The 57,671-nt window shown below is 71.6% G+C and carries 56 protein-coding genes, 1 tRNA gene and 1 pseudogene (1 of these 58 running past the window's edge); 39 read left to right on the top strand and 19 right to left on the bottom strand.

All coding sequences use genetic code 11. The features are described from left to right. Together KY469_16600 and KY469_16595 are read left to right on the top strand one after the other, a co-directional pair. Positions 1–264 carry the 3' portion of a helix-turn-helix transcriptional regulator gene (locus KY469_16600; protein MBW3664720.1) on the top strand. It extends 129 nt beyond the left edge of the window, so 264 of the gene's 393 nt are visible here — the last part of the coding sequence; its start codon lies off the left edge, out of view; the stop codon is at positions 262–264. After that, positions 261–797: a NifU family protein gene (locus tag KY469_16595; protein ID MBW3664719.1), complete on the top strand. Its 537-nt coding sequence runs from the start codon at positions 261–263 to the stop codon at positions 795–797. Before KY469_16600 ends, KY469_16595 begins: the two co-directional genes overlap by 4 nt. On the opposite strand, the gene KY469_16590 is transcribed toward KY469_16595, so the two are convergent. Beyond that, positions 777–1,298, bottom strand: coding sequence for a hydrogenase maturation protease (locus tag KY469_16590; protein ID MBW3664718.1), 522 nt, complete (start codon positions 1,296–1,298; stop codon positions 777–779). The two genes, KY469_16595 and KY469_16590, sit on opposite strands and share 21 nt — an antisense overlap. A gap of 26 nt (positions 1,299–1,324) precedes the next feature. Here KY469_16590 and KY469_16585 point away from each other — a divergent pair, with 26 nt between their 5' ends. Further along, positions 1,325–2,545, top strand: coding sequence for a tetratricopeptide repeat protein (locus tag KY469_16585; protein ID MBW3664717.1), 1,221 nt, complete (start codon positions 1,325–1,327; stop codon positions 2,543–2,545). Between the two features lie 23 nt (positions 2,546–2,568). Continuing rightward, positions 2,569–3,255 carry a hypothetical protein gene (locus tag KY469_16580; protein MBW3664716.1) on the top strand — a complete coding sequence of 229 codons (687 nt, stop codon included), beginning with the start codon at positions 2,569–2,571 and terminating at the stop codon, positions 3,253–3,255. Positions 3,256–3,258: 3 nt separating this feature from the next. Here KY469_16580 and KY469_16575 read toward each other — a convergent pair whose 3' ends face one another. The 9 genes from KY469_16575 to KY469_16535 form a co-directional block, all read right to left on the bottom strand. After that, positions 3,259–4,044 carry a hypothetical protein gene (locus tag KY469_16575; protein ID MBW3664715.1) on the bottom strand — a complete coding sequence of 262 codons (786 nt, stop codon included), beginning with the start codon at positions 4,042–4,044 and terminating at the stop codon, positions 3,259–3,261. Continuing rightward, complete coding sequence (locus KY469_16570) at positions 4,034–5,935, bottom strand: nickel-dependent hydrogenase large subunit (protein ID MBW3664714.1); 1,902 nt, start codon at positions 5,933–5,935, stop codon at positions 4,034–4,036. The genes KY469_16575 and KY469_16570 overlap by 11 nt, the downstream gene beginning before the upstream one ends. Beyond that, a complete protein-coding gene (locus KY469_16565) occupies positions 5,936–7,210 on the bottom strand; it encodes a hydrogenase expression protein HypE (GenBank protein ID MBW3664713.1) in 1,275 nt (424 codons plus the stop codon). 134 nt (positions 7,211–7,344) lie between these two features. Continuing rightward, positions 7,345–7,605, bottom strand: coding sequence for a hypothetical protein (locus KY469_16560; GenBank protein MBW3664712.1), 261 nt, complete (start codon positions 7,603–7,605; stop codon positions 7,345–7,347). Between the two features lie 2 nt (positions 7,606–7,607). Continuing rightward, positions 7,608–7,904: a hypothetical protein gene (locus tag KY469_16555; GenBank protein MBW3664711.1), complete on the bottom strand. Its 297-nt coding sequence runs from the start codon at positions 7,902–7,904 to the stop codon at positions 7,608–7,610. After that, positions 7,897–8,148: a hypothetical protein gene (locus KY469_16550; protein ID MBW3664710.1), complete on the bottom strand. Its 252-nt coding sequence runs from the start codon at positions 8,146–8,148 to the stop codon at positions 7,897–7,899. The genes KY469_16555 and KY469_16550 overlap by 8 nt, the downstream gene beginning before the upstream one ends. Then, positions 8,148–8,333, bottom strand: coding sequence for a DUF1059 domain-containing protein (locus tag KY469_16545; protein ID MBW3664709.1), 186 nt, complete (start codon positions 8,331–8,333; stop codon positions 8,148–8,150). The genes KY469_16550 and KY469_16545 overlap by 1 nt, the downstream gene beginning before the upstream one ends. Then, on the bottom strand, positions 8,330–8,623 hold the full coding sequence (locus KY469_16540; protein MBW3664708.1) for a hypothetical protein: 294 nt from the start codon (positions 8,621–8,623) through the stop codon (positions 8,330–8,332). The genes KY469_16545 and KY469_16540 overlap by 4 nt, the downstream gene beginning before the upstream one ends. A 7-nt stretch (positions 8,624–8,630) precedes the next feature. Next, a complete protein-coding gene (locus tag KY469_16535) occupies positions 8,631–8,882 on the bottom strand; it encodes a hypothetical protein (GenBank protein ID MBW3664707.1) in 252 nt (83 codons plus the stop codon). Positions 8,883–9,165: 283 nt separating this feature from the next. On the opposite strand from KY469_16535, the gene KY469_16530 reads away from it, so the two are divergent. Beyond that, entirely contained in the window at positions 9,166–11,193 is a 2,028-nt protein-coding gene (locus KY469_16530) for a CocE/NonD family hydrolase (GenBank protein MBW3664706.1), read from the top strand. Between the two features lie 275 nt (positions 11,194–11,468). On the opposite strand, the gene KY469_16525 is transcribed toward KY469_16530, so the two are convergent. After that, positions 11,469–12,974, bottom strand: coding sequence for a phosphatase PAP2 family protein (locus KY469_16525; protein MBW3664705.1), 1,506 nt, complete (start codon positions 12,972–12,974; stop codon positions 11,469–11,471). A 188-nt stretch (positions 12,975–13,162) separates the two neighbouring features. Between KY469_16525 and KY469_16520 the strand changes: the two genes are divergently transcribed. The 4 genes and pseudogenes from KY469_16520 to KY469_16505 all read left to right on the top strand — a co-directional run bounded on the left by KY469_16520 (position 13,163) and on the right by KY469_16505 (position 15,943). After that, a complete protein-coding gene (locus KY469_16520) occupies positions 13,163–14,212 on the top strand; it encodes an alpha/beta fold hydrolase (protein ID MBW3664704.1) in 1,050 nt (349 codons plus the stop codon). Between the two features lie 82 nt (positions 14,213–14,294). Further along, positions 14,295–15,167 carry a methyltransferase domain-containing protein gene (locus KY469_16515; GenBank protein MBW3664703.1) on the top strand — a complete coding sequence of 291 codons (873 nt, stop codon included), beginning with the start codon at positions 14,295–14,297 and terminating at the stop codon, positions 15,165–15,167. Then, positions 15,164–15,706, top strand: coding sequence for an ester cyclase (locus KY469_16510; GenBank protein MBW3664702.1), 543 nt, complete (start codon positions 15,164–15,166; stop codon positions 15,704–15,706). Before KY469_16515 ends, KY469_16510 begins: the two co-directional genes overlap by 4 nt. A 177-nt stretch (positions 15,707–15,883) precedes the next feature. Further along, a pseudogene (locus KY469_16505) lies at positions 15,884–15,943 on the top strand (thioredoxin domain-containing protein). 136 nt (positions 15,944–16,079) lie between these two features. Here KY469_16505 and KY469_16500 read toward each other — a convergent pair. Both KY469_16500 and KY469_16495 read right to left on the bottom strand, forming a co-directional pair. Then, positions 16,080–16,478 carry a putative toxin-antitoxin system toxin component, PIN family gene (locus tag KY469_16500; protein MBW3664701.1) on the bottom strand — a complete coding sequence of 133 codons (399 nt, stop codon included), beginning with the start codon at positions 16,476–16,478 and terminating at the stop codon, positions 16,080–16,082. After that, complete coding sequence (locus tag KY469_16495; GenBank protein MBW3664700.1) at positions 16,475–16,708, bottom strand: ribbon-helix-helix protein, CopG family; 234 nt, start codon at positions 16,706–16,708, stop codon at positions 16,475–16,477. Before KY469_16495 ends, KY469_16500 begins: the two co-directional genes overlap by 4 nt. Before the next feature lie 236 nt (positions 16,709–16,944). On the opposite strand from KY469_16495, the gene KY469_16490 reads away from it, so the two are divergent. From KY469_16490 to KY469_16460, 7 genes are all read left to right on the top strand, one after another. After that, the gene (locus tag KY469_16490; GenBank protein MBW3664699.1) at positions 16,945–19,128 is read left to right on the top strand and encodes a thioredoxin domain-containing protein; all 2,184 of its coding nucleotides are present in this window, start codon (positions 16,945–16,947) and stop codon (positions 19,126–19,128) included. Positions 19,129–19,286: 158 nt separating this feature from the next. Further along, positions 19,287–20,591 carry a hypothetical protein gene (locus KY469_16485; GenBank protein MBW3664698.1) on the top strand — a complete coding sequence of 435 codons (1,305 nt, stop codon included), beginning with the start codon at positions 19,287–19,289 and terminating at the stop codon, positions 20,589–20,591. Beyond that, on the top strand, positions 20,588–20,875 hold the full coding sequence (locus KY469_16480) for a hypothetical protein (protein ID MBW3664697.1): 288 nt from the start codon (positions 20,588–20,590) through the stop codon (positions 20,873–20,875). Before KY469_16485 ends, KY469_16480 begins: the two co-directional genes overlap by 4 nt. Beyond that, entirely contained in the window at positions 20,865–21,170 is a 306-nt protein-coding gene (locus KY469_16475) for a hypothetical protein (GenBank protein ID MBW3664696.1), read from the top strand. The genes KY469_16480 and KY469_16475 overlap by 11 nt, the downstream gene beginning before the upstream one ends. After that, positions 21,167–23,071, top strand: coding sequence for an ABC transporter permease (locus KY469_16470; protein MBW3664695.1), 1,905 nt, complete (start codon positions 21,167–21,169; stop codon positions 23,069–23,071). Before KY469_16475 ends, KY469_16470 begins: the two co-directional genes overlap by 4 nt. An 11-nt stretch (positions 23,072–23,082) precedes the next feature. Further along, positions 23,083–23,850 carry an ABC transporter ATP-binding protein gene (locus tag KY469_16465; GenBank protein MBW3664694.1) on the top strand — a complete coding sequence of 256 codons (768 nt, stop codon included), beginning with the start codon at positions 23,083–23,085 and terminating at the stop codon, positions 23,848–23,850. Further along, entirely contained in the window at positions 23,840–24,556 is a 717-nt protein-coding gene (locus KY469_16460) for an ABC transporter ATP-binding protein (protein MBW3664693.1), read from the top strand. The genes KY469_16465 and KY469_16460 overlap by 11 nt, the downstream gene beginning before the upstream one ends. Here KY469_16460 and KY469_16455 read toward each other — a convergent pair. Together KY469_16455 and KY469_16450 are read right to left on the bottom strand one after the other, a co-directional pair. Further along, positions 24,544–26,085, bottom strand: coding sequence for an aldehyde dehydrogenase family protein (locus tag KY469_16455; protein MBW3664692.1), 1,542 nt, complete (start codon positions 26,083–26,085; stop codon positions 24,544–24,546). The genes KY469_16460 and KY469_16455 overlap by 13 nt on opposite strands. A gap of 14 nt (positions 26,086–26,099) precedes the next feature. Further along, positions 26,100–27,584 carry an ABC transporter substrate-binding protein gene (locus tag KY469_16450; GenBank protein ID MBW3664691.1) on the bottom strand — a complete coding sequence of 495 codons (1,485 nt, stop codon included), beginning with the start codon at positions 27,582–27,584 and terminating at the stop codon, positions 26,100–26,102. A 318-nt stretch (positions 27,585–27,902) separates the two neighbouring features. On the opposite strand from KY469_16450, the gene KY469_16445 reads away from it, so the two are divergent. From KY469_16445 to KY469_16430, 4 genes are read left to right on the top strand one after another with little or no spacing between them, the layout of a single operon-like run. Further along, a complete protein-coding gene (locus KY469_16445) occupies positions 27,903–29,369 on the top strand; it encodes an acetyl-CoA acetyltransferase (protein MBW3664690.1) in 1,467 nt (488 codons plus the stop codon). Next, on the top strand, positions 29,366–30,127 hold the full coding sequence (locus KY469_16440; protein ID MBW3664689.1) for a crotonase/enoyl-CoA hydratase family protein: 762 nt from the start codon (positions 29,366–29,368) through the stop codon (positions 30,125–30,127). The genes KY469_16445 and KY469_16440 overlap by 4 nt, the downstream gene beginning before the upstream one ends. Next, complete coding sequence (locus KY469_16435; GenBank protein ID MBW3664688.1) at positions 30,124–31,227, top strand: nitronate monooxygenase; 1,104 nt, start codon at positions 30,124–30,126, stop codon at positions 31,225–31,227. The genes KY469_16440 and KY469_16435 overlap by 4 nt, the downstream gene beginning before the upstream one ends. Positions 31,228–31,256: 29 nt before the next feature. Continuing rightward, entirely contained in the window at positions 31,257–31,766 is a 510-nt protein-coding gene (locus KY469_16430) for a pyridoxamine 5'-phosphate oxidase family protein (protein MBW3664687.1), read from the top strand. A gap of 73 nt (positions 31,767–31,839) precedes the next feature. Here KY469_16430 and KY469_16425 read toward each other — a convergent pair whose 3' ends face one another. Next, complete coding sequence (locus tag KY469_16425) at positions 31,840–33,132, bottom strand: alpha/beta fold hydrolase (protein MBW3664686.1); 1,293 nt, start codon at positions 33,130–33,132, stop codon at positions 31,840–31,842. 160 nt (positions 33,133–33,292) lie between these two features. Between KY469_16425 and KY469_16420 the strand changes: the two genes are divergently transcribed. From KY469_16420 to KY469_16410, 3 genes are all read left to right on the top strand, one after another. Further along, entirely contained in the window at positions 33,293–34,201 is a 909-nt protein-coding gene (locus tag KY469_16420; protein MBW3664685.1) for a DMT family transporter, read from the top strand. Positions 34,202–34,246: 45 nt separating this feature from the next. Next, positions 34,247–35,059 carry a maleylpyruvate isomerase family mycothiol-dependent enzyme gene (locus tag KY469_16415; GenBank protein ID MBW3664684.1) on the top strand — a complete coding sequence of 271 codons (813 nt, stop codon included), beginning with the start codon at positions 34,247–34,249 and terminating at the stop codon, positions 35,057–35,059. 128 nt (positions 35,060–35,187) lie between these two features. Beyond that, entirely contained in the window at positions 35,188–36,081 is an 894-nt protein-coding gene (locus KY469_16410; protein ID MBW3664683.1) for an alpha/beta fold hydrolase, read from the top strand. Between the two features lie 3 nt (positions 36,082–36,084). Here the strand turns inward: KY469_16410 and KY469_16405 are convergent, their stop codons facing one another. Next, on the bottom strand, positions 36,085–37,122 hold the full coding sequence (locus tag KY469_16405) for a Fic family protein (GenBank protein ID MBW3664682.1): 1,038 nt from the start codon (positions 37,120–37,122) through the stop codon (positions 36,085–36,087). A gap of 26 nt (positions 37,123–37,148) precedes the next feature. Further along, positions 37,149–37,964 (bottom strand): HAD-IB family hydrolase, encoded by an 816-nt coding sequence (locus KY469_16400; GenBank protein ID MBW3664681.1) that lies wholly within the window; start codon positions 37,962–37,964, stop codon positions 37,149–37,151. A 132-nt stretch (positions 37,965–38,096) separates the two neighbouring features. Here KY469_16400 and KY469_16395 point away from each other — a divergent pair, with 132 nt between their 5' ends. Both KY469_16395 and KY469_16390 read left to right on the top strand, forming a co-directional pair. After that, a complete protein-coding gene (locus KY469_16395) occupies positions 38,097–38,750 on the top strand; it encodes a septal ring lytic transglycosylase RlpA family protein (GenBank protein MBW3664680.1) in 654 nt (217 codons plus the stop codon). Between the two features lie 624 nt (positions 38,751–39,374). Beyond that, positions 39,375–39,974 (top strand): M48 family metallopeptidase, encoded by a 600-nt coding sequence (locus tag KY469_16390; protein MBW3664679.1) that lies wholly within the window; start codon positions 39,375–39,377, stop codon positions 39,972–39,974. Here the strand turns inward: KY469_16390 and KY469_16385 are convergent. Then, positions 39,971–41,326, bottom strand: coding sequence for a zinc-dependent metalloprotease (locus KY469_16385; protein MBW3664678.1), 1,356 nt, complete (start codon positions 41,324–41,326; stop codon positions 39,971–39,973). The two genes, KY469_16390 and KY469_16385, sit on opposite strands and share 4 nt — an antisense overlap. A 108-nt stretch (positions 41,327–41,434) precedes the next feature. On the opposite strand from KY469_16385, the gene KY469_16380 reads away from it, so the two are divergent. From KY469_16380 to KY469_16315, 14 genes are all read left to right on the top strand, one after another. Then, complete coding sequence (locus KY469_16380; protein MBW3664677.1) at positions 41,435–42,481, top strand: NAD-dependent epimerase/dehydratase family protein; 1,047 nt, start codon at positions 41,435–41,437, stop codon at positions 42,479–42,481. Beyond that, positions 42,478–43,710, top strand: coding sequence for a hypothetical protein (locus KY469_16375; GenBank protein MBW3664676.1), 1,233 nt, complete (start codon positions 42,478–42,480; stop codon positions 43,708–43,710). The genes KY469_16380 and KY469_16375 overlap by 4 nt, the downstream gene beginning before the upstream one ends. Further along, complete coding sequence (locus tag KY469_16370) at positions 43,707–44,228, top strand: hypothetical protein (protein ID MBW3664675.1); 522 nt, start codon at positions 43,707–43,709, stop codon at positions 44,226–44,228. Before KY469_16375 ends, KY469_16370 begins: the two co-directional genes overlap by 4 nt. A 126-nt stretch (positions 44,229–44,354) precedes the next feature. After that, positions 44,355–44,837: a molybdenum cofactor biosynthesis protein MoaE gene (locus KY469_16365; protein MBW3664674.1), complete on the top strand. Its 483-nt coding sequence runs from the start codon at positions 44,355–44,357 to the stop codon at positions 44,835–44,837. Between the two features lie 34 nt (positions 44,838–44,871). Beyond that, the gene (locus KY469_16360) at positions 44,872–45,057 is read left to right on the top strand and encodes a hypothetical protein (GenBank protein ID MBW3664673.1); all 186 of its coding nucleotides are present in this window, start codon (positions 44,872–44,874) and stop codon (positions 45,055–45,057) included. Positions 45,058–45,127: 70 nt separating this feature from the next. Beyond that, a complete protein-coding gene (locus tag KY469_16355; protein ID MBW3664672.1) occupies positions 45,128–46,450 on the top strand; it encodes a S8 family serine peptidase in 1,323 nt (440 codons plus the stop codon). Between the two features lie 116 nt (positions 46,451–46,566). Continuing rightward, positions 46,567–47,019: a hypothetical protein gene (locus KY469_16350; protein ID MBW3664671.1), complete on the top strand. Its 453-nt coding sequence runs from the start codon at positions 46,567–46,569 to the stop codon at positions 47,017–47,019. Between the two features lie 97 nt (positions 47,020–47,116). Next, a complete protein-coding gene (locus tag KY469_16345) occupies positions 47,117–48,193 on the top strand; it encodes a PDZ domain-containing protein (protein MBW3664670.1) in 1,077 nt (358 codons plus the stop codon). 113 nt (positions 48,194–48,306) lie between these two features. Further along, the gene (locus KY469_16340) at positions 48,307–50,961 is read left to right on the top strand and encodes a HAMP domain-containing protein (GenBank protein ID MBW3664669.1); all 2,655 of its coding nucleotides are present in this window, start codon (positions 48,307–48,309) and stop codon (positions 50,959–50,961) included. Next, positions 50,958–52,238: a hypothetical protein gene (locus tag KY469_16335; protein ID MBW3664668.1), complete on the top strand. Its 1,281-nt coding sequence runs from the start codon at positions 50,958–50,960 to the stop codon at positions 52,236–52,238. Before KY469_16340 ends, KY469_16335 begins: the two co-directional genes overlap by 4 nt. A gap of 70 nt (positions 52,239–52,308) precedes the next feature. Next, on the top strand, positions 52,309–53,901 hold the full coding sequence (locus KY469_16330) for a DivIVA domain-containing protein (protein ID MBW3664667.1): 1,593 nt from the start codon (positions 52,309–52,311) through the stop codon (positions 53,899–53,901). A 38-nt stretch (positions 53,902–53,939) separates the two neighbouring features. Then, the gene (locus KY469_16325) at positions 53,940–56,789 is read left to right on the top strand and encodes a UPF0182 family protein (protein MBW3664666.1); all 2,850 of its coding nucleotides are present in this window, start codon (positions 53,940–53,942) and stop codon (positions 56,787–56,789) included. A gap of 161 nt (positions 56,790–56,950) precedes the next feature. Then, complete coding sequence (locus tag KY469_16320) at positions 56,951–57,241, top strand: hypothetical protein (GenBank protein ID MBW3664665.1); 291 nt, start codon at positions 56,951–56,953, stop codon at positions 57,239–57,241. 80 nt (positions 57,242–57,321) lie between these two features. Then, a tRNA-Met gene (locus KY469_16315) sits at positions 57,322–57,396 on the top strand. The last annotated feature ends 275 nt before the right edge of the window (positions 57,397–57,671 follow it).

Genomic DNA, 57,671 nt, shown 5'->3' with positions numbered 1-57,671 from the left:
GGTCTGGGGTCGACCGATCCGGGTGGCCTGTACCGGCTGCTCCGGGGCATGGAGCAGGACGGTCTCGTGGAGTCGTCCTGGGAGACCTCGGAGGCTGGCCCGCCGCGGCGCAGCTACGAGATCACCCCAGACGGTGTGGAGTGGCTCCACGCCTGGGGGGGCGCGCTCGCCGAGAGCCGACGGCTCGTCGGGGTGTTCCTCGCACGCTATCGGGCCCTTGCGCCGGCACTCCCGGAGGGGTCCCCCCGGGCGTCGCGGACGTGACCACCCTCGAGGATCTGCTCGACCACCTCCAGGAGGTGATCGAGCGACTGGAGGCGCGTGGGCCGGAGGTCGCCCGCGACATGCTCGAGCTCCTCGACGGTCTCGAAGGGCTGCACCGGCACGCCGTCCAGCGCCTCACCGAAGAGGTGGGACGCGAGCGGATGGACGCAGCGGCGGACCAGGACCCCGCAGCACGCTGGCTGCTGTCGACCTACGGAGCCATCGACGATCCGGCACTCGCCGAGGAGGCGCTCGGGGAGATCCGGCCCTACGTGCACAGTCACGGCGGTGAGGTCGAGGTGCTCGAGGTCCGGTCCGGGAGGGTGCGGGTGCGCCTGACCGGGAACTGCGCGGGCTGCACGGCCTCCGACATCACCCTGCGGCACGGCGTCGAGGAGGTCCTGCGCGACCACCTCCCCGGGTTCCGGGGCCTCGAGGTCGAGGAGGACGACGCAGAGGCCCATCCGCCGCCCGGGCCGACGCTGCTCGACGCCCCGCAGGAGCGGCGATCACTACCCATCGTCCCCGGCTGATCTTCCTGTGGGTTCGGGCCATGCCACGCCCGCCTGGGCGACGAGGCGGCGGATCTCCGCCGCCGCCGCCGGCACGGCCGCTGCTACCGGGCCGCTGAGGCCCTGCTCCCAGGTGTCGGCGTCGACCGGCTGGCATCCGACGATCACGACCGATGCCGGACGGACCTCCAGGGCGGTCGCCAGCAGCAGTGCCCGGTCCGGCGTGGCGTAGTGCATGTCGGCGAGGGCATCGCGGCGCTCGTTCACGCTCATGCCGAGCACGTCGTCGATGGGTGGCTCGAGGATCACGACCGTGCCGGGAGCACGACCCACCTCGACCGCATCCACGACGATCAGCAGCTCGACCTGCCCGGCCAGGAGATCCTGCACGAGGTGGATGCCCCCGATCCCCACCTCGGTCACGGTCACCTCGGGTGGCACCGGGGCACGCGACAGCAGCTCGGCGACGGCGACGCCGAACCCGTCGTCCCCCCGCAGGACGTTGCCGAACCCGGCCACCATGACGTGCACACTCCTAGGCTAGTTGGGTGGACGACGTCGCTGAGACCATCCGTCAGCTCGAGTCCAGCGTGCGCAGGTACTCGGCGGAGCGGTACCCCGTCCAGCACGCGACCGCGCAGTTCCATCTCGGTTCCGCCTTCTTCCAGGTCGGCCGGTACGACGACGCCGAGGCCGCACTGGCGGCCGCTGCTGCCGGGTTCCCTCCGGCGGAGCTGCCACGTGAGCACGGGGTCGCACTCAACGCGCTCGGCGCGTTGCTGCGCGAGACCCGTCGGGCGGGGCTCGCCGTCGAGGTGCTGGCGCGGGCGGCTGCCGCGTTCGAGCGCGCGGCGGCGGGCCCCGAGCAGGGAGCGGCAACCCACAACCTCGGGCTCGCCAGACGCGATGCTGGGGATCTTCCCGGGGCGCGCGAGGCGTTCCTGGACGCCCTGAACCTGTTCGACGCAGCGGGTGCTCGAGCGGAAGCTGCGGCGGCCGCCCGCGAGCTCGGCGCCTGCCTGCTCACGATGGACGAGCCTGAGGATGCGATCGGACACCTCCGGTCCGCGCTGGAGCTGGCCGAGCGCGCGGGCGACACCTCGGCCCTCGGTGCCGCGGCCAACCTCCTCGGCCTGGCCCACCTTGCTCTCGACGACGCCGAGCGTGCGGTGGACGTCCTGCTGCGCGCCGTTGCGGCCCATCCGCGTGCGCTCCGTCCCGGACCGCACGCGATGGCGCTGGCGAACCTCGCGCTCGCGTACGAGGCCGCCGGGCAGCCGGTTCGGGCTCGCCTGGCCGCCGCGCAGGCCCGTGTCGTGCCGGCAGCCGACGAGCCCGTCCACGATCAGGCGGCGGCGGTCCTCGAGCGCCTTGGGAGCCCCACCGGCGATGTGCTGGTGGTACTGGCGGACGAGCCACGGGAGGTCTGGACCGCCCTGCTCCGGTCCGAGATGGCACGCTGGCTGGACCTCCAGGCAGCCGAGCGCCTGGCGGAGCTCGCCGCCGTGACCAGAGGGATCGCCGACGCTGGCGAGCGGGGGATCGCGCTGGCCGAGGCGTTCATCGACTGCGCGCTGGAGCTGCCACCGGACCGGCTCGACACGCTGGTCGCCGACACGGTGGCCGCGGCGGCGACCCTCCCGCACGACACCGCTGAGGCCCTCCGCAGTCGGTTCTCGCGGGCCATGATCCGCTTCCACGTCCCGCAGTGGATGCGCCTGAAGTCCGTCTTCGAGACCCACGCCGGCCCCGACTCGGGCTGGGGATGATCGCGCCGCTACGTGACGACGCGGTGGCTGAGGCCCTCGGACACCGGCCCTTCCGCTTCTTCCCAGCCCTCCTGTCGACCGCCGCAGAGGCGCAGTCGTGGGCCCGGCGAGAGGGGCCGGCGGGGGCCGTCGTCGTGGCCGGGTACGAGGCGGCCCCACGGGGGCGGGCCGGACGGCCCTGGGAGGTGGCGCCGGAGGACGCGACCTTCTCGCAGATCCTGCGCCCCGGGCTGTCGCCGGAGCGCGAGGGCTGGCTCTACGCGGCGGCCGCGGTCGCGCTGGTGGAGATCGTCGGGGTCGGGGCGCAGTGGTACTGGCCCGATCTGCTGGCGCGCGACGACCGGCCCGTCGCACACGTCGGCATCCACGCAGAGCTCGGTCCCGCACGGGTCGACTGGGCAGTGGCCACGGTCCTGATCCGGGCACCGGGCGAGCCCCGAGCGGCCGTGATCGCTGACGCTGCGGAGGCGCTGGATCGGGCGCTGTCACGGGAGCCCGGCCCGGTGCTGGATCAGCTCCGGTCGTGCTGCGCGACGCTCGGCGCCCAGGTCCGGGCGCTGATGATCCCGATGGGACCGGGCGGTCCGAGGGTGGAAGGCACGGCTGCGGATCTGAAGGACGACGGAGCACTGGTCATCGCCACCGCCGCAGGCGGCCGCATCGCCGTCCGGCCTCAGCACCTCGGTGAGCTGGAGGCGGAGGACGACTGAGCATCACGTGCCGGCGATGCGTCGTGCCTCCGCGCCCTCGAGCCGGTCCAGCTCCTCGATGAGGGACCACACGAGCCCCCAGTCGAGATGATCCATGCCAGGCGACGTCTCGCCCCGGCCGAGCCGGTGCTCGAGCTCGTCGCGGTGGGAGAAGGTGCGGCCCCAGTGGCCGCTTCGCTCCGTCCTGCTCAGCGCCCCCAGCAGCACCGCGAGCGACTCGGTGCTCGGCGACGGCTCCAGATGTCCGTCGCCGACCTGCTCGACGAGGCGCGCCGCCAGACCGAACACCGGAGCACGCTCCACCTCCGTGCGCACCAGGTCGAGCACCTGTGGGACCATTGCGCCGACCTCCGGTGAGAGGGCGTCCCCAGGGCCGGTGGTGACGGGCTCGACCTCGATGGTGACCACGCGATCCGGTAAGGCCCCGAGCCCCGCTCCGACCTCGATCACGAGGTCGATGGCCACGTAGCCGGTCACCGCGTCCCCGACCGCCAGCTGCAGATCTGCGCCCGCGAGGGTGACCGCGGCGATGCGTCGGCGCTCGAGCGTCGCCGGGGGGCGGCCTCGGGCGACCGCGCCGATCAGGATCAGGGTGTCGGGAGCGAGGTCCTGGAGGTACTGGGCGACGGCCACCGCGCCGTAGTGCAGGTCCTCCACCGCGACGCCATGCCCGAGATCCTCCTCGGTGAGCAGCTCCGCGACCCGCCGGCCCAGGTCCAGGTCGCCCTGGTAGAGCTCGCCGACACCCCCGACGAGCGTGACCACGGGCTGACCGGTCTCAGTCGTCACCGCACGCGCAGGTGTTGACCTCGCGGGTGATGACGCCGTTGCCGGTGTAGACGTGGGTGGTGCACGGCATGCACGGGTCGAAGCTGCGGATGGTGCGGAGCATGTCGATCCCGGTGAACCTCGACGGGTCGGAGACGTCCTCGATGATCGGCGTGTTCATCACGGCCTGCTCGTACGGCCCTGGCTGGTCCCAGGGGTCGCGCGGCGAGGCGTTGATGGTCGACGGCGTGCAGATCTGGTAGTTGGCGATCTTGCCCTGCTCCATCACGAGGTGGTGGGTCAGCCATCCCCGCCCGGCGCCCCACCAGCCGACGCTGCGGACCTCCTCCTTCGGGATGTGCTTGTCGAGCTCGTCGGGCGGCACGGCCGCGACCTGGGTCTCGCCGTTGCGCAGCAGGTCGTAAGCCGTGAGGACGTTGGTCATGCCGATGAGCTGGGCGAACAGGTAGTGGTAGGCACGGCCGCGGTTGCGCTCGAACGCGTTCCACTTCTCGGGCACGTGCCACTCGTACTCCCTCGTACCGAGCTCTCCCTTCGGCACCTCCATCCGCAGGGAGTGCCCCGTGGCCTCGTAGAAGTCGTTCGGCGGGTGCTCCTGGGCCATGGCCGTGGTCAGCAGCCGGACGTAGGCGCCCGCCTCGACCGACGTGCGGTCCCAGCGGGGCGTGCAGGCCCAGGTGTACTTGTCCTTCCAGCTCTTCTCGCTCGGCTTGGGCAGCGTGCGCTTGTTCCAGGGGTGGTAGGGGCTGATGGGGTTGCCGAGGTGGTCGGTCTGGTAGCGGTCCCCGGCCCACTCCTCGTAGTAGGAGTGCTCGACGAACTCCTCCCAGCCCATGTTGATGTCGGTGAGCCGCGTGGTCATGAGCTCGCCATCGATCACCACCCCGGGGGTCGAGGGCCGGCGCAGCCCCCACTCGGTGCAGTTCTCGTAGGTGGCGTCGTACGCGTACGGGTCGTCCCAGTACCCGGGATCGATGAAGTCGTACGGGCGGGTCCCCACATCGCCGTAGCGGTCGTCGGCCTCGTAGAAGAACTCGGTGAGGTCGTCCCAGATGGCCAGCATGCGCTGGGCGTAGTCGAAGGTCTGCGCCAGTCGCGAGTGGTACTCGTTGAGGGTCTGCAGGGTGAACGTGGTGGAGACACCGCCCGGGACGATGGTCTGGGGGTGGGGGTACTTGCCGTGGAGGATCGAGAACTGCTCGCGGGCCACCCGGGTGAACTCGAGGCCTTCGCGGTAGAGGGCGCCCGTGAGGGGGTTGAGCGCCGTCATGAGGTCCGACATCTTCTTGAACCGGTGGATGTCCTGGCTCGGGCACGACCACTTCTCGGCCTTGGGCCACAGCTCGGGGTTCGACTGCCTGATGATGGACTCGGAGTAGTCGGGGCCGGCCAGCAGGTACAGGTGCAGGGGGTTGTCGTACCCCATCTCGGCAGCCTCACCGAGGTTGCGGATGACCGTGCCGAGCGGCGGCGGCTTCAGGCCCATCGCCATCTCGATGGCGTACGCCGCAGCATGCGAGTGCACCCCGCCGCAGACGCCACAGGCTCGTGATGACACGAAGATGGCGTCGCGGGGATCGCGGTCCATGAGGATCACCTCGTAGCCGCGGAACAGCGTCGCCTGCGAGCGAGCATCCAGGTACTGGCCGGAATCGAGATCGGCCGTCACGTTCACGGCCAGGGCGCCGGCCACACGGGTGACCGGATCCATGTTGAGATCCTTGATGTGCCCTTGACGGGCCATCAACCTCTGGATGCGCTCCTCACGGTCGGCATCGGTCTCGGCGATGTCCGGTCTGCTGACCGAGACGGCGTACGGGTCGGGGATGCCGCCCCGCAGCCGGGCGTTGCCGGCCTCGTCGAAGTCGACGGGCAGGTTGCGGAAGCACATCTAGCGATCTCCTTCGGTCGACTCGAGCACGTTGTCGCGCTGGTCGACGTCGCTGGTCTCGTCCTCCGGGTCGCGCTTGTCCGTCCACTCGCTGCGCTTGCCCCAGGCATCGCCGTCGTTCTTGCCACGGTCGTTGGAGCGGCGCAGCGCGTCGTACAGGCGATGCTCGATACGCGACAGCAGGCCGGGCTCGGACTTGTGCTTCGCCCAGCCGCTCGGCGTCTCGCGGTGCAGGTCCCAGCGCACCTCGCGGTTGAGGTGCTCGTTGGTCGTCATCCTCAGCGGACGGATCAGGCTGCCGAGGAGACGGGAGGCGCTCGTCGACACCGCCGACCCCGGTGGTGTCTTGTAGAACGGCGTGAACTTGTCGGGGAAGCCCGGCATCGTGCAGCCGATGCATGCCCCGCCGGAGTTCATGCACCCGCCGACGTGGCGGATCGCGCCTCGGGAGGTGATGTTGCAGTTGACCACCGGGCCCCAGCAGCCGATCTCGACCAGGCAGTTCGGATCGCCGAACTCCTCGGCGAACGAACCCTCCTCGTAGTACGCCCCCCGGACGCAGTGGCGGTGGACCGTCTCCCCGAACAGCCAGGCCGGACGTCCCAACTCGTCGAACTCCGGTAGTGGGCCGAAGCCCTGCAGGAAGTAGAGGATCGCGGCCACGGTCTCGGTGAAGTTGTCCCCGACCGGGGCGCAGCCCGGGACGTTCACGACCGGCAGGCCGAAGGCGCTGCGGTAGTCCTTGCCGAGGAAGTCCATGAGGCTCATCGCCCCCGTGGGGTTGCCGTCGGCCGACGGGATCCCGCCCCACGTGGCACAGGTGCCGATCGCGATGGCCGCGGCGGCGCCTGGTGCGAGTCGGGCGAGCCACTCCTCGGTGGTGACGGAGCGCTCCTCACCGTCCGGGCCCCACGGCTCCTCGCCCTGCGCGACCCAGTATCCCCCGCCGTTGATGGCGCGGGTCTCGTCGGTGGCCGAGCCCTCCAGGATGATCACGTAGGGCTCATCGAGTTCGCCCTTGACCGCCGCCTCGTGGGGACGCATGTACGCGGGACCGGACTCGGTGTCGACGACCGGATGGTGCAGTACCACCTGAGGCAACCCGGGGTGCGAACCGAGCAGGAGGCTCTCGACCGACGGTGTGGTGGCCCCGGTCACCGACACGGTGCAGCCGTCACAGGACATCCCGGCGAACCAGAACGCGTGCACCTTCGTGAGGGGCCCCAGGGAGGTCGCCGGAACCTCCCCCGCGACCGGAGCGAGGGCGGCGGCCATGCTCTGCCGGCCCGGCGACCCGAAGTCACCGAGATCGTCGCGCTCCCCCGTGTAGCGCTCGACGGGGCCGAGCACCTCCAGCAGCTGCTCCGCGGGGGTGCGCTGCGGTGTCTGCGTCGGCATCGTCGATCCTCTCAGCTGTCGGTGGACTGGTCGGCGGCCGCGACGAGCTCTGGCCCCACGGTGGCCAGTTCCTCCAGGACCGCGTTGATGCGGAGGACGCCGGGCCCGATCGCTCCGGCCTGGGTCTCGATGGCGCGTACGCCGAAGGCGGTCTTGGCCAGCAAGCCTGCGGTGTTCCGGAGGCTGATGCGGAGCCGGATCAGGTACCAGACGAGCACGGCGAGCACGAGGACGGCTTCGACGATCGTGAGCGTGATCAGCAGTTCCAGCACGGTCAGCTCCCCTCTCCGCGCAGCAGCTCCCCGTGTCGCAGCGCCTCGTCGCGCAGGTCCTCGAGGGCGTCGGCGGTGTCGTCGAACATCCAGGTGGTCGCGGTGTTGCGCGCGACTGCCTTGCCCGTGGACCAGACCAGGCGGGCGCCGTCCTCGATCTCGTGGACCCGCGTCAGCAGTCGGTGCAGCAGCACGATCACCACCAACGCCACGACGAGGCCGGCGGCCAACGCCGCCCACCACCACCCCAGCAACGCGCCGGTCACCGCCGTCGCCAGCATCATCTTCTCCTCATCCACCCAGGCGGCGACGTACCTCTTCGGCACCCCGGCGCAGCTCTTTCGTCCGGTATCCGACCTCCATCACGTTCCAGAGGGGAGCCGTGTTCGTCTCCGCATGCTGGAGGGCGCTGACGATCTCGGCGACCTGATCGCGTATCCGGGTCGCGTAGAAGGTGATCGCCAAGACCACGGCGACCACGATGACGACCACGGCGCCGCCGATCGCGAAGCCGACGATCCAGGTGGTGGTATCGACCTCCATCAGGTCTCCGATCCGCGACGGGCGCGGCTGATCGCGTAGTCGATCAGCGTGTCGTTGAGCTCGGGAACGTCGTGCCGGTCCGCGGCGTGCCTGCGCAGCTCATCCGTCAGCTCCTCCTCCGACCCGCCCGACATCCGGTGCGAGCAGGCCAAGCCCAGCTCGGCGCAACGCAGCTCGAGGCTCATGGCCGCAGCTCGGGGTTGAGGAAGGGCCGGCGCTCGGGCGCTGCCGGTTGTTCGTCTGGGAACGCGTCGTTGAACGCATCGCGGACCGTGCCCAGCTCGCGGTTGGCGTCGGCTAGCACGGGTCCGATCGGCTCGGCCCGGTGGGCGATCGCCCGCACCCCGAACAGGACCTTGCCGAGCGTGTCGCGGGTCGACCGGAGCAGGTAGAGGATGGTCAGCAGGTACGCGGCGAGTGCGAGTACGAGCACAGCGACGACCGCGACCGAGGCAACGTACAGGGCGTTGACCATGGCGCTCCTAGATGCGGGGTGCCAGACGTTGGACGAGCTGACGGAAGGCGTCGGCGACGGTCACGACGAGCTCCCGCGTGCGGCCGAGCAGTGGCACCGGGTCGAGCTCACCGGCCAGCCCGACCCCGTGTTCGAGGATGTCCTGGGAGTACCGACGGATCTCCGCGACGTTCCGGGTGACCTGGTGCGCCAGGTAGGCGATCGCGAGCACCACGGCGAGGACCACGAGCAGTCCGAGCCACCACACGGTGGCCCCCACGGCTCCTACTGCGAGGAGAACCATCCTCGTCCCCCTCCCGGATCGTCGGATGTGCCGCGCGCGTCGGTGATCGCACCACTAGGTGAGCAAGCCACATAGCGCCAGCTGTGTCAACCGTCCGGTCGGACGCGGCACTCCCGTACCGGTGGGCCCTGAGGGTGCGACTCGGCCCGGCACGAGTGGGCGACCGTGGAGCCCGGGAGCCCTGGCGGACAAGGAGGTCGTCGTGCGACCGGCGAAGTACGGCACCGACCGTGTCGGGTCCGGGCCTAGAGGAGTGGATGTGCGTCAGAGGATGACCGCTGTGGCGTTGGCGGCGATGGCGCTGATGTCGCTGCCGGGGTTGGCCGCGGCGGCTGAGGAGCCTGTAGTGCTCACCGACGTCTACATCGAGATGGATGACGGCGTGCGGCTGGCTGCCGACGTGTACCTGCCTGCAGGTACGCCCACCGATGGTTCGGTCCAGGTCCCGTGCCTGGTCGAGCTGACTCCGTACCGCAAGGAGAACCGGGCGGCGGAGGCGGTCTCTGTGCTGCCGGGTGAGGGCTTCGGAGTGATCGAGGTGGACATCCGTGGGACGGGTGGATCGGAGGGCGAGTACGACATCGTGTTCTCGCTGCGTGAGCAGTGGGATGCGGCGCAGGTCATCGACTGGGCTGCGGAGGACTCGGGCTGGTGCACTCAACGTGTCGGCATGTTCGGCGGGTCCTACTCGGGGATCATCCAGTACCTCACGGCGTCGTTGCCTCCGGAGCGCACTGCCCGTCACCTGGCCGCGATCGCTCCGCAGCGGGCTTTCGGGGACCTGTATCGCGACATCGTCTACCACGGCGGTCAGCTCATCGGCTCGTTCGGGGCGGCCTGGTCGTCGGCGGCCACCGCGCTGTACGTCCAGCCTCCCACCAACCTGCACACCACCCAGGGTGCGAGTTCGTGGAGCGATCATCTGGCCAACAACGACCCGATGTGGCCCATCTACATGACCGCGCCCTACGACGACGCGACCTACACGTCGGACGACTCCGACCCGGGCTGGACGCAGCAGCTGTATCGCGACTCCTCAGTGCTCTCGCGCATCGAGCACTTCGACGTCCCTGCTCTGCACTTGGCCGGCTGGTTCGACACGTTCACGCGCGGTCAGCTGCTGACGTTCCAGGCCGCACTGGCGCGCGAGCAGCGCGGGGATGGCGGTCCGCACTACCTGATCGTGGGTCCTTGGAACCATGCCGGTACACACTTCATCGAGCCGGCCAACGATCTCCAGCGGCTCATCGACTGGTACAGGTACTGGCTCGATGACGGCCCTGAGCCGGACTGGTTCGGGCTCGAGCGGGTGCGCTACTACGAGTTGGGTGAGGGGACCCTCGATGACGACACCGGGACGTGGCGCACGACGGCCAGCTGGCCTCCGCCCACCGAGTACCAACGCCTCTACCTGCGTGCTGACGGAACGATGACGTTCTCGGCACCCGACGCCGACGGAGCCAGCGCGACCTACCTCTACGACCCCTCCACCGGCGCGACCGCCTTCCCATCACGGTGGGACAACGCGCTGCCGGCCGTCCCCCACCCGCAGCACGACCAGCGGATCGATGGCGAACGCGCCGGACTGACCTTCCAGACCGACGTGGTCGATCAGCGGCTCACGTTCGCGGGACCGCTCATGCTGCGTCTGCATGCCGCAACCCAGGGCGCTGACGGCGGTGACGAGCCCACCGACGATCAACCGCCCGTTCTCGACCAGCTGCTGCCGCCGTACCACGACACCGACTTCGTCGTGAAGGTCTCCGACGTCGCACCCGACGGCACCGCTCACCTGCTCACCGAGGGTTTCCTGCGCGCCTCCCATCGTGCCGTGGACACCGACCGGTCGCAGGTCGTGGACGGTGAGGTCGTCGTGCCCTTCCACCCCCACACCCGCGACACGCTGCAACCGCCGGTGCCCGGCGAGGTGCACGAGTACCTCATCGAGGTGTGGCCAACCGCGAAGACCCTGCGACCCGGACACCGCCTCCGCGTCGACCTGTACTCGGCAGACACACCCAACCACCTCAACCTCCTGCGTCCAGCGGTCACCACGGTGTCCCTCGACGAGGCCCAAGCGAGCTACCTGCTGCTTCCGGTCACCGCCGCAGACACCGGCGAACCCCAGCCGGACACCACTCCTGAACTGGGGGTTGAACCCGCCCCCGATCTACCGGCGACCGGAACCGGCATGGCCATCATCGGGCCGCTGCTACTGACCACCGCGCTGCTGCTACGCCACGGACGCGGAAGTTCGCAGCCCGATCGCCGGGGTCTGGGGCGCTAGCGGTCTGGCGTCGCTCCACCTCGTCCCCCGATCCGATCGGATATGCGGGCGATCTGGGGGATGAAGTTGCGAGCGGCCGCGGCCTTCGTGGACCGCCCGCGCCCGTAGCCTCGGCGGGGCCCCAAGGCCATGGAGCGCCCCGTGCCCAACCGTCTCGCTAGCGAGATCGCGCCGTGCCTGCTGCAGCACGCCGACAACCCGTGGACTGGTACCCGTCTCATGGGGCGAGGACGCTCTCCCGCCTCCCGTCGTCGAGATCAGCGTACGGAGCGGCATCACGCCTGGAGGACGAGCAGTGATCGCGGCCGCTTGCGCACCGTGAACTCCTGGGGCCCCTGCCACGTCTCGCCATCCCGCGCCAGAAGAAGCGGCCCCTCGTGCGAGCGGATGTGGAGCTCCGTGGTGGTCCAGTGCTCGTAGGGCCCGGACCTGCCGAGCCGACCGGTGAGGATCGAGAGGAGCACCCGGGTGCGGGCCCAGGGGTGCGCCGCGTCGACGAGACGGACGTCCAGTAGGCCCTCGTCGAGCCGATCCCGGCGCGCCGGCGTCAGACCCTCGGTGACGTAGCGCCCGTTGCCGATGAAGAGCAGCCAGACGCGGCGTCGGCGCCCGGCGATGTCGATCTCGATGGGCTCGCCGCCGGCCATGATCCGCAGCGCGCTCCAGAGGGTCGCTGGCCACTTCCCGAGTCGCTCCTCGAGCCGTTCACGCGCTGCTACGAGGTGGGGGTACGCCCCCACGTTCGCCGCGTTCACGAACGTCCTCCCGTCGATCTCGCCGAGGTCAATACGGATGGCGCGGCCGGCCCGCACCGCCGAAACGATCGCCGAGGGGTCGTCCATCCCCAGGTCACGTGCAAGATGGTTGAGCGTTCCAGCGGGTACGAGGGCGAGCGGGATGTCCGCCTCGGCGGCGACCTGCGCGCCGGCGCTGGCCGTGCCGTCCCCGCCGGCGACCGCCAGCGTCCGGGCGTCTCTCGCTGCCCGCCGCAGCGTGGCTGGGAGGTCCTCGTCGGGCTCCGCCCGCAGGATGCGGATCCCGGGCAGCGCGCGTCGCAGTCGGTCGGTCTCCTGGCGGGAGAGCGCGTTCCCGGCGCCCACGTTGGCGACGAGAACGAGCCCTGTCCCGTCACGGTCGGGCAGGATCGCTCCGTCGTCCGGCGCGTCCGCGGTCGCCGGTACGTCCGTCACGAGCGGCCAGGGGCGGCGCGTGGCGTACGCGACGGCGACCCCGATGGCCGCCCCCACGAGCGCGTCGCCGGGGTAGTGGACGCCGGTGTAGACGCGGGAGGTGGCGACCGCGGCAGCGAGCGGGAACAGCCAGGGACGCAGTCCGGGGCGCTCGAGGGACGCGGCCGTGGCGAACGCGAACGCCGACGCCGAGTGGCCGGAGGGGAACGACGTGGAGGTCGGCACGCGGACGAGACGGCGGATCTCGGGGACCACGGTGACGTCCGGGCGCACCCGTCCCGTCAGCATCTTCGCGGGCAGGTTCGTGACGGCCGACGTCGCGCCGATGGCGAGCATGCCCCTGACGGCCGCGCGGCGTCCTGACCGTCCACCGCGGAGGGCCATCACGGCCGCGAGGACCATCCAGAGCCGCGAGTGGTTCGCGGCAGTCGACAGACGGGGGAGGAGCGGACCGAGCAGGGGGATCTCGGTACGGGCGAGCGCCCGGAAGACCGCGAGGTCGGCGCGTTGGACAGGGCGTGGCACGAGCCGGCGCAGGCGCCGTTGCAGCCCGCCCCAGGCGGTCGTCGGCCCCTTCCCGGCTCGCTCCACCGACGTTCCCCTCGATCGCGTGCCGGCAGGGTCGGGCTTCGCTCGGCGCGCTGCGGCGCCGCGCCACTGTCGTTCGGCTGTGGCGCGCGATCGCCGCCGTGCGACGTGTGGTCGGACGGCAGGCACGGTACGTGCCTCCATCACGCGCGCACAGGATGGCAGACTGGGCCACGACAAGAGGGGGCGCCGTGCGGTCGACGGTGCGCTATGTCAGGAACGGCGACGTCAGCCTCGCCTATCAGGTCATCGGCGCGGGGCCGATCGACCTCGTGTTCCTGCCCGGCTTCGTGTCTCATCTCGACCTCGCCTGGGAGGAGCCTTTCCTGGCGCAGTTCCTGGAGGACCTCGCAAGCTTCAGCCGCCTGATCTGGTTCGACAAACGCGGCACGGGCCTGTCGGATCCGGTCGAGTCAGACGCTCCGATCGAGCAGCGGGTTGACGACATCCGCGCCGTGATGGACGCGGCCGGGTCGCAGCGCGCGGCGCTGTTCGGTGTGTCCGACGGTGCGGCGCTGAGCGCGCTGTTCGCGGTCGCGCACCCGCAGCGCACGTCCGAGCTCGTCCTCTGGGCAGGATTCACGCGGATGGTCAAGACCGATGATGACGCGCCTGGTTGGTCCCCGGAGCTCTTCGAGTCCTTCGTCGAGGGGTTGGATCAGGTCCGCGAGGACGGGACCGGGATCGAGCTACCGAACCCGACCATCGCCGGAGATGAGCGCTACCTGGACTGGTTCGTGCGCTACGTGCGAGCAGCGGCGGGTCCGGGCATCCTGCGGCGGGTGATGCGGTCCAACGCGAGCATCGATCTGCGTCGGGTGCTCGATCGGATCAACGCGCCGACCTTGGTGCTCCACCGCGTGGACGACGCGTGGGTGTCGATCGACGTTGGACGCGACCTTGCGGCCAGGATCCCGGGGGCCACACTGATCGAGCTGCCCGGCATCGACCACTGGCCGTGGATCGGCGACGCGGATGCCGCGGTGTCGGAGGTCGAGGCGTTCGTCACCGGGGTCCGCCGGGCACGCCGGCCGCGCCCGTCCTGGGGGCGCAGGTCGCTCACCAGACGCGAACTCGAGGTGGCACGGCTCGCCGCCGACGGCCTCCAGGCCGCAGAGATCGCGGAGCGCCTGTCCATCGGTGAGCGCACCGTCGAGACGCACCTGGCCAACGTGTACGCGAAGCTCGGCCTGTCGTCCAAGCTAGAGCTGGCCCGCCAGGCCGCCACGCTCGGGCTGTAGCCGCGGGATCTCCGTACTGGTACGGATACACCGGCGTGGTCGGATCCGTACCGTCGTGCCACCGGATCATCGGAGGCGCGACATGCTCACGAAGACCGCCCCGCCGCCCAGCACCGGCACGGTACCGACGGACCCGTACGCGCGCGGCGGCGAGCTGGATGCCGCCACCGCCGATGCACTGATGACGCGGCTCGAGGTCCGCGGCGCCGAGCCGCGCCAAAGGGCTCTGCGCCAGGTTGTCCTGTCGCGGATCCCCCGCCGTGCCGGCTGCCGGGTGCTGGAAGTCGGATCCGGCACCGGAGTGGTCGCCCGGGAGCTCGCAGCTCTGCCGGGAGTCACGGAGGTCGTGGGCATCGATCCCTGTCCCCGGTTCGTCGAGTACGCCCGCCGCGCCGTCAGTGCGGACCCCGCGGTGGCCTTCGACCTCGCGGACGGTCGGGAGCTGCCCTTCGGAGACCGACGCTTCGACGTCGTCGTCTTCGCCACCACGCTGTGTCACATCCCGGGCCCAACCGCCGCCCTCCAGGAGGCGTTCCGTGTGCTGGTACCCGGCGGGACGCTGCTGGTGTTCGACGGCGACTACGCGACCACCACAGGCGCCCTGTCTCCTGCAGACCCGCTCCAGGCATGCGTCGCCGCGGCGGTGTCGCGCCTCGTGTATGACCCGTGGCTCGTCCGCCGGTTGCACACCCTGGTGGCGGATGCGGGCTTCGTCGCGCTCGACCTGGAGAGCCACGGCTACGTCGAGATCGAAGCACCCACCTACATCCCGACCATCATCGACTTCGGGGCTCAGGCCCTCGCGGAGGAGGGCGTGATCGAAGCCGTCGCCGCCGACGCGTTGCGCGATGAGGCTCGACGCCGGATGGCTGCGGGCCGGTTCTTCGGGCACATCGCCTACGCGAGCCTCCTCGCGACCCGGCCCGGCGAGTCTGCAGGAGGCGACGAGCGATGACCCGGTCGCCGCTGCGGAACCTCCCCGAACAACTGCTGGCGCTCCTCGATGCCTACCACCGGCACGACCCCCAGGCGCTGGCGGCGCTGTACTCGCCTGCCTGCCGGATCACGCTCCCGGGCATGGAGATCCGTGGACGCAGCGGAGCCGAGGCCATGTGGACGGCATGGTTCCGTGCGTTCCCCGACGTCGCCTCCGACGTCCTGCGCGTCTTGTCAGAACCCGGGCTCATCGCGTTGGAATGGCGCGAACGAGGCACGCACCTCGGCCGATTGCGGATGCCCTCGATCGACCTTCCCAGCAGCGGACGGCGGTTGTGCTGGCAAGGCGTGTCGATCTACGCGCTGGCTGAGGACGGCATCAGCTCACACACCTACCACTTCGACCGTCTCGAGCTGTGGTTGCAGGTGTCCACATTGCCCGGCCTCCCAGCCTCGGTAGCTACGTTCTCGCGGCTATGGCGGGAAGCGAGACGAAGCCGCACCGCAGCCCCACACCACCGGCGATCCGCCCAGCACCCCCTGGCTCGCACGCCCTGATACCAGCTTCAACCGGATCGCTAGCGGACAAGTCCCTGTGGGACATATGGTGCGGGCGGACGGCGCGCGCCAGGGGGGTTCGATCCCGCGTCGTGTCGAGAGCGTACGGATCACCCCCGAGGCGAGAGCGACCGCGAGGGAACCGCCCGTGCAACGGGACGTCGCCGGAACGTCCCGGTGTTCCTCTCCGTCGGCTACTCGTCCTGCCACTGGAGCCACGTGATAACACCAGAGTCCGTCGCGACAGCGCCGTAGGACCCCGTCTACGGTGGTTCTGCCCCCGTCTACCTGCGAGTTCGCTTCAGTTCTTCCCGCCGTCTTCCCAGGTGGGAAGAACTCCACCGTTGCTGGTCGGCGCCGCAACGCGGCGCTGTCAGGCCTCCTCGACGAACCCGGCCGGGTTGACGATGGGGATGTCTCGCCACTGGCCCAGCGCGAGCAGGTGACGGTCGCCGCTGACGATCACGTCCGCCTCGCCCTCGGCGGCCGCCTCCAGCACTCGGTTGTCCGCGGGATCGTCCTCGATGTCCTCGACCACGTCGCCCGGCTCGACGAGCTCGCCGATGCGGAGCAGCTGGGCGACCACCTCCTCGGCGTAGGCCGGCTCCCAGTCGAACTTGTCGATCAGCACTCGACCGAGCTCGGCCAACAACGGGCGGGACACGATCATCGTGACCTCACCGGACAGCATGCGCCGGTAGACGGCTTCGGGTGGCCCACCTGGGAACACGAACGCCGACACGAGCACGTTCGTGTCGAGCACGACCCTCACCCGTGGCGCGCTTCCTTGATCAACCGCTCGACGTCGCCCTCGTCGGCGACCCCGACCGCCCTAGCGCGCGCCGATCCGTAGCGCTGGAGGATCTCGAAACGTCCGGTCTCCTGGTAGGCCTGGTAGATCCGGAGCATCTCGCGGAACAGCTCGCTCTTGTTCCGCCCCTGCTCCTCGGCTAGGCGCTCGAAGTCACGCGCGAGCTCAGGGGGCACCGACACCGACAGCACCTTCGATCTTCGCTCCGTCGCCGTCACCTCCCTGACACCCGAGTATAACAGTGTATGAACTGGACCTGCTGATGGATCCGAGCAAGAGAACCGTGGCTATCGGGCCGGTCGGCTAGAGGTCGCATGAGCACGTAGCGGACTACACCCTCTGCGTGGGTGAGGAGGCCGAGTCGCTTCCACGGAGCGTCGCTCAACTTCGTCCCCCGATCCGCTCGGATATGCGAGCGATCTGGGGGATGAAGTTACGACCGGCCGCGGGCCGAGGATGGGCGCACGGGGACCACGGCGCACCTAGGCGGGACGCTCGGTCGGCGGGGCCTGGCGGCGACCTCGTAGCCTGGGAGGTGACCCCGTCGCTCCGGAGCCCCGTGTCCAACCGCCTCGCCACCGAGACCTCCCCGTACCTGCTCCAGCACGCCGACAACCCGGTGCAGTGGTACCCCTGGGGTGAGGACGCCTTCCATGAGGCCAAGGAGCAGGACAAGCCGATCTTCCTATCGGTCGGTTACTCCAGCTGCCACTGGTGTCACGTGATGGCGCACGAGTCGTTCGAGGACCCCGACGTCGCCCGCCTGATGAACGAGCACTTCGTGAACGTGAAGGTCGATCGGGAGGAGCGCCCCGACGTCGATGCGGTCTACATGGACGCCGTCACCGCGATGACCGGCCACGGCGGCTGGCCGATGTCGGTGTTCCTGACGCCCGACGGCGAGCCCTTCTTCGGCGGCACCTACTGGCCCCACCCCGCACGCCAGGGGATGCCGGGCTTCACGGACATCCTCGAAGCGGTGCACGAGGCGTGGACCGAACGGCGTCACGAGGTCGCCCAACAGTCGCAGCGACTCGTGACCGCGCTGAGGGAGCGCGCGGCGCAGCAGGCGCCCCGCGGCAACGTCGACCTCGACGTCACCGACCACGCAGCGAGCACGATCCTCGAGCAGGCGTGGGACCGGCACGCGGGCGGGTTCGGTCGCGCCCCGAAGTTCCCGCAGGCCATGACGATCGAGTACCTGCTCGACCGACACGCGCGCACCGGCGGGTACGACGAGCTGCTCGCGGCGGGGCAGGCGCTGGACGCCATGGCGCGGGGCGGGATCCACGACCAGATCGGTGGCGGCTTCGCCCGCTACTCCACCGACGCCCACTGGCTCGTGCCCCACTTCGAGAAGATGCTGTACGACAACGCCTTGCTGCTGCCCTGCTACGCGAAAGCGGCCGTGTCGAGCGGCGACGACCGCTTCGCCCGCGTCGCTCGCTCGACGGCCGACTACCTGCTGCGCGACATGCAGCACCCGGAGGGAGGCCTCTGGTCCGCCACCGACGCTGACAGCGAGGGCGTCGAGGGGAGGTTCTTCGTGTGGAGCGACGAGGAGTTCCGCGGGGTCGTCGCCGAGGCCGGCGCCGATGCGGACGTGTTCGCGCGCTTCTTCGGTGTGACTGCCGACGGCAACTGGGAGGGCACCAACATCCTCCACGAGCCGGTCCCGCGTGACGACTTCGTCACCGAGAACGACCTCGACGCCGACTCGTTCCGCCGTGACCTCGAGGCGGTCCGGGAGACGCTCTACGCGCATCGTCAGCAACGTGTGCACCCGGGGCTCGACGACAAGGTCCTCACCTCCTGGAACGCCCTCGCGATCCGGGGATTGGCGCGTGCCGGGGTCCACCTCGACGTGGATCGCTACACCACCGAGGCGGTCCGCATCGCGCGGTTCCTCGAGGCCAACCTCGTCGTGGACGGCGTCCTGCATCACACCTGGAAGGACGGCCGGGCATCCGTACCGGCCTTCCTCGAGGACGTCTCCTACCTCACAGCGGCGTACCTGGATCTGTACGCGGCCACGGGGGAGGTGGGCTGGTTCGACCGCGCGGTCGAACTGGCCGACGACGCGCTGGCGAGGTTCCGCGACGAGGACGGCGGCGGCTTCTTCCAGACCGCAGCGGACGGCGAAGAGCTGTACCGCCGACCGAAGGAAACCTGGGACAACGCCACGCCGTCCGGCAACAGCGTCATGGCGGACGTGTCGCTGCGACTCGCCGCCTACACCGGCCAGGCGCGCTGGCGCGAGGTCGCTGACGAGGTCATCGCCACCTTCCAGGGCGACGTCGCGCGCATGCCGACCGGCTACGGCTGGCTGCTACAGGCGGTCGAGTTCGCTGTGGCCGGGCCGCGCGAGATCGCCATCGTCGGGGCGGAGGGCGAGCAGCGGAACGCGCTCGTTCGCGCCGTCTGGGATGCGCTGAGGCCCGGCACGGTCGTGGCCGTGGCCGCCCCGGATGACCCCGCTGCCGTCCGTGTCCCGCTGCTGGAGGGCCGGGGCGAGGCCGACGGCGCGCCCGCGGCGTACGTGTGCCACGACTTCGTGTGCGAGCGCCCCGTCACGTCCGTCGACGACCTGCGCTCGCTCTTCGCCCCGTAGGCGCCATCACGAGGCCGTTGACCCGAGGCCCCTTGCACTCCTAGCATCCGTTAGATGATCTACCTGTTTTGACTACCTCTCTCTGTGAGGGCCAGATGGGGAGCGAGGACGACTCGAGCTCGCGTGGCTCCGCAGGAGCGCGTCGGCGGGGCGCCGGCGTGGGCGTCGCGGTCATCGTCGTGAGCGCGCTGTCGCTCCACCTCACGGCATCCGCCACCGCGCAGACGAACCCCGCGGGCTTCTCGGCCATCGCGAGCGCGACCGGCGCCTCGGTGGCGGTCGTCGCCCCGGGACTCACCATCGTCGACACCATCGTCGACCTCGGAGGCGGGGTGGCGCAGGCGGAGGTCACCTCGCTCGGCGTGAGCCAGGCGTTCGCCGCCAGTCCCGACCCTGGCGAACTCGTGCTGACCGGACCAGGCCTGATCGCCGGACTCAGCGGGTTGCCGTTCCCCAACCCCGAGCAGCCCACGGTCGCCCGGTCGAGCTACCCCAGTCAGCCGGAGGCTTCGTCGGCGGCAGGGCCCTACGCCGTGACCGCCACCAGCGAGGCGCTGCGGTCGGATGCGCTCTCCCTCACCGGCACGGACGGCATTGACGGTGACGTGGCGGTCCGTTCGCGCTCCACCGCGACCGGCTACGTCGAGGAGGGGTCGGTCGTCGCCGAGGCGGTCGCAGTCGCCGAACCCGCCACCTTCGGTCCGCTCGTCATCGGTCGGGTGAGCTCGTCGGTCCGCGTCATCGTGGGTCCGGACGGATCGCCGCAGGTGGAGCGCTCGTTCCACGCGGACGGCGTGACCGTCGACGGGGTGGGCGTCGAGATCACCGAGGAGGGTCTGCAGGTCGCCGGGAACGCAGCGCCGCTCGAGACGTCCCCGGTCGGCGAGGCGCTGGCGCAGGCGGGTGTCGAGGTCCACATGCTCGGAGGAGCCGAGGACGCGGCGGCTGGAACCGCCACTTCGACCGCCCTGCGCATCAGCGTGCGCCACGTGCTGACCGACGGCATCCCCAACGTCGTGCCGCCCGGCCAGGAGGTCGAGCTGCGCTACACGTTCGGACTGACGACCGCGGCCGTCCAAGCGTCGCCGATCGTCGCTCCCGGCACCTCCACCGACACACCACCGCCCCCTGCCACCGGCACCCAGCCAGTCCGGTCGGCACCATCCGATCCCGCCCCGCCACCGACGGCGCCCCGCTTGCCGTTGAGTGCGCCGCCGCTCACGACCCGCGCCGCCCCGCCGTCGATCGCGCCCCCGGTCGGTAGCGCTGCCGACCCGCCCGTCGACGCTCCCACAGCCACCTCCCCGCGGATGCTCCTCGCCGCGAGCGAGCCGCTCGAGGCGGGCTACTTCTACCCGGTCCTCGTCGTCGGCGCGCTGGCCGCACTGGTGTCGATGCACACGACCCGGACCGGTGGCCGCGCCTCCGCCCCATCCGACGCCGACACGGGAGATCCGACGTGAGAGAGCTGCGCTCGTGGTTGCGCGCACAGTGGGACCGGGTCGCCGCCGTCGTCGCGGTGGCCGTCGGCGTCGTATCTCTCACTCTGGGATGGATCGGCGTCGCTGATGCCGTGCTCCCCGCGGCGCAGATCCCCTACGTGGTCTCGGGTGGGATGGTCGGGCTGTTCCTCTGTGGCGTCGGCGCAGCGCTGTGGCTGAGTGCCGACCTGCGGGACGAGTGGCGCGAGCTGCGCCGCATCGAGCGGCATCTGGCCGCGCGAGGGTCTGCGACCGATGAGGGATGAGCTGTGGCCGCGGCGGGCGGTCATCGCGGTCACGCTCGGGGCGGGGTTGTGCTTCGCGATCCTGCTGGTGGCGTGGTACGGCGGGGCGGGTGAGGCGTCGCTAAAAGCGCAGGTGGTGTGGCTGAACCTCGGCGCGGCGGCGGTCATCGCCGCGTCGGTGCTCGCCGTCGCGTTCCTGCGCCAGGCTCGTTTCCGCATCAGTCAGCGCCGGCGTGAGCTGCTCGCCGAGCTGGGGCTGACCCCGCTGACCGACGCGGACCACGAGGTGGATGCGCCGTCCGGCACCGAGCCATGACCGACTACCTGCCGTTCATCATCACCGGTCTCACCAGCGGGTCGGTGTACGCGCTGGCGGCGCTCGGCCTCGTGCTCACGCAACGCACCGCGGGCGTGTTCAACTTCGCGCACGGTGCGGTCGCCGCGGTCGGGGCGTTCGCGTTCTACGGACTGTGGGAGGGGGCTGGCATCCCCTACCCGGTAGCCCTCGCCATCGTCCTCGCGATCGTGGCGCCGCTGGTCGGCTACGTCCTCGAGGCGGTGTCGCGCTCCCTCGGGGGCGGGAGCCGCCCCGTCATGCAGGTCGTGGCCACGGTCGGGATCCTGCTCGTGATCCAGGGGAGCCTGACCCTGACCACGGGAGCGCTCACGCGACAGGCCACGCCGTTCCTGCCGACGGGGATGTTCCGGCTCGCCGGGACCAACGTCGGTGTCGACCAACTCGTCACGGTGCTCGTGACGGCCGCTGCCGCGCTGGGGCTGACGCGACTGCTGGCCCGGACGCGGATCGGCATCGCCATGAGGGGCGTGGTCGACGACGCCGACCTCATCAGCCTGTCCGGTACCGACCCCGTCACCGTGCGCCGCGTGGCGTGGGTCATCGGCTGCGCGTTCGCAGCCCTGTCGGGGATCCTCATCGCGCCGTTCCTCGGCCTCGACGTGCTGCTGCTGACGCTGCTCGTCGTGCAGGCGTTCGGGGCGGCGGCGGTCGGACGCTTCTCGAGCCTCGGTCTGACCTACGCCGGCGGGCTCGGTCTGGGCGTCGCCGTCGCGCTGTCCACGAAGTTCGTGGCGGAGGTGCCCGCGCTGCGAGGGCTGCCGTCGAGCCTGCCGTTCCTGGTGCTGTTCGGGGTCCTGGTCGCGTTCCCGAGACGCCTGCCCCGGACCCCGCCGGGGCGTGCCCACATCGGAGGTGCGCGGACGGCATCGCCGCTGGTCGCCCGGGTCGCCCTCGTCGCGGGCTGCGGTGTACTGATCGTCCTGCCCCACCTGGCGGGCGCGCGCATCCCGATGTTCCTCACGGGAGGCGCGCTCGCGCTGCTGTTCCTGTCGCTCGGCCTGCTCGTCTGGACCGCCGGCCAGGTGTCGCTGTGCCACGCCGTGTTCGTAGCCGTCGGGGGGACCACGATGGCGCACCTGACCGCCGGCGCCGGGCTGCCCTGGTTCGCTGCCCTGCTCGTCTCGGGTCTCGTGGCCGTGCCCGTGGGTGCGGTCGTCGCGATCCCCGCGATCCGGTTGTCCGGCGTCTACCTCGCGCTGGCCACGTTCGGGTTCGGCATCCTCGTCGAGCAACTGCTGTACCCCAGCGGGCTCATGTTCGGAGCCCTGGGCTTCCGGCTGTTCCCGCGCCCCGCCCTCCCTGGCCTCGGCGCCGCCACCGACGTCGCCTACTTCTACGTGGTCGTCGCCGTCGTCGTAGTCGCGGCCGTCTGGGTCCGCAGCCTGCTGCGGTCGAGGCTCGGACGCGTCCTGCGGGCGGTCTCGGACGCCCCGCTGGCCGTGACCACGCATGGCGCGAGCGTCAACGTGGCGCTGACCATCGTCTTCTGCGTGTCGGCGTTCCTCGCGGCGGTCGCCGGTGGTCTGCTCGGCGGGGTCACCGGCTCGATCAGCAGCGGTCCCCTCGGTCCCTTCCAGTCGCTGACCTGGCTGGCCGTGCTGACCATCGCGGGCAGATCCCCCTTGGCGGGAGCCATCGGCGGGGCGCTGCTGCTGGGGGTGTTGCCCGGCTACGTCGGCTCCGATCCGGCGGTGCAGACCGTGACCTTCGGCGCGGTGGCAATCGTGGCGGCCGTGCTCGCGGACTCGGAGGCGGCGCGGTCGTGGTTCGCCGCGCGCGCCGAGGCCAGCCGCTGGCGCCTCGACGCGAGTCCGGTCCGGGCACGGCTCGAGGACCTGCAGACGGAGGCAACGGCGTGAGCGCCGAGCCCGTGCCCACGCTCGAGGTCCGCGATCTCGTGGTCCGCTTCGGTGGTGTCGTCGCAGTGGACCAGCTGAGCCTGCGGGCTCCGGCTGGTGAGATCACCGGCCTCATCGGTCCCAACGGGGCGGGCAAGACCACGACCTTCGACGTGTGCTCGGGACTGCGGCCGCCCACGTCGGGGACGGTGTGGTGGCGTGGGCGTGACGTGACCACCGCTGCTCCCGCCGAGCGCGCCCAGCTGGGGCTCGGACGGACGTTCCAGCAGACCGCGCTGTTCGGGTCCATGACCGTACGGGAGAACATCGCGCTCGGGCGCGAGCTCGGGCTCGCAGGTGCGAACCCCCTCCGTCACCTGCGGGCCCGGCGAGGGGACGACGACGAGGTCAGCGCCGCGGTCGCAGCGGCCGCCGCGCTGTGTGATGTCGGAGCGCTCCTCGACGAGCCAGCCCGTACCCTGTCGACCGGCAACCGCCGGTTGGTCGAGCTCGCCCGGGCGCTCGCTGGCGAGTTCGACCTCCTGTTGCTCGACGAGCCCAGTGCCGGACTCGATGGCGACGAGAGCGCACGCTTCGCCGACATCATCCGGGCCGTCCAGACCGAGCGTGGGTGCGGCGTGTTGCTCGTCGAGCACGACATCCCGCTCGTGCTGTCGCTGTGCGACCACATCTACGTGCTCGACTTCGGACGGCTCATCTTCGAGGGCGCCCCCGCGGAGGTCCGTGCGTCGGAGACCGTCCGCACCGCCTACCTCGGGACCACCGCCGATGCGGTCTGACACGCCCACGCAGCTGACGACCGGCATCGAGCTGGACTCGGTCGACGCCGGCTACGGCAGCACGACCGTGCTCCGGGACGTGTCGCTGAGGGTGCACCGCGGGACCGTCGGGGCGTTGTTGGGCCCCAACGGCGCGGGCAAGTCGACGACCCTCGCCGTGATGTCAGGGCTGGTGTCTCCGCGCGCCGGGCGGGTGGTGCTGGGCGGAGAGGACGTGACCACGGCCGCGCCGCACGATCGCCAGCGGCGGGGGCTGTGCCACGTCCCAGAGGGGCGGGGCATCTTCCCGTCGCTGACCACCCGTGAGAACCTGATCCTGCTCGCCGCTGGTGATCCCGACGACGCGATCGAGCGGGCGGTCGCGGCGTTCCCGTCCCTCGGCCGGCGGCTCGACCTGCCGGCGGGGATGATGAGCGGCGGCGAGCGCCAGATGCTGGCCGTCGCACGCGCCTACGTCTCGCACCCCGAGGTGATCCTGCTCGACGAGGTCTCGCTCGGCCTCGCCCCCATCGTCGTCGACGACATCTACACCTTCCTGCACGGGCTGCGCGAGCAGGGCGTGACCATGCTGCTCGTCGAGCAGTTCATCGCCCGCGCGCTCGGGTTCGCAGACGAGGTATGGGTCATGAGGCAAGGCCGGATCGCCCACCACGGTCCCGCTGCTGACCTCGACGCCGAGGCGGTCGCCGATCTCTACCTGGGCTGACGGCGGCCGTTGCGTCCGAACAGCGCCCACAGGCCCGCCTGGAGCATCCGTGCGGACGGGTGCCGCCGGCGGTGGAACATCAACGAGATCATCGCGGGCGTCCAGCGGAACCGGTCGACGGTGATAGCCCGCGACTGACTGAACGCGCGGAAGCCCTCGGTGCCCTGGAGTCTGCCGTACCCCGACGACTTCGTGCCGCCGAACGGCACCGCTGCCATCGCCGCCCCGAGCATGGCATCGTTGACGTTGACCCCACCCGCCTCGATCCCGTGGGCGAGCCGCAAACCCGTGGCGCGCTCAGTCGTGAACACGCTCGCGGTCAGGCCCATCCGCGAGTCGTTGGCGAGCGCGACCGCTTCCTGCAGATCGCGCGCTCGCACCACGGACAGGATCGGCCCGAACGACTCCTCGTGGTAGACGTCCATCGCGGCGGTGACGTGGTCGAGCACGGTCGGTTCGAGGTAGGTGCCGTGCCCGAGCCCGCGTCGCTCCCGCCCACCGGCGACGATCGTCGCACCCTTGCTCACCGCGTCCTCGATGCGTGAGCGGAGCACATCGAGCTGGGCGGGCCGCGTCAGGGGGCCGACCTGACTGTCGTCGGCCGGGCCGACCCGAACGTTCCGTGCCAGATCGGCCGCGTGCCGCACGAAGCGCTCGTGCAGCGGGGCGCACACGATGGCGCGCTCGGTCGACATGCAGGTCTGGCCCGCGTTGAGGAAGGCCGCCGCCGTGGCGGCGCGCGCGGCCTGGTATGGGTCGGCGTCCGGGGCGACGATCATCGGGTCCTTGCCGCCAAGCTCGAGCACGACCGGGGTCAGCGAGTCGGCGGCGGCGCGCAGGATGTGACGCGCCGTACCCGGACTGCCGGTGAAGGACAGCGCGTCCACTGGGGCCCGCACCAGCGCCTCTCCGGTCCGGCCCGCGCCGGTGACGACCTGCGCCAGTTCGATCCCGGCGGCGTTGACGGCCTCGACGAGGCGCAGCCCCGTCAGCGTCGCGAGCTCGGACGGCTTCAGCACGACCGTGTTGCCCGCCCCCAGCGCGTAGGGCAGGGTCTGGAACGGGATGCCGATGGGGTAGTTCCACGGCGAGATCAGCCCCACGACGCCGAAGGGGGCGTACTCGACCCATGCCCGCTTGCTCACGACCGGGTAGCTGGGCCGGCGCTCGGGTCGCAGCGCCCTCTCGACGTTGCGCGCCGCCCACGTCAGCATCGCGCAGGCTGCGAACAGCTCGTAGTAGGCGGTCGCGACCGGCTTACCGGTCTCCTCCGCGGAGATGCGGGTGAGGTCGGGACCAGCCGCGACCAGGCTGGCGCGGATCCGCAGCAGGTGGCGGCCGCGCTCGCGCAGCGGCAACGCCGCCCAGTCGCGCTGGAGCTCCCGAGCCCGGGTGACCCGACGCGCGACGGTGGCGGGCCCCATGTCCTCGAACGTGCCGAGCACGGAACCGGTCCGCGGATCGATCGATCGCATCGGGGTGGTCGCGACGTCACGTGCGGCCCGTGGTTGCACCGGATGCGACGGCACGCTGGTGTCCTCGGTCACAGCAGGTCGGTGCAGCGGATGGCTGGCCCGAAGGGGACGGAGTAGCGACCATCCTGGGCGACGACCGGCCACCAGCACGTGCTTGGTTCGGCGGTGCCGTCGCGCGTGAACGTCAGGGGGTGGGTCATGCCGTCGAGGTCGTCGCCCCGGATGCGCCACAGACCCTCGAGGACCGCCGCGGTCGTGGGCTCGGCCAGATCGTGGGCGGCCGCCTCGAGGAGTTTGCCGGAGACCCAGCCCGTCACGTGGCCGACGGTGGGATCCTCACCGGGAGCGAAGCGGGCGAACGCCTCGTTGAACTCCGCCACCGCCGGATGCGACGCCAACGGGAACGGCGCCACGGGGGCGCCCATGACGAACGTGGCGATGTTCTCGTCCTCGAGGTGCGTCCTCGACCCGATCGACGCGGCCACCGTGTACACGGGAAAGAACCCCTGCCGGGCGCAGGCCGCGGCGACCCGGGTGAACGAGTTGCGATCCATCCCGAGGTTCAAGATCTCCGCGCCGGCGTCGCGGGCGTTGAGGCACTCGGCGGTGAAGTCCGGCTTGGCCAGCGACGCCTGTGCTCCGTACACCATCTCGAGCCCGAGGTCGTCGGCGTACTCGCGGGCGAGCGCGAGCGAGTCGGCGCAGACCTGCGCCTCCTGGCAGACCAGCGTGCCGTACTTGGTCAGCCCGTTGGCTTCGGCGTACGTCGCCGCTGACCCGAGGTTCATGAGCGACAGGTGGCGACCGCTCGACATCTGCGGGAAGTACATCGAGTGCTCGTAGAAGTAGTGCGCCCCGCCCTCGCTGCCGATCACGGGGATGCGACGTTCCTGGTGGAACGAGATGCTCCCTTCGCCCGAGACCGCCTCGCCGTTCTGTACGAAGGCGACCACGCCTCGTTCGTCCACCAGCTCCTGGACCAGGGTCCGGTGTCGCGCCGGATCGGCCTGGTCGTCGACCGCGATCAGCTCGACCGGGTGCCCGTTGAGACCGCCCTTACTGTTGATGTGAGCGACCCATGCCCTCAGGCCGTCGACCCCAGGCTTCAGCGTCGCGCCGACGAGTCCGGTCAGGGGACCGACGCTGCCGATGATCAGCGGCGGTTTCTCCTCGGCAGGAGGCGGCGGGGCGGCGTCGCCAGGGCGCGGATCGGCCTCCGATGCAGCCGGGTCGGGCCCACCGCTCGCGCCGGAAGGGTCGGTTGCCGAGCTCTCGTCGACCGACCTCGGCACGTCCGGTCCGGTCGTCGTCGCGCCGCCGGTGGCTCCTGGAGCCGGTGAGCTCGCGCTCCCCTCGTCGTCCGCCTCGTCGCTCGCGGAGCTCGGCCCCGGAGCGGTCGCGGTGCCGGGCGCGGGGCTGGCGATGGCTTCGACCACGAGCGCGGCACGCAGCTCCTCCTCGGTACGGCGCGAGCCGCACGCGGCCACGGTGGCGGCCAGCAGCAGCAAGGCCACGACGGTGCGCAGGCGCGGCCCCCGGTCGGCTGCTCGCACGGCCCCTGTCCTCCCTCACGATCCCGCCATCGTAAGCGTATCGTTAGTATCATCTACCTTAGTTGGATACTTCCGGCTTGGGTAGCCGGAACCGGCGATGGCCCCGGGATCGGGTCGCGGCAGTCGAGCGGCACGAGGCGCAGAGAGGGCGAGGACCCTGGACGTCTTGCTGAGCGGTGAGGACGATTGAGTAGCGACGAGCACCGGTCTCAAGTAGCCCGGAGGCCGGTAGACCAACTGAGGTCTCAAGTAGCCCGGAGGGCGGTAGACCAACTGAGCCGTCCGGTCCTCGTCGGGGTCGGGCAGATCACCAACCGGGTGACCGACCCCGATGACGGCAGGGAGCCCCTCGATCTCGCGACCGAGGCGCTGACCCAGGCCCTCAGCGACGCCGGGCTGGGACCGGACGGTGCCTCGGCCATCGACAGCATCGACGTCGTCAACGTCGTGAGCTGGATGTACGCCGATCTCCCCGGCGCGATCGCCAAGCGTGTGGGGGCATCACCGTCGCGCACGGAGCACAGCACCTGGGGTGGCAACCAGCCAACGCTGCTGCTAGACCGCGCCGCGGGACGCATCGCGGCCGGCGAGCACGACGTCGCCGTGGTCGTCGGAGCCGAGTCGTTCCGGAGCCTGCAGCTCACGGCCCGCCAGGGCCGGATGCCGGGTTGGACGCCGCCACCGCCGGACGCGGTCCTCCCCGACCCCAAGGAGCACCTGCCCGCGACGGCGTGGGATCACGGCCTGTTCTCGCCCGTGCAGGTCTACCCCCTCTACGAGAACGGCCTGCGACACCGCGTCGGGCTCGACCTCGACGCCAGTCAGCGCTGGTCCGCGCAGCTGTGGGCTCGCATGTCGCAGATCGCGGCGGACAACCCCGACGCGTGGGATCGGACCGTGCGCACCGTGGAGGAGGTTGTCACGCCATCGGCGGACAACCGACCCATCAGCTTCCCCTACACCAAACTGATGAACGCCCGCATCACCGTGGACCAGGCGGCGGCCATCGTCGTGACGTCGATCGGCGCGGCACGGCGTCTCGGCATCGACGAGTCGCGGTGGGTCTACCCGCTCGGTGCGGCCGGTGCCGACGATCCCCAGGACATCCTGGCGCGGGTCAGCTACCACACCGCCCCGGCGATGCGCGCCTCCCTGCTCGGGGCGCTGGACGAGGTCGGTCGCAGCGCCCCCGAGATCGATCTGCTCGAGCTGTACAGCTGCTTCCCGTGCGTGCCCAAGCTCGCCCTGCTCGAGCTGGGGTTGCCACTGGATCGCGACATCACGGTGGCCGGAGGGCTCACGTCGTTCGGTGGTCCCGGCAACGACTACATGCTGCACGCCGTCGTCTCGATGGCCCGCCTCCTCCGGGAGCGGCAGGGCGCGACCGGCCTGCTCTACGGCAACGGCGGGTTCGTGACCAAACACCACACCCTCGTGCTCGGCAGCGACGACACGACGGAGGGGTACACCACCGACGGCGTGGGGCGGGACGCGGCCCTCCAGGCGCGGGTCGACGCGCTCCCCGCTCCCGCCGTCACCGCCACCCCATCGGGCCGTGGGCGCATCGAGACCTTCACCGCCCCCTACGACCACGCCGGCGAGCCGGAGCGCGGCATCGTCATCGGCCGCCTGGATCGCACCGACGAGCGGTTCGTCGCCACCGTCCCTCGGGGGCAGGTCGGGCTGCTCACCGATGCGCGTCACGACCCGGTCGGTGCCACCGGCACGGTCGAATCAACCCCGGACGGCAACGTGTTCACCATCGACGAACGGAGCCCTGGATGAGCGTCCGCGAGGAACGACGGGGCGAGGTGACCGTCATCACCATCGACCGCCCGGGAGCACGCAACGCGGTCGACCGCTCGATCGCCGAGGGGATCGAGGCCGCGCTCGACCGCGCCGATGCCGACGACGCCGTGCGGGTGGTCGTGTTGACCGGAGCCGGCGACGTCTTCTGCGCCGGGGCCGACCTGCGGGCTGCGGGCACCGACCCGCAGGGACTGCAGACCGAGCGGGGCGGGTTCGCCGGCATCGTCCGGCGCGAGCTCGCCAAGCCCGTGATCGCGGCGGTCAACGGTCCCGCACTGGCCGGGGGCTTCGAGATCGCGCTGGCGTGCGACCTCGTGGTCGCCTCACGAACCGCCGTGTTCGGCCTGCCGGAGGTCAAGCGCGGGCTCGTCGCCGCCGCTGGTGGACTGCTGCACCTCGGCCGCCGCGTCGCGCCTGCGGTCGCCCTCGAGCTGGCGATGACCGGCGACCCGATCGACGCCGAGCGGGCAGCTGGCCTCGGGCTCGTGAACCGCGTCGTCGAACCGGGCGAGGAGCTCGCGATCGCGCTCGAGCTCGCGGGACGCATCGCCGCGAACGGTCCGCTCGCGGTGCGCGTGTCGCGCCGGCTGGTCCTCGAGGCACCGACCGTCACCATCGGCGAGGGGTGGTCGCGTACCGAGAACGCGGTGGAGGAGATCCTCGGCAGCGAGGACTTCCACGAGGGCATCGCCGCGTTCCTGGAGAAGCGCGAACCCGTCTGGACCGGGCGGTGACCGGCCTCGGCGATCCCGCGGGCACCGCCCTCGACACCGCGCTGCGGCGTTCCCTCGGCATCCACGTTCCCATCCTGCAGGCCGGCATGGGGCTGGGGGCACGCGCCGAGCTGGTCGCTGCGGTCAGCGGGGCGGGTGGTCTCGGTGTGATCGGCGGCGCCCCGCTGCGCTCCGACGAGCTGCGCGCCCAGATCCACCAGGTCCGAGCGGCGACCGACCGGCCCTTCGGCGTCGACCTGCTGCTGCCACCCCAGCTGACCACCGACGACCCGACGGTCGCAGCGGTGCGGGACGCCGTCGCCGATCTGCCTCAGGAGCAGCGGGACGCTGTGCCCGAGCTCGAGGCCATCGTGCGCCCCGGCCACGTCGACGATCAGGTCCAGGTCTGCATCGACGAGCGCGTGCCCGTGCTGGTGGCCGGTCTGGGGTCACCGGCTCCGTACCTCGACCGCCTCCACGCCGCGGGCGTGCAGGTGTTCGCGCTCGCCGGATCGGTGGGGCACGCCGTGCGGCACGCGGCGGATGGTGTCGATGCCGTGATCGCATCCGGATCGGACGGCGGCGGCCACGTCGGCCGGGTGGGCTCGCTGTCGCTGTGGTGCGGTTGCGTCGACGCGGTCGACGTGCCCGTGATCGGTGGGGGAGGGGTCGCCGATGGCCGCACGTTCGTGGCCGCGTTGAGCGCCGGGTGCCAGGGAGTGTGGGTCGGGACCCGCTTCCTCGCCACCGTGGAGGCCGACGCGCACGAGGCGGCGAAGCAGCGCCTCGTCGAGACCGCGACGGACGGCACGACCGTCACGCGCGCGATCAGCGGCAAGCCCATGCGGGTGATCCGCAACGCCTACGTCGACGGGTGGCGTGGCCGCGACCACGAGGTGCTGCCGTTCCCGATGCAGGCGCTCGCGAACGAGGGGCGCGGGGCGTGGGCGCTACGCCGCGGCGACGTCGACGAGGGCGTGATCCCCGCCGGTTCCAGCACCGGCCTGGTCCACGACATCCCGACCGCGGCCGAGGTGGTCCTCCGACTCGTCGCCGAGGCGCAGGCGACGCTCGCCGCGCTCGCGGGCACCGCGCCGGTCGATGTCGCAGGTCCGCGGTAGAACGTGCTTCCACCGATGAGGAGGAACGCGTGGACGTCACCGCGACCCGCCCTGACTTCGCGCCCGGCTACGGCATCGCCACAGGTGACGAGGCGGGGTTGCTCGACTGGAGCTGGGCGACCCAGAGGCTCGAGGCCGCGCGCAACTACTGGATCGTGACCACCCGCCCTGACGGGCGCCCGCACGCGGCACCAGTGTGGGGCGCGTGGACGGGCGGGGCGCTGCACTTCGGCACCGACCCGGGCGCGGTGAAGGCACGTGCTATGGCGCACCAGCCGTGGGTGGTCGCCCACCTCGAAAGCGGCGACGAGGTGGTCATCATCGAGGGCCGCATCGACCAGGGTGTCGACGCCGAGACGCTCGAGCGGGTCAACGACGGCTACGCCGCCAAGTACACCGACCCCGATACCGGCGAGCCCTTCCGCCTCGGCACCGAGACCGCTCCGGGACTCTGGGTGCTGCGCCCCGCCGTCGCGTTCGGCTGGCTCGAATCCGACTTCGTCCGGAGCGCCACGCGCTGGCACTTCAGCCCGAGGTGACCCCGAATTCGTCCCCCACTTCGTTCGGATATCCGACAGGATCGGGAGACGAAGTCGAGCGGGAGGCGGTGCGTCAGGCGAGGCGGTCGGCCTCGAGCGCCCCGATGAAGTCGATGATCGCGCGGTTGGTGCGGTCGGGTGCCTCGAACTGCGGCACGTGGCCGCAGCGCTCCCAGACCTCGACGCGGGCGTCGGGGACGACCTGGCTGATCTTGTCCGCGTAGCGCGGGCTGACGAGCCGATCGGTATCGCCCCAGATCCAGTACGACGGTACGGCGAGATCAGCGAGCCGCGTCCAGTAGCCGTTGCGGCCACCGGCGCGCTCGCCGCCGAGGTGACGGGCGCACGACAGCAGCGCCATGCGGAAGCGCCGGTCGCGCAGGTCGCGCGCCACATCGAGCGCCGCCGCCTCCATGTTGATCAGGGGGACGGCTGAAGGGGTGTGGAACATGTCGTGCAGGACCGACACGATCCAGTCGTGGCGGACGGGGAGTGGCGTGAGTCCCAGCCACTGGCTCTGCAGCCGCCGCAGCAGCGGACCGAACCGCTGCCACTCGTCGAACGCGACCGCGGCGCCCAGGCCCACGAAGCCCGACACCGAGCGCGGGTGGCGCAGCGCCACCTCGGTCGCGATGCGGCCACCCATCGAGTTGCCGACGAGGTACGCGGGGGTGATGCGGTGACGGCGGAGGTAACCGTGCACCAGCCCCGCCATCCAGCGCATCGTGTAGCGCCGGCCGGTGGGGAAGGGCCGGTCGGACTTGCCGAACCCGGGCAGGTCGAGCGCGTGGACCTCGAAGCGGTCGGCGAGCGCATCGAAGGTCGGCAGGAACGACACCTTCGACGCTCCGAGGCCGTGGATCAGCACCACCGGGGGGCCGACGCCGGCCACGAGCGACTCGATACGGAACCCACCGATGTTGGTCTGCGCGGTGTGGACCATGCGTGTCGTCGCGGGACCGGGGCGGAACAGCGTGTAGAGCCGGAGCGCGAGGTTGAGGTCGCCGGTCACCTGCAGCGCCCCGCTCATGAAGGCCTGCACCGCATCGGAGGCGCCGCTAGCGAGATCGAGCCACGTCGCCGGGTTCGCCGTGATGGTCGCACTCGGCTCGGAGCCGGGGCGGCCCGGCGACAGCACGCAGCGACGGTCGGCGATCTGCAGGGTGTAGGTGGGGCCGTCAGCGACCTCGAGCGCGAAGATCGCCCGCAGGCGGTCCGCCTCGTGAGGCAGGAAGCGCTCCATCAGATCGAGCAGCGCCGCCCGCACGCTTGCAGGCTGCAGGTCCAGCGCACCAGTGGGCTCGAAGGCCCGTGCGGCACCCGCGCGCGACTCCGTCACCTCGCCGGTCAACTCAGGTTCGGCCATCCGCAGCCCCTGTTCTGTTCTCCAACTGTACGGGTGACCCGCCTGGCACCGACGGAGGTGGCGCGCACGACCGTACGGGTGACCCGTCGGCCACTGCCGGTGTGCGGTGAAGCACTCGTCGTTAGGCTTCCGCCGTTGCCGACCCGTCACCTGGAGCCACGTGAGCGACCTACTCCGGACGTGGGCTGGCGTCGTGCTCATCTCGTTCAGCGCCGTCTACGTCCGTCTCGCGGACGTCGAGGCGACCCGATCGGCGTTCCTGCGCGTCGCCTACGCGCTCCCCGTGTTCGCTCTGCTCGTGGTGTGGCGCCGTCGTCGGTCCGAGACCCCCACGACCGACGGCTACTGGGTGCCGGTGGCGGCCGTGGCGGGCGCGTTCCTCGCGCTCGACCTGGTGTCGTGGCACACCTCGATCGGCCTGATCGGGGCGGGGCTGGCCACGGTCCTGGCGAACCTGCAGGTGGTGGTCGTCGGGATCATCGGGGTGGTGCTGTTCCGCGAGCGACCGCGGGGGACGTTCTGGCTGGCGCTGCCGATCGTGCTGGTCGGTGTGTGGCTCCTCGGCGCGACCGGCGAGCCGGTCGAGTCTGGCGGCTCCGTACTCGCGGGCGTCGGGTTCGGCGTCCTGACCGCCCTGGCGTACTCGGTGTTCCTCGTCGTGCTCCGGCAGGCACGTCTGGGCGGCGCCGACGTTCTGCCGTCGATGGCGTCCGCGACGCTCGGGGCAACCGTCGTGGCGTTCGCGTTCGCGGCCGCCCAGGGCGTCGCCGCCCCGCCCGCTTCGCTCGAGGCGAACGTGTGGCTCGTCGCGCTCGCCCTCGGCTCGCAGGTCGCCGGATGGCTGCTGCTGACCAGCAGCATCGACCGGCTGCCAGCCGCGCTGACGTCGGTGGCGTTGCTGCTGCAGCCGGTCCTGGCGATGCTGTGGGGCGCGCTGCTGCTCAGCGAGCCGATCGGCCCCCCGCAGGTGGCTGGTGCGGCCATCGTCCTGGCAGGGGTCGCCGTCGCGCACCGCGCCGCCCGGGTGGCGGTGCACCACGAGGCCGAGGAACCGGTGGGCGTGCCCTGACGACCGCCGCAGCAGCGCGGCGGCAGGACAGCGAGGAGGAAGCGGGTGGCGAACCGTCCGATGATCGATCTGATGGAGCAGGAGTACCGCACGGTCCGCGAGCTCTGCGACGAGCTCGATGCCGACGACTGGCGGCGCCCCACCGACTGCGAAGGCTGGACCGTGCAGGACCAGGTGAGCCACCTCGCCGGACTCGAGGGACTGCTGCTCGGTAGGGACCAGCCCCACCACGAGCCTCCCGACGCCCCGCACATCCGCAACGACGTCGGTCGGCTCAACGAGAGGCAGGTCGACTACCGGCGCTCGTGGGCACCCGAAGACGTGCTCGCTGAGCTCGACGACAACACCACCGAACGGCTCGAGGCCCTCCGCATCCTCGACGACGAGCAGTGGGCCGCGGACACGTACACCGTCACGGGTCCGGCGACCCACGACCAGGCACTGCGACTGCGGATCTTCGACTGGTACGGCCACGAGCAGGACATCCGCCGTGCCACCGGACGGCCGGGCCACCTCGATGGTCCCGTCGCCGCGAAGGCAGCCGAGGTGTTCTACGACGCGCTCGGCTTCGTCCTCGTCAAGCGAGCGGGGGCCACCGAGGGCACGACGTTCGTCGTCGAGGTCACCGGGTCGAACGGCCGCGTGGTGCCACTGATCGTCCGCGACGGGCGTGGCACGGTGGCCGCCGAGGTGCCGAGCGACCCCGATGCGACCCTGACCCTCGACTTCGAGGCGCTGCTGCTGCGCGGCTACGGCCGCCGCAGCGCCGAGGAGCTGCTCGAGGCGGGGCGTGTCGAGCTCGGTGGCGACACCGACCTCGCGCGGCGCTTCCTCGAAGGCCTCGCCGTGACCATCTGACCGCGACGACAGGATCGCCCGGCTGCGCACCCGACCCAGCGGCCGAGACCGCGCTCTCGGCCGCGGTCCCCCCACGAACCCACCATCGACGCCGCGGATGCGGCGTCGCCAAGGAATGGAGGAAGTCGATGCCCGATGCCTTCCGAACCCCCGACTCGCGCTTCGTCGGCCTGCCCGGCTGGGACCTCGAACCCCGGTACACGGACTGGGAGGGGCTGCGGCTGGCCTGGTACGAAGCCGGCCCGGAGGACGGCCACCCCGTCGTGCTCGTGCACGGCGAGCCGACCTGGTCCTACCTGTACCGCAAGTACCTCGGACCGCTGACCCACGCCGGGTTCCGCGTCATCCTCGCCGACCACGTCGGGTTCGGTCGCAGCGACAAGCCCACCGACCGCGACTGGTACGACTACGACCGGCTCGTCGATGCCTTCACCGCCGCCGTCGCGGCCGCCGCCCCGACCGAGCCCGTGACCCTCGTGGTCCACGACTGGGGTGGCCCCATCGGGCTGCGTTGGGCGATGGACCACCAGGACCAGGTCGCACGGATCGTCATGCACGACACGGGGCTGTACGCCAGTGGCGCGCGGGTGTCCGAGGGCCTGCAGCGGTGGCTGGACCACGTCCGCGAGGCGGAGCGTCTCGACATCCGCAAGCTCATGTCGCGCTCGACCGAGAGCGACCTGCGCCCCGAGGTCGTCGCCGCCTACGAAGCGCCGTTCCCCACCGACGCGTCACAGGCGGGCGCGGTCGCGCTGCCGTTGCTGATCCCCACCTCCGACGAGCACCCGTCGGCGCCGGCGATGATCGCCGCCAACGAGGCTCTGCTGGCGTGGGAGAAGCCGCTCATCGCGCTGTGGGGCGCCGACGATCCGCTGCTGCCGCCGTTCATCGGCGAGGCGTACGCCGCCGCGGTGCCGGGAGGGGTGGGGTGCGAGACGTTCCCGCGCGCCAACCACTTCCTGCAGGAGGACGCGGGCGACGATCTCGCGCCGCGCATCGTCCGGTTCATCGCCGAGACGTGAGCGTCAGAGGACCCGGAAGCGCAGGCCCCGGCTGCCCGCGACGCGGTCGACCGTCCCGGAATCGAGCAGGGCGACCAGGTCGGCGCGGGTGTCCTCGGGTCCCACGTGGACGTCCGCGCGGTAGTCGGCGACCGTGAACGCGCGGTCGGGGAGCGCCTCGATGAACGCCAGCGCGCGGGGCGGCACCTCGACCTCGAGCGCCCCCAGTCGCCGTGCCGATGCGCGCAGACCCGCGCAGACGGCCTCGCCCCACCGTTCGAGCCAGATCGTGGCGTCGCGACGCCGGGTCGTGCGCGCGACCTCCTCGTAGTAGCCGATCGCGTCGCCGACGATGACCGGCTCCGGAGCGGCCAGCCCGGACGGGTCGAGGCCCCGTGCTCGCAGGACGAGCCGAGCGGCGACCCGCGCGAGGCGTCCGTTCGCGGCCTCGAACGGGTGGATCACGAGCAGGTCGTAGTGCAGCACGCCGCTGGTCAGTAGGCCGTGCTCGCGCGCCCCGACCGAGGCCATCCAACTGCTGAGGTGTGCGAGGCAGTCGGCGATGCGGTCGGGGTCGGTGGCGAAGTAGATGATGCGGCCCTGACTCGCGTCGTGGACCGCTTGGTGGGATGTCCGCAGGCGGCCGGCATCGACCTCGGCGATCAACCCTCTGGTGAGGCGGTGGTGCAGCGGAGCCAACGCACCTGCGAGGTCGGTCAGCAGTCGCTCGGCGAGATCCTCGGAGCTGTACGCCGCCTGCACCCCGTGGTACTCCAGCGTCTGCAGGGCATCGTCGTGGACGTCGTCGACCACCCCGAACGCGTCGAGCCACGTCCCCGACCGTGGGCGCTCGGTCGCGTCGAGCCGTGCTTCGACGGACTCGCGGCGGGGCGGCTCGGCGATCGGCGATCCGTCGAGGCGCAGCGTGGCGATGGCCGACTCGGCTCGGACGAGATCGGCGAGCTTCGCACGTGCCTCGCTCGGGGCGGCGTCGAGACGGGCCGCCAGCCGTTCCGCCTCGGCCACCAGGGACACGAGGTGGGGGGTGCGTGAGAACCGCAACGGCGCTGCGCTCACTCGCGCAAGGCTCAGCGGAGCCGGTTCAGCAGCGCCCGGACCCCCGCGGCCTCGGCCTGCATGCGACCGTGACGTCTCCCGAGCAGGTACGTCCCCGTCGCGAGCGCGGCCGCGCTGGTCGCGGCGGTCGTGGTCCTGACGACCTGCTTGGCACGCCGCGCGAAGATGACGATGGGCCAGCCGCGTTGATGTGCGACCTGCTCGAGCGCGCGGTCGGGGTTGACCGCGACGGGGTGGCCGACCATCTCGAGCATCGGCAGGTCGCTGGCGGAGTCGCTGTAGCTGTAGCAGAGGCGCAGGTCGTAGCCGCGCTCGGCCGCGATCTTCTCGATGTGCTCGGCCTTGCCCTCGCCGTAGCAGAAGGGCGCCGAGAGCCGTCCGGTGTAGCAGCCGTCGACGACCTCGGACTCGGTGCCGATGCCACCCTCGAGACCGAGGTCCTTGGCGAGCCGGTCGACGAACTCGATCGGCGATGCCGAGATGAGGTAGCGGTCGCGCCCCGCCTCGGCGTGCATCTCGAGCAGCGCCTTGGCCTCGGGCCTGACCTTCTGTAGCACCGCCGGGACGATCTGTTCGTTGAGTTCGAGCAGGTCGCTCTGGGGGTGGCCCTCGACCGCGCTGAGGATCCGGTCGCGGACCGCCTGGCTGCGCTCGTCGGTCGCCCCGACGAGCCGGAACGTGACGTTGTTCAACCCGTCCTTGAGCAGGTCCCCGGTGGGGATCATCCCGGCGCGCCACGCGGCGATGCCGAATGCGAAGGCGGACGAGCCGCTGATCAGCGTGCGATCGAGGTCGAAGAACGCCGCAGCCCGGGTCGTTTCGGCCACCGGGGCCTCCTGGTCGTGGACGGTGAGTCCCGAGCGTAGTGCCGCGCGCAGGACGCGCGGACAGGGGACGGAGCGCCGGGGGTTCCGGAGGGTGCCGTCCGGGAGCCCGCCAGGCCCCCGAACTGCTCACCAGTGTACGCGCGTCGCGAACCGCAGCTAGCGGGCGGGGTAACCTGCTTGCAGAAGTTAGCAGCGCCGGGTCGTCGCATCGGCCCGCCGTCGACCGACGCCGTCCCCGTCTCGAGGATCCTCCCTGTGCCCCTGAGGAGACACGCCGCCCTGCTGGCGGTGTTCGTCGCCGGCCTGACCGTGCTCGGCGGCATCGCCAGTGCGACCGGGCCGCTCACCGAGGATCCCGGGACCGCCACCGCCGCCGACGGCCGGGCGGCTGCGCGACTGATCGCAGCCGACGCCCTGGCGGCCACGCCCGCAGCGCCGGTGCGGCCACCCACCATCCCGGTGCGTGGGGACCGCACGGCGCGCGAGCCGGCGATCGCGTCGTACGACGGGGTGGCGTCGTGGTACGGCCACGGTTTCGCCGGTCAGCGCACCGCCAGTGGCGAGCGCTTCGACCCTGCGCGCTTCACCGCCGCACACCGCACGCTGCCGTTCGGGACGCGGCTGCGGGTGACCCACCTGCGCACCGGTCGGTCCGTCGAGGTCGCCGTCAACGACCGTGGCCCCTACGTCCGCGGGCGCGACCTCGACCTCTCCCGCGCAGCTGCTGAGGCGATCGGCCTCGTCGGTTCGGGGCATGCTGACGTGCGCATCGAGGTGCTGGCCTGACGAACCTGACCTGACGGTCCTGACCCGACGTCCTGGCCGACGGTCCTGCCCGACGGTCCTGGGGGGGCGGCACGACCCTGGCCGTTCGCGGACCCGTCACCTGACGCCACCGGTCCGGGAACGCGAGATCCCCAGCAACACCGGCTCCGGTGGGACCGTGCTCCCTTCCCCTTCAGAGCACGGGCCCTGTCGCCTGCTGCTGGGGACCTCGCGGGCGCCACCGTACGCGCGCCTCAGGAGGGTGTCGAGTCACCTGTCCACAGCCCCTGGGGATGGACAGGGCGTGCGTGTGGACGACCTGTGGATGGCCGGCCGGGGTGCTGTGGATGCCGCGACGGCACGCCCGCCGTCACCTCACCGCAACCCCCTCGTCACCTGCGGGGACACATCCACAGTGCATCCACACGTTGTGGATTGCGACGGATCGAGCATCTCGCGCGACCCCGTGCGGGGGCCGCGCGGCGAGGCGTGCGCTGAGCTGTCGCAGACGCTGGCTACGGTCGGGGCGTCGCGTCGCACGCCCTGCCGGATGCCGTGCCAGAGGCTGTGCCAGAGGCTGTGCCAGAGGCTGTGCCAGAAGCTGTGCCAGAAGCTGTGCCAGAAGCTGTGTAGGAAGGAAGCTCTGTGGCGGCACCCGCCCGCACCGTCGAGCGCCGCCCCGCCGGCGACGGCCGGCCTCCCGTCGAGGTCGTGCGCAGCACGCGCCGGCGCCGTTCGGCGTCCGCGTACGCGCGTGACGGCGTGGTCGTCGTCCAGCTCCCCGCGCACCTGCCCCGTCACGAGCAGGAGCGCTTGATCGGTGAGCTGGTGGACAAGGTGACCGGTCAGGCCCAGATCGCCGCCGCGGGCGGCGATGCCGCGTTGGCCGCCCGCGCGCGACGGCTGGCCGACGCGTACGTCGACGCGGTGCGGCCGACGTCGGTGCGGTGGTCGGGTCGGATGCGACGCCGTTTCGGTTCGGCCACCCCCGCCGACGGGTCGATCCGCATCAGTCGCGAGCTCGCCGCGTTCCCCGACTACGTCCTCGACTACGTCATCGTCCACGAGCTCGCCCACCTCGTCCATGCGGACCACTCCACCGCGTTCGAGACGCTCGTCGCCCGCTACCCCGACACCGTGCGCGCTCGGGCCTTCCTCGACGGCTTCACGGCCGGCTCCGCCCGGGGCGCGATCGCCCCGATGGACCACGACATCGTCGAACCCGAGGAGCAGGCCGACGCCTAGTCCGCTCCGTCACCGTCGTCGTCGCCCTGACCACGGCCGAAGCGCTCCTCGGCGGAGGCCTCGTGCGGGGCGTCGCCGACGTCGAGCAGCGCCCCGGCGTCATCCGGGATGTCCTCACCGGACGCCATGCGCACGAGCCAAGCGCTCGGATCGGCGAGCTCGGCGTGGTCGGGGAGGTTCTCGGGGTGGGCCATCCCCCGCCGCAGCCCCTCGAGCCCTCGCGCCGCCTCCACCGCGGCGATGAACCGGTCGCCGACGGTCTCGTCCGCCGGCTTGAGGTCCAGGCCGAGCAGCTGCTGCAGCATCCGCTCGCCGTCGCCCCGAGCGGCACGGCGTCGGCGCAGCACCTCGTCGATCCGATCCAGGTGCGGGAGTCGGTCGCTGGCGGCTGCGCGGATCTCGCGGCGCGCCCACGCCTGCACCAGGCACACCACGCCCTGGATCCGCTCCAGCACGCGCTGTTGCTCGGGCGTGGGATCGATACGGAAATCGGACGCCGACTCCATCGCGTCCCGCAGCGACTCCGGATCCTCGGGATCGAAGCTGAGCGCGAGCTCGTTGCTGAGCTCGAGCAGCTTGTCACGATCCAGCTGCGTCCCGGCAGCGAAGCTGGCCACCAGCGCCTGGATGTGGCCCTCGAGCCACGGCACCGCGTGGAACAGGCGGCGGTGCGCACCCTCCGTCAGGGCGAGGGCGATCGCCACCTCGGTCGGATCCAGCTCGTAGCCCTCGAAGGTCTCGCTGATGTTCACGGCGAGGTGCCACGCCGTGTCGGGAGCCGCGGTCGGGATGCCGAGCTCGTACTGACCGAGCAGTTGGCGGGCGAGGCGACCGACGACCTGGCCGGTGTGGATCCCGGTCAGGATGGCGCCCATGGGGCGCAGGACGCCCGACAGGTCGGGCATGCCGAGGGCCGCGAGCTCCTCGGGCATCCCCAGCTCCTCGAACTGCCCCGCGGTCAGCTCGGCGAGGGCACCTGTGGAGGCCTCCGCGACCGGCTCGATGATCGGTCGCAGCGCTCGCAGTGCGTCACCGACCCACTCCTGCCGACTGCCCACGCGAGTGTGCCCGGCGTCGGGCGGGGCGGGCAGCGTGCCCTCGTCGAGCCAGTACTCCGCGAGCCGTTGGGCGTCCTCGACGCGCTCGCGCTCGTCGGCGGTCGGGGCTCGATCGCCCTCCACCGCGAGCTGGCGCGCCACCTGGCCGGCCAGGTCCCAGTTGACCGGGCCGGTCCCGGTGTTCTCGAGCAGCATGCGGACCTGGTTGAACACCTGCGACCCACCGAGCTGCTCGATCATCTGGCGCAGCTCGTCGGGCAGGCCGCCGAAGGGATCGTCGGGGACGTCGCTCATGTCACCAGTCTGACACCCGCGCGTGGCTCTCGCACCACCCGGTCCGCACGGGACCGCCTCCGGAGGCTGGCGCTAGGCTCGGGGAGCAGCCTCACGACCAGGGGGTACATGTCCACCGTCGCGATCACGGGCATCGGGGGGCTCATCGGCCGCCGTCTCGTCGCCGAGCTCGCGACATCGTCCGACGTCGATCGGATCGTCGGCATAGACACGCAGCGTCCCGAGGGCCTGCACGGTGATCGCATCCAGCTCGTGCTGGCCGACGTGCGCGATCGTGATCTCCACCGTCACCTCGAGGGCGTCGACACGCTCGTCCACCTCGCCTTCCAACTCGATCCGATCCGTGACGAGGTCGAGATGCGATCGATCAACGTCGAGGGGACCCGCAACGTCTTCGCCGCCGGGCTGGCAGCGGGCGTACGCAAGATCGTCTACGTCTCGTCGGGTGTGGTGTACGGGGCCCACCCCGACAACGACTTCCCGTTGACAGAGGGCAGCCCGCTGCGCGCCAACCCCGACTTCCCGTACGCCGAGCACAAGCTCGAGATCGAACGGTGGCTCGCGGACTGGACCACCGACCGCGACACCCCCACCGTCACCGTCCTGCGCCCCACCGTCGTCGCCGGTCCCGGCGTGCAGAACTTCATCAGCCGGCAGTTCGAGGCGCCGCGCGCCACCGCCATCCGCGGCCACCGGCCCCCCATGCAGTTCGTGCACGTCGACGACGTCGCATCGGCCCTGGCGTTGGCGATCGAGCGCGACCTGTCCGGGCCCTACAACGTGGCGCCCGAGGGCTGGCTGTCGTTCGACGAGATGCTCGCCGTCTCGGGTGTCCGGACCGTCGAGGTGCCGGAGGAGGTCGCCTTCTCCCTCGCGGAGAGGCTCGGCGCCGTCGGCGTGTCCGAGGTGCCGGTCGGCCAGCTGCACTACGTGATGCACCCCTGGGTGCTGAGCCCGGACCGGCTCCTCCAGGAAGGTTGGCGTCCCAAGCACTCCAACCGGGACGCGCTGGTCGAGCTCGCCGAGGAGCACCGGGGCTACGTGTCGGTGGGTCGTGCGCGTGCGCGTCGCCGCGACATCAAGCTCGCGGCCGCGGGGCTGCTCACGTTGGGAGGACTGCTCCTCCTCCGCGCGCTGCGCCGCGACCGGTCGTGAACGAGCCCTCCGGACTGGGGGCGATGCTGCCGTTCCTCGCCCCGCACGAAGTGTGGGCGATCGGGCTCATCGTGATCCTGGCGGTGCTCCGCCCCGTCGGCCGGCTCGGCTGGACCGTGGCTGGCATCGTCGTCGTCGGCGCGCTCGGTGTCATGGCGACGACGACCGGGGTGGGTGATCTGACCCCGGCCAGGTGGCTGGTCCTGCCGTGGCTCGCGCTCGCCGTGGTGCTCGCGGCCACCGCCGCCGGTTCACCGCTGCGTTGGGAACCGCGCACCGGCCCATCGGCGGCAACCGCCCTCGCGTTCGGCGCGATCCTGGTCCACGCGGCCCAGGCGTGGCACGCGGACGGTGGGGCGCTCGCCGTCGCCGCGGGCGCGTGGGCCGGAGGCGAGCTGCCCGCGACGGAACTGACCGCTGACGCCGCCGCCCCCCTCGCCCTGCCGTTCATCTGGCTGCTGTCGCGCCTACCCGGCGTCGACCCGGCGGCAGCGACGGGTGCCCTGACGCTGGCGGCCACGGCCGGACTCGTCATCGGCGCCGGTCATCTGGCGCGCGGCTGGGGCTACACCGGGACGGGCAGGGCCACGACCGCTGCGGTCGCCTGGGCCCCGCCGCTGCTGCTCGCTCACGTCCACGCGCCCGTGCTGCTCATCGCCGGGGTCGCCCTCGTCTGGGCCTGGTGGGCCCTCGCTGAGGTCTGGGCCGGACGTCACCTCCCATCGCGCATGGCGGTCGTCAGCGGCGTGCTACTCGGCGTGGCCGCAGGCACCGCGGTGTGGCCACTGCTCGTGGGTCCACTGTGGATCCGGCGGCTGTCGGGTCGCAAGCTCGCGTGGTTCGTCGTGGGTCTGCTCAGCGCCGTGGTCGTGTCGGTCGCGGCACTCGTGCCGACGGGCTGGGGCGTTGGGGAACTGTGGCGCGCCGTCGTCGTGGATCCCGTCGGGACTGCCGATCTCGGCGCCGTGCTGCCCCTCGCGCTCGCGGCGGTCGCGCTGGCAGGCGCAGCACCGCGCGTGCCGCTGTCGCCGACCCGGCTGTCAGCGGCGACTGGCGCGATCCTCGCGCTGGCCAGTCCGTGGTGGCCACCGGCGTGGCAGGTGACGGGTCCCGTGCTCGCGATCCCGTTCGTGATCCTCGCTGCCGTGGCGCCGGACCGTCCGCACGAGCACTGGCCTCCGGATGCGCCGCTGCCGCTCGAGGACGTACCCGCCGGTGTCAGCCGATGAGGTGCGCCGCCACGCTGCTCGTCCTCGTCGCGCTGGCGGCGGGCTGCGGTGACGACGCACCTGCCGAGCCTGACGCCGCGATCGCGCGTGGGACGAGCGCGACGTTCGGCTCCGACGATCCGGGAGCCGGACCCGCGTGCTTCCTCGCCATCGATGACACCTCCCTCGAGCGTCTGTGGCTGCTCGGCGACGCCGGCGGACAGAGCCCTCCGCCACCGCTGCCGACCGATCTCGAACCCCCGGCGGTTGGCGTCTTCATCGGGACCGACCGCGAGGGTGGCGGTCCGCCCACGGTCGTCACGAGCGACGTCGAGGGCGCAGCCGCGGTGATCGAACTACGACTGGACGAGGGGCCGGCGGAGTCGGCCGGGGGCGAGACCTCGCCCTACGTCATCGTCGGGGTGCCGGCCGGCGTCGCCCTGGCGCGGATCACGGGCGACGTGTCCCTCGAGTGCGACGTCCGCGTTCCCGAGCTGCCACGGGGCGGGGAGGTCGAAGACGACGAGGTCGGCGGATGACCTATCAGACTTCACCCCCCAGGCCGGCAACGCCGGCCCCTCCCCCCTCCAGGGGGGAGGCATGACCGATCAGGCTTCACCCCCCAGGCCGGCAACGCCGGCCCCTCCCCCCTCCAGGGGGGAGGCATGACCGATCCGCCCCGGGGCGCGCCTCGCATCGAGACGCTCCTGACGACCGATCCGCTCGACGTGGCGGCGGCGCACCGCGCGGTGGCCGACCCGACCTGCGGTGGTACGACGGTGTTCACCGGGTCCGTCCGCGATCACCACGAGGGTGCAGCGGTCGAGCGCCTGGAGTACGAGGCCTGGGAGGAGCGTGCGGCGGCCGGTCTGCGGGAGGTCGGCGAGGCGGTCGTCCGCCAGCGAACGTCGGTCCGGGCCGTCTACCTGGCGCACCGCCTCGGTCCCCTCGACATCGGCGAGGTGAGCGTCGTCGTCGCGGCTTCGGCACCCCACCGCGCCGAGGCGTTCACAGCCGCCCGGGATCTGATCGACCGCTTGAAGGCCGAGGTGCCCATCTGGAAGCACGAGTTCCTCGCCGACGGCACGCGCCGGTGGCCGGGGGCTGACGGTCACCCTGCGGTTGAGGACCCGGCCCGAACGGACTAGTTTCGGCCTCCGCTGTCCCGAGGAGCGCGCGCCCGTGGTCTACCTGTTCCTGCCGATCATCGTGATCGTCGCGGTCGGCCTCGCCTGGACCTGGTGGGAGGGCCGCGTCGACCGCGACCCAGCCTCCAGCGTGGACCACTTCCACCGTGCGCTCGCGGCCATGGAGCCGGTCCGGGCGTCCGATGACGCCGACGCCGACCGTCAGCGCGTGGACGCCTAGGAGGCCTGCACCCCCCTCCCGCCAGCGCCGTACCCTCTCGGACGTCCGGTTCCACGCCCAGGGAGGCCTCGTGTCGCGCCATCGCTGGGCGTCGGTGGTGCTCGCCGCGGCGACGTCGCTCATGGTGCTGGCCGCGGGCGATCCCTACCGCCCGGTGCAGTGGGGACTGCAGCGCATCGGGGCGGAGCGGGCCTGGTCCGTGGCCGACGGGGCCGGAGCGGTGGTCGCCGTCGTCGACACCGGTGTCGATCTCGACCACCCCGATCTGGCCGATCGGGTGCTACGCCGCCAGGACGGCACGGTGGTCGGACTCGACGTCATCGATGAGGACGACGATCCCGACGACCCCAACGGGCACGGCACCGTCGTCGCGGGGATCGTCGCCGCCACCGCTGACAACGACATCGGGGTCGCCGGCGTCGCGCCAGGGGCCTGGATCATGCCCATCCGCGTCCTCGATGCCGATGCGGGGGGAGACGGCGACGACGTCGACCGTGCGATCCGGTGGGCCGTGGACAACGGTGCCGACGTCGTCAACGTCTCGCTCGAAGCCGTCCTCGAGGACGGCAGCACCGCGCCGGTCGATCCGCTCCTGGCTCCTCGCCGAGCCCCGACGGAGGCCGTCGCGTACGCGTGGGACCACGGCGTCCTCGTGGTCGCCGCGGCCGGCAACAGCGGCAGCGGCTCCAGCGACTACCCCGACTCCTCGCCGGTCGTGCTGGTCGGAGCCAGCGACGAGGACGATCGGCGGGCCGGCTTCTCCGACACGGTGCGCGAGGACGCGCTGCTGGCGCCGGGGGTCGCGATCATCAGCACGTGGTGCGATCCCTGCGGTCCCGGCGGCACCCCCAGCTACGGGGAGGCCGACGGCACCTCGTTCGCCGCACCCCACGTCAGCGGTGCCCTGGCGGTGCTGCTCAGCAGCGGGTTGAGCCCCGGGGCCGCCCTGGCTCGCGTGCGACAGACCGCGGTGGACCTCGGACCCCCTGGGCCCGACCGCGAGCACGGTGTGGGGCGCCTCGACCTCGCGGCTGCCAGCGGCGTCCCGCCCGAAGCGGGTCCTGACCCCGCCCCGACGGTGGAGCCAGCGCCCACCCCGCCCGCGACGGCCGCTCCGCCCACCTCGGTCTCGCAACCCGACGTGGGGTTCCCGCCGCCTGCGCGAGCCTCGTCCACACCATCGCCGCAGCGGTCAGCCGCCGACGAGCCCAGCAGGCCAGCCATCCTCTCAGAGCCGGGTACGACACTCGGCCCCGTCATCGAGCGGTCACCGCCGCAGGCGGCCGCCGCCGACGGACCCCCCGGTAGGTCCTGGGTGGGTCTGCTCGCCGCGAGCCTCCTCGTCGTCGCTTCCAGCGGGGTCGTGCTCACGGTGGGGCGACCGGTCAAGTAGCGCCACCTACGTGCCGACATGAGGACGGGCGGCGGCAGGCCGCCTCCGCTGGACCGGCGCCGACAGGACGACCACGTCCGTGTGGTGCGTGAGCGCAGCACGAGGAAGGACACACGATGCAGCATCTGGTGCGGTACACCATGCCCGGTGGCCACCACGAGTACCGCGATGCGGCCTCGCTCGAGGAGGCGACCCGGCTGGTCGAGACGGCACGGAACGACTACGGCGCCAGCGACGCCCAGATCTTCCGCGAGGTCCCGATCGAGTTCAAGGTCCAGTACAAGGTGACCGTGGCCGACGCTGTGGTCCCGGAGGTGCCCGTCGCGGCCCCCGAGGCTCCCACCGCTCCGCCGCCGGTGTCCGACCCCGCGCCGATCCCTCCCGCGATGCCCCCCGTCGCCCAGCCGTCGGAGCCGCCCCCCGGAGCGATGCCACTCGCGGCGCGCCCCGTGGCCCCCTCGACGGACGAGAGCTCGGACGCCGAGGCGGAGGGCGAGTCGGCACCCGAGAACGTGACGCCGATCGGTGGCGAGGGCGCGTCACGAAGGACCTTGTTCGGCCGTTCATGAGGCGCTGAGCGCCGCGGAACGGTGAGGTGCGACGGGTACCCTGCGGGTACCCGTTGCGTTATCGGTCGCTCCACCGTCCCGTCCTCGCGGAGTCCACGTGCGTCGGATCCTGGTCGTGCTGCTGCTCGTCGCCGGTATCGGGCTGCTCGCGCGGGGCGCGTTCCCCTGCAGCATCGTCTCCGCGCAGCCGACCTGTTACGTCACGTTGCACGAGGGCCCTACCGAGAACACCCTCGAGCTGGTCGACATCCGGGGGGAGGCCACGACCGCCAGCGCGGGCGAGTACCTCCTCACCACGGTGGCGGTTGACTCCGACCTCACCCTGTGGGAGTGGCTCGACGGATCGTTCTCCTCCGACGTGCGGGTGATCCAGCGTGCGGTGCTGTTCCCGGAGGACGCCGACGTCGAGGACGTGCGGCGCGAGAACGCTGCGCTGATGGAGGAGAGCCAGATCGACGCGGTCGTCGCTGCTCTCCGCGCGCTGGGTCAGGCCAACGTCGATCCCGAGCCGGACGGGGCCGAGGTCACCCAGGTGCTCGAGGACTCACCCGCGGCACGGGCCGGTTTCGACGTCGGCGACGTCATCACGGCGGTGGAGGGCGAGCCCACCCGCAGTGCTGAGGCGGTCATCGCCAGACTGTCGGGGTTCTCGGTCGGCGACGAGGTCTCCATCACGGTACGGGCGCGGGATGGGACCGAGCGCGAGGTCGATGTCCGACTCGACGACTCGCTCACCGAGCCGGGCCGAGCGACGTTGGGGGTGATCGTGATGACGCACTTCCACCTCCCGACCGACGTGACCATCGACGAGCGCGGCATCGCTGGTCCTTCGGGTGGCCTGATGTTCGCGGTCACGATCGTGGATCTGCTGAGCGAGGAGGATCTCACCGGGGGCACCGTCATCGCGGGCACCGGCATCATCAACCGTCAGGGGCTCGTCAGCGCCATCGGTGGAGTCCAGCAGAAGATCCTGGGTGCGCTGAACCGGGGCGACGACCTCCCACCAGCCGAGGTGTTCCTCGTCCCGCGCGGGAACTTCGAGGAGGCGAGCGCGACCCCGGTCGACCGTGAGGTGCTCCTGATCCCCGTCGATAGCCTCGGAGATGCGTTGGCCGCGCTCCGCGAACTCCTCGCCGACCAGCGGCCCGAGGGCGCGCTCGCGCTGGGCCCCTGAGCTACAGCCAGGCGTCTCGCCGGCCGACGAGGATAACGGGCGACAAGGGCGCTCCGGCGGTCGGCCATCGCCGGGCCCCACCCTCCTAGACTCGGGGCTACATGACGGCCGGCGTGGCGATCCCCCTCCACCTCGCGGTGCACGTGCTCGGGCTCACCGTAGCTCTCGCCCTCACCGCGACTTCCCGGCGTTCCCGGGGTAGCGACGGCTGGCTGGGCTTCGCTCTCGGCGGACTGATGCTGGCCGCCTCGTACGTCGTCACCGGGGCGCTGATCGCGCCCGATCACGCCTGGCCGGTCTACCTCCGGGCGGCCGGCTACGCGGCGTTGGCGGTCGGGGCTGCAGGCCGCTTGGTCGGCGCCGGCGCCGGGGTCGTCGTCGCCGCCCCGATGACCGCGCACGTCACCGCCGCCGTCGCCGCGGTCATGGCCGCCCTGGCGGCGATCCGCGGCATCGTCGGTCGCGGACAGGCCACGTTCCTGCTCGGCACCGGACTCGCCCTGTGGGCAGCGGCCGACCTGCTCGTACGGACCCACGCAACCGGTGCCGCGTCGCTGTCGCTGGCCGGGTCGGTCGCGGTCGGCTGGTGGACGCTGCGACAGGTCCGGACCAGCCTGCTGTCCCGCTTCGTGGCATCGTTCGTCGGCGTGCTGCTCGTTGCCGTCGTCGCGCTCGCGTCCGCCGGCGGCGTGGTGTTCGTGTCGGACCTCCAGGCGGACCAGACCGCGACCCTCGAGGCGGCAGCCGAGGCTCGTGTCGAGCAGTTCACCGTCGAGTGGCCGCGCGAGATGCTCGCCACCGGCGGGGCCCTCGCCGGGGCGAGCCTCGCCAACGAGATCAGCAGCGCGGTCTCGGGCGAGATCGCCGACCTCGACGCCCGTTCTCGGACGATCGCCGGTCGGCTGCCCGGTATCGACGTGGTGGTCCTCGTCGAGAGCGGCGGGAGGGTGGTGGGGTCGTGGGACGCCGGGGCGCAGCAGGGACCGCTCGAACTCGCCGACGAGAGCGTGATCGCGGGGGATCCGGTCGTGACCGAGGTGCTGCGAGGCGCGACCCAGGCCGCGAACGTGATCGCCCTCGGGGAGCGTGACATCCTCAGTGTCGGGGCGGTCGTGGTCGCACCCACGGCGGGCGGCGAACCGCGGCTGGATCTGCGGACCGGCGTGCTCGTCCTCGGCCGAAGGGTGACCGACCCGCGCGTCGTCGCCGGCATCGACGAGCTCACGGGTGCCGACGCCACCATCCTCGTCGGAGGGTCGGTGGCGGTCTCGACCCTCAGCCGCGAGACCAGTGCTGCACTCGCCAACTTGGTTAGCACCTCGCCGTCCGCGGGGCTCTCGGACGTCGCCGGTACGTCGCGGTTCGTGGCGGCTGAAGCGGTACGCGGCACCGACGGCCAACCCTTCGGGACGCTCGTGCTGTCGGTCGAGGCGGGGACGCTCGCCGCGGTGGAGGAGTCGTTCGTCCGCACCGCGTTCGTGACGACCGTCGTGGGGCTGCTGGTCGCGCTGGTGCTGGCGAGCGTGGTCGCGAGCCGGACCGCGCGGCCGGTGCGGCGTATCACGGATGCGGCCGAGCGGGTCGCCGGAGGCGACCTCGGGACCCGCGTGTCGGTGGACCGCCCCGACGAGGTCGGCCGCCTGGCCACCGCGTTCAACGACATGACCGGATCGCTGTCCGAGCGCGATGCGGCGCTGCGTCGAGCAGCCGCGGTCGAGGCCGAGCTGCGTGGGCGCCTCGAAGCGGTCACCGGGTCGATGGGCGAGGCGTTGCTGGCGGTGGACGCCGACGGCAAGGTGGTCACGGTCAACCCGGCCGCCGCGACCCTGCTCGGCCGCTCGCCATCGCGCCTGGTCGGCCGCGACATCCGCCGGGTGCTGCGCGGAACGGACCCGGCAGGGACTCCGCTGCACGAGGTCCTCGGCGGACCCGAGGACGACGCGTCGCGAGCGACGCGGGGCGTCGTCGGCCGGGGTCGGGACGCGACTTCCGTCGCCGCGACCGCGGCGCCGCTGCTCGGTGACGACGGAGAGCGACTCGGCCGCGTGTACGTGCTGCGAGACGTGACCGGCGAGGCCGAGGTCGAACGGATGAAGACCGAGTTCCTCGCCAACATCTCGCACGAGCTGCGCACCCCGCTGACCCCGATCAAGGGCTACGCCGAGGTCATGCGCAGCAAGGCCCTGGAGCCGAAGCGGGTCGCCGAGTTCGCGCGTGCCATCACCGAATCCGCGGAGCGACTCGAGCGGATCGTGGCGATGCTCGTCGACTTCGCGTCGCTCGAAGCGGGGCGCACGGAGGTCAACCTCGCCCCGACCGAAGTCTCCACCGAGGTCGACGAGGTGCTCGGTCGGTTGCGGGAGCGCTACCCGGAGCGCAAGCTCTCCCGGCGCATCGAGCGCGACCTGCCGCCCGTACTGGCCGATGGGGCGCTGCTGCGCCGCGTTCTCGACGAGCTACTGGATAACGCTTTGAAGTTCTCCACGGATCGCGTCACCGTCACCGCGCGGTCGATCGACGACCGGCACGTGCGCCTGACGGTGCGCGACCGCGGTTCGGGCATCGACGCCGAGAGCCTCGACGTCATCCTGCGTGACTTCCACCAGGCGGATGGCAGTGCCACCCGCCGTCACGGTGGGCTGGGGCTGGGGCTGTCGATCGTGCAGCGGATCGTCGATCGCTTCGGTGGTGAGGTCGCGGTCGAGTCGGCCCCGGACCGAGGCACCGACATCCACATCATCCTGCGCGCTGCCAGGAGCGGTTCATGAGCGCGCGCAGCGCGTTCCAGGCCCGCGCCGCCGCGTGGCTCGCCGTCGCCGCGGTCATCGTCGGGTTCGTCCTCGCCCCGCCCGGTGGTGGACCCTCTCTGCCGGCCGGGGCGGCCGCGCGACTCGTCGAGGGACGGATGGAGCAGCTCACCTCGGACGGATGGCGCCCCGTCGCCATCGGCGAGGTCATCGCTCACGGCGCGGACGTGAGGACGCCGGACGAGGTCGCGGTGCTCGAGATCGAGGGCGGTCGCCTCGAGATCGCTCGCGGTTCGCTGGCGACCCTCGACACGACCATCGAGCTCGACAGCGGCGCGGTGCTGCTCGCCGTGGATCTCCAGCGCACGGTCCACCTCCAGTTCACGGAGGTCGTCGGCCGTGGGACCTGGCGCGTGGATGCCGGCGTGGCTCCTCGCGTCGGCGTGTACGACGGCGGAGCCGCTGCGACGATCACCGGAACGGATGCACCAGCGAACGCCCCCGTGGCTCGGCTGCAGCAGCTCGAGCTCGTCGACGGGGTGCCGTCGGACACCGTGCTGCCGCTGCGCTACTTCTTCGCCGACCCGTGGGACCAGCGCCTGCTCGCTGACGCGATCGCGGTCGATGCCCAGGTCGAGCGGCTCGAGACCGCATGGGACGCCGCGTACGGAACCGCGCCGCGAGCGCCGGCCTTCTTCGATGACTTCATCGCGGTCGATGAGCAGCTCGGCGGGGCGCTCGCCGAGTTCGCGAGCGAGGTCGACGGCGACGCGCTCGGACCCCCCGCCGATGTGCTGATCGGGATCGTCGTGGTCAGCTTGCTACGCGAGACCGTCGGCCTCGACGCCGCGGACGCGATCGAACAGGTCACCTCGCTGCGACGGCTCGACGCCACGTGGGGGCTCATCCTGGCGCACCACGATCTCGGTCCCGCGGCTCTCGCCGCAGGCGCGGATGCGGCCCTGCGTTCGCGCGCGGCTGAGGTCGCCGCATCACCGACTCCCACGGTCGCACCGACACCGTCGCCGACGCCGTCGCCCCCGTCCCCGGACCCCTCGCCGTCGCCGTCGCCGTCGCCCTCGCCCGGCCCGTCGCCCGGCCCGTCGCCGTCGCCCGGCCCGTCGCCGTCGCCTAGCCCTAGCCCCGGCCCGCTCGACGAGCTGCTCGAGCCGCTGCCCGACCCGGTCGAGGACCCCCTGGACGAGTTGCTCGATCCGGTCGAGGACCCCCTGGACGAGCTGCTCGACCCGATCGAGGACGTGGTTCCCCTCCCGCCCGCGACGCTGTCCCTGCCGTGACCGCCGGGCGGCCGCGAGGCTGGTCTATGCTGCCCTGCCGGTCGTTCCCAGCCCGCCTCGGGGGGTCACCTTGCTGACACCAGACGAGATCGCGTCGCGCGAGTTCCTCATCTCGCTGCGCGGGTACGACCGTGACGAGGTCGCCAGCTTCCTGCGTCAGGTTGCCGAGGAGCACGCCCACCTCCAGCGCCGTATCCGCGAGCTCGAGAGCGAGCTCGAGACCGCCGATGACGTTGGCACCGCACCCGTGGTGCGTCAGGAGGCGTCGGCCGCGCGCCCGTCCTCCGACCCGCGCGACGCCTTCCGGGCCCTCGGCGAGGAGACGACCCGCATCCTCGTGGCCGCCGAGGAGAGCGCGCAGACGATCAAGCAGCGCGCGGAGGAGCGCGCCAAGCAGGAGCTCGAGACCGCCCGCCGGGAGGCGCGCGACGAGGTCGAGAGCGCGCGCCGGACCGCGAGCAAGATCGTCGCGGACGCGGAGCGGCGCCGCAACAGCGTCGCCGAGGACATCCGGAACCTCGAGTCGATGCGGGACGGTTTCCTGCGCGATCTGCGTTCGGCGATCAAAACCGCCCAGGGCGCGATGCGCGGCCTGCAGCCCGGCGACGGTGACGGCAACGGTCGTACCAGCACGGGTGGTGGCGGCACGGCGACCCGCACCCGAGCTGTCGAGAACCGCACCTCGACGCCCCGCTCGGTCCGCCCCACGCGCGGCGACGAACCAGCCGAGGACGACGGTGACGTCGAACGAGCGGTCTTCGACGACGGCACCGAGTCCGTCCGCGTCATCCCGCCCACGACGCCGGCCGCCCCGTCCGCCTCGCCTCCCACCGAACTCGGCGACGAGGAGACCACCGACGACCTCGACGACGAGCTGCTCGACGAAGAGGTCGACGAGGACCTCGAGCAACTCGCCGAGCTCGAGGACGAGCTCGAGGAGCAGCTCCCCGACGTGGGGGCGGTCGACGCCGAGGCCAGCGAGCCCCTGCCGCGACAGCTGCGCGAGCAGTCGCTCGCCGGTGTGCGTCCCGGGATGCTGCGGCGTCTCCGTCGGTCGCTGCAGGACGTCCAGAACACCGTGCTCGACTCGGTGCGGCGCTCGGCCGGAGACGACAGCCTCGACAGCCTGCTGCCGTCGCGCGATCTGCTCGCCCCGTTGACCGAGGTGGGGGAGTCGTTCCTCTCCGACGCCTACCGTGCGGGGCTGTCGGACGGCGCGACACTCGCTGATGGCGATCTCGGAGACGGCACCGAGGACCCATCACGTGTCCCCGCCAGCTCGGCGACGTTCGGGGCGGTTCTGTCCCACGAGATCGTCGCTTCCCTCAAGGCCACACTCCGCGCCGGCATGAGCGCCGACGAACCCACCTCGCAGCTCTCCGAACGCGTGGGCGAGGTGTTCCGTGACCTCAAGGGCCCAGTCGTCGAGGGCATCGCCGACGAGCACCTCGTGCGCACCTACGGTTACGGCGTGCTCGATGCGTGGCGCGAGCTCGGGGTCGCGAGCAAGGCGTGGGTGCCGGGAGACGCGCCCCGCTGCCCCGAGGACATGCGTATCCAGAACGCCGACGCCGGCGCCGTCGGCCTCGACGACCACTTCCCGACCGGCGAGGTCGTACCGCCGGCGCACGCCGGCTGCGACTGCGCGCTCGCGCCCCGGTAGGGTCGCGTGACCAGCTAGCTCTCCTCGGAAGGGCGGTAGTGCGCGATCTGCTCCGGCGACGCCTCGGCATCGTCATCGCCGTCGTGCTCGTCGTCGTCCTGCTGTCGGCCAACCGCATCGCGACCTTCCTCACCGACCTGTGGTGGTACGACGCGCTCGGCTACCGCGGCGTGTTCACCGGGGTCCTCGGCGCCCAGGTCGTGCTCGGCCTGGTCTTCGGGGTCTTCCTCGCGGTGGTCGTCGCCGCCAACCTGCAGATCGCGCGGCGGCTGCGACCCACGATCATCCCCTCCACCCCACAGCAGGCCATCGTCGAGCGCTACCGCCAGATGGCCGACCCGTACCTGCCGTGGCTGATCGGTGGACTCGCGCTGCTGTTCGGGTTGACGGCCGGGGCGGCGGTGTCGCAGCAGTGGGAGTCGTTCCTCCTGTGGCGCAACGGAGGCGAGTTCGGCGTCGCCGATCCGCAGTTCAGCCGCGACGTCGGCTTCTACGTCTTCGACCTTCCGTGGGTGCGGTTCGTGCAGAACTGGCTGTTCACGTCGCTGATCCTGGTGGGGCTGCTCACCGCAGGAGCCCACTACCTCCTCGGCGGCATCCGTCCCGAGGCCCCGGGCGACAAGGTCACACGACCCGTCAAGGTCCACCTGTCGGTCCTGCTCGCCATCATCCTCGCGGTCCGGGGCTGGGGCTACTGGCTCGACCGCTACATGTTGAACTTCTCACCGCGCGGCCAGGTGACGGGCGCCTCCTACACCGACGTCAACGCCGAACTACCCGCGCTGTACCTGCTGCTCGTGGTGACCGGCGTCGCGATCGTGCTCGTGCTCATCAGCATCCGCCGCAGCGGGTGGCTGCTGCCAGGCGCCGCCATCGGGCTGCTCGTCCTCGCCAGCATCGTGCTGTCAGGCGCGTACCCGGCCGTCATCCAGCGGGTCCGAGTCGACCCGCAGGAACTCGAGCGCGAGAGCGAGTTCATCGACCGCAACCTCGAGGCGACGCGGGCCGCCTGGGGCCTCGAGGACATCGACTTCGGGCTGTTCCAGGTCACCGACGACATCACCGAGGCGGACCTCGAGGAGGAGCAGGTCACGCTCGCCAACATCCGGCTGTGGGACCCGCGCGTCCTCGAGACCACCTACGCCGAGCTGCAGGCCCTGCGGCCGTACTACGCCTTCAACGACGTCGACGTGGATCGCTACGGACTCGACGGGGAGCTGCGCCAGGTCATGCTCTCGGCGCGCGAGCTCGACCAGTCTGGACTGCCGGAGCAGGCCCAGACATGGCAGAACCAGCGGCTGACGTTCACGCACGGCTTCGGCGCCGTCGCCAGCCAGATCAACACGACCAACCCCGAGGGTCAGCCCATCTTCCTGGCGCGCGACATCCCGCCACGTGGCAACCCGGCGCTGGTGCCCGCGGGCGAGTCCGGCATCTACTTCGGCGAGCGCGACGAGCCCTCGTACTCCATCGTCGACACCGAGCAGCCCGAGCTCGACTACGAGACGAGCGAGGGTGCCGAGCAGGTCACGACCGTCTACGCCGGCGAGGGCGGCGTGCCGCTGGGCAACCGGCTCCGGCGACTGGCCTTCTCGATCCGCTTCGCCGACCCGAACTTCGTCCTCTCCGGTCTGCTGAACGACGATTCCAAGGTCATCTACCACCGGGGTGTGCGGGCCCGTGTCGAGCGGGTCGCCCCCTACCTGCTGTTCGACAACGACCCCTACCCCGTCATCCTCAACGAGCGGCTGGCCTGGATCCAGGACGCCTACACGCACTCCGACATGTACCCCTACTCCGAGCGCGTGGACGGCTTCCTCGGTCACCAGGTCAACTACCTGCGCAACAGCGTCAAGGCGGTTGTCGACGCCTACGACGGCACCGTCACCCTGTACGTGGTCGACGAGAACGACCCCGTCGTGGAGGCGTGGCGGCGGACGTTCCCCGCGCCGTACGCCGACGTCGAGGACGCCCCGTCCGAGCTGGCCGCGCACTTCCGCTACCCCGAGGACCTGTTCACGATCCAGGCGCGCGTCTACCAGACCTACCACATCCCCACGACCGAGGCGTTCTACAGCAAGGCCGACGCCTGGGACATCCCCAACGATCCCTCGCAGATCGCCAACCAAGCCGCCGGCCAGAACCAGGCCGCGCCGCTGCTGCGGCCCTACTACCTGCTGATGCGGCTGCCGGGAGAGGCCGACGAGGAGTTCGTGCTCATCCAGCCGTACCTCGCCCGCAACAAGCCGAACATGATCGCGTGGCTCGCGGGGCGGTCGGATCCCGGTCACCTCGGTGATCTGTTCGCGGTGCAGTTCCCCAGCTCGCAGACGATCCTCGGCCCGCAGCAGGCCCAGGCGCGCATCGAGCAGGACGACCGCATCGCCGAGTACATCACGCTGCGCGACCAGGCCGGCTCCGAGGTGATCCGTGGCAACCTGCTGGTCATCCCCATCGGCAGCTCGATCCTCTACGTCGAGCCGCTGTTCCTGGAGTCGCCGCAGGCACGCATCCCGCAGCTGGAGCGGGTCGTGCTCGTCATGGGCGAACGCGTCGTGTTCGAACGGACGCTCCAAGAGGCTCTCGAGACCCTCGTGACCGCACCCTCCCCCGAGGAGGGGGAGGAAGAGGAGGAGGGCGAGGACCTGATCGAGCTCCAGGAGCGCATCGCCCAGGCGTTCCAGGCCGCGCAGGACGCGCTCGAAGCGGGCGATCTCGGCGGCTTCCAGACCCAGTTCGAGCGGGCGTCGGAGCTGTACAACCGCCTGCTCGAGCGCCAGGGCCTGGCACCCGAGCCCGAGCCGACCGCCGGCGAGACCCCCGGGACCGAGCCGACCACGGACGCGACCGAGCCCGCGCCCGAGGCGACCGCGACCGCATCGTCCTGAGCGAGCACAGCGTCCCCGGTCGCGCGACCGGGGCGTGTGCCTCCCTCCGGACGGGACCGTCCGTCCACGCCCTGACCGGACTAGCTCGGGCGGACGGGGCGCCGGGCAACGGCGGGGCGTGGGGTCGCCGATGCTGCGCTCCGACCCGGAGGGTGCCCACCATGGACCGTCGTCCCATCCGCCTCGTGCTCCGCAGCGGCCAGGCTTACGACATCGACCAGACCTTCATCGACGCGAACGGTGAGGAGTGCAACCTCGCCGACCAGTACGGCGTCGGCATCGCGCGGCTGTTCCGATCGGGCCAGCGCGTGACCGTGCGTACCGAAGCGTCCACCGTCGTCATCGTCTCCGACGAGATCGCCGCCGTGGAGATGGGCGAGACCGCGGCCACCCGTTCCCGCGGCAGCGTGTCCTCGCTGCCGTCCTCGCGCCGCGCCATCGCCAGCGTCTGACGGGTGGGGCGCGGGGCGTCCCGGCCTCACCGGCGGGTTTGCGCGCCTTTCCGAGGCTCGGTAGCTTCGTCGGCCGACGACGCGGGGTGGAGCAGGCTGGTCAGCTCGCCGGGCTCATAACCCGGAGGTCGCAGGTTCAAATCCTGCCCCCGCTACTAAGAAAACCCCCTAGCTTGGGGGTTTTCGCCTTTTCATGACCGACAGATGACCGCCCACAGCTGTGACGGAGCGGCTGCGGGGGGGCTTCCGGCTTCCGGCAGGTGCCGGCTGGTCACGCGCCGCGCCGCGACCCGGTCGGGGGACATGCGTAGCCTGTGGGGCCTGTGCGGATCCGTCGGGTCGGTGACACGGAAGAACGCCACACCGTTCGACTTGCGATGATGACGTACTCGTCACCGGTCTCGGCGTCGGTCCAACCCCACAGGTCGCT

It is taken from the genome of Actinomycetota bacterium (assembly GCA_019347575.1).
In the GTDB taxonomy this organism is placed as follows: Bacteria; Actinomycetota; Nitriliruptoria; order Nitriliruptorales; family Nitriliruptoraceae; genus JAHWKY01.
This window is presented reverse-complemented; position numbering and strand designations above follow the sequence as displayed.

Bases quoted from the DNA above. Each gene is read 5' to 3' on its own strand.
- KY469_16425 (MBW3664686.1), bottom strand. From the start codon at position 33,132: ATGGCCGAACCTGAGTTGACCGGCGAGGTGACGGAGTCGCGCGCGGGT.
- KY469_16370 (MBW3664675.1), top strand. From the start codon at position 43,707: ATGAGGTGCGCCGCCACGCTGCTCGTCCTCGTCGCGCTGGCGGCGGGC.
- KY469_16510 (MBW3664702.1), top strand. From the start codon at position 15,164: ATGACCCGGTCGCCGCTGCGGAACCTCCCCGAACAACTGCTGGCGCTC.
- KY469_16365 (MBW3664674.1), top strand. From the start codon at position 44,355: ATGACCGATCCGCCCCGGGGCGCGCCTCGCATCGAGACGCTCCTGACG.
- KY469_16410 (MBW3664683.1), top strand. From the start codon at position 35,188: ATGCCCGATGCCTTCCGAACCCCCGACTCGCGCTTCGTCGGCCTGCCC.
- KY469_16540 (MBW3664708.1), bottom strand. From the start codon at position 8,623: ATGGTCAACGCCCTGTACGTTGCCTCGGTCGCGGTCGTCGCTGTGCTC.
- KY469_16490 (MBW3664699.1), top strand. From the start codon at position 16,945: ATGAAGTTACGACCGGCCGCGGGCCGAGGATGGGCGCACGGGGACCAC.
- KY469_16440 (MBW3664689.1), top strand. From the start codon at position 29,366: ATGAGCGTCCGCGAGGAACGACGGGGCGAGGTGACCGTCATCACCATC.
- KY469_16470 (MBW3664695.1), top strand. From the start codon at position 21,167: ATGACCGACTACCTGCCGTTCATCATCACCGGTCTCACCAGCGGGTCG.
- KY469_16385 (MBW3664678.1), bottom strand. From the start codon at position 41,326: ATGAGCGACGTCCCCGACGATCCCTTCGGCGGCCTGCCCGACGAGCTG.
- KY469_16515 (MBW3664703.1), top strand. From the start codon at position 14,295: ATGCTCACGAAGACCGCCCCGCCGCCCAGCACCGGCACGGTACCGACG.
- KY469_16320 (MBW3664665.1), top strand. From the start codon at position 56,951: ATGGACCGTCGTCCCATCCGCCTCGTGCTCCGCAGCGGCCAGGCTTAC.
- KY469_16350 (MBW3664671.1), top strand. From the start codon at position 46,567: ATGCAGCATCTGGTGCGGTACACCATGCCCGGTGGCCACCACGAGTAC.
- KY469_16565 (MBW3664713.1), bottom strand. From the start codon at position 7,210: ATGGCCGCCGCCCTCGCTCCGGTCGCGGGGGAGGTTCCGGCGACCTCC.
- KY469_16545 (MBW3664709.1), bottom strand. From the start codon at position 8,333: ATGAGCCTCGAGCTGCGTTGCGCCGAGCTGGGCTTGGCCTGCTCGCAC.
- KY469_16475 (MBW3664696.1), top strand. From the start codon at position 20,865: ATGAGGGATGAGCTGTGGCCGCGGCGGGCGGTCATCGCGGTCACGCTC.
- KY469_16570 (MBW3664714.1), bottom strand. From the start codon at position 5,935: ATGTGCTTCCGCAACCTGCCCGTCGACTTCGACGAGGCCGGCAACGCC.
- KY469_16380 (MBW3664677.1), top strand. From the start codon at position 41,435: ATGTCCACCGTCGCGATCACGGGCATCGGGGGGCTCATCGGCCGCCGT.
- KY469_16335 (MBW3664668.1), top strand. From the start codon at position 50,958: ATGAGCGCGCGCAGCGCGTTCCAGGCCCGCGCCGCCGCGTGGCTCGCC.
- KY469_16550 (MBW3664710.1), bottom strand. From the start codon at position 8,148: ATGGAGGTCGATACCACCACCTGGATCGTCGGCTTCGCGATCGGCGGC.
- KY469_16460 (MBW3664693.1), top strand. From the start codon at position 23,840: ATGCGGTCTGACACGCCCACGCAGCTGACGACCGGCATCGAGCTGGAC.
- KY469_16590 (MBW3664718.1), bottom strand. From the start codon at position 1,298: ATGGTGGCCGGGTTCGGCAACGTCCTGCGGGGGGACGACGGGTTCGGC.